This window comes from Thioalkalivibrio sp. ALE16 (genome assembly GCF_000381305.1).
GTDB lineage: Bacteria > Pseudomonadota > Gammaproteobacteria > Ectothiorhodospirales > Ectothiorhodospiraceae > Thioalkalivibrio.
The window spans coordinates 1-55,609 of record NZ_KB906370.1; the positions used below are offsets into that span (position 1 = coordinate 1).

Sequence of the window (55,609 nt, forward strand, 5' to 3'; positions counted from 1 at the left end):
CAGCGGGCCGGGGTCGCGGCAGTCGGGCGTGTTTCTTGGGTACTTCTTTGCACGAGCAAAGAAGTACCTCGGGGCGCGCTGGCGAGTCAGCGCCTGGCATGCGGCGGACCGGAGGCACGTAAACTCCGGAGGACGAACCAGGACCAGCCACCGCGAGGCAGGCGCCGGACCGAAGGCACCGTAAACACCAGCGACGAACCGGGGCCAGCCAATCAGCGATAGCGAAGCCTTCAGCGTTCGTGGCGGGCGTGTGGCGAGGTCAGGCGCGCGCCGGGGCGCGGGCGTCATCACGCCAGAGCCAGAGGATAGCGACGGTCAGTACCGCGATCACCGGCAGCATCGCGAGATTCATCCCGTCCCATCCCAGCGGTCGCAGCAGTGCCCCGGCCAGCAGCGACCCGGCCGTGACCAGCGTGAAGATGGTCAGGTCGTTCACGCCCTGGACCTTGCCCTTCTCGGTGGCCGTATGCGTGGTCGTCAGCAGCGTACTGCCGCCGATAAACAGGAAATTCCAGCCGACCCCCAGCAGGAACAGCGCCAGCCAGAAATGCGCCAGCGTCTCCCCGTGCGCGGCGATCGCCACGCTGAACAGCACCAGCGCATTGCCGAGCGCCAGGATGCGCGTGATCCCGAGGCGGGTGATCAGATGGCCGGTCACGAACGAGGGGGCGAACATCCCCAATACATGCCACTGCATGACCAGGGCGATCTGGCCCATGTCGAAGCCGGCGTGGCGCATGGCCAGCGGCGTCGCCGTCATCAGCAGCACCATGACCGCATAGCCCAGCGCGGCGGCGGTCAGCGCGACGAGGAAGCGCCCTTGCGGCAGGATCTCGCGCATTGGTCGGGCCGGCCCGCGTTCCTCCGGCGGTGGCGCCGGCACGCGCAGCCAGGCCAGCAGCGTCATCGCCAGCAGGGCCAGGGCGCCGAGGACCAGATAGGGGCCGGCCTCCGGCGTGCCCGGCAACAGGGCCTGGGCGTGGTGGGCGTTCCACGGGCCGAGGAAGGCGGCCACGACGCCGCCGGCCATCACCAGCGAGATGGCGCGCGGGCGGAAGGCGGGGCTGGCGACATCGGCGGCGGCAAAGCGGTAGTACATGGCGAAGGCCTGGTAGGCCCCCAGCAGAAGGTTGCCCAGTACGAACAGCCAGAAGCCCTCGGCGAAGACGCCGGCGGCGGCCAGCGCGGCACCGCCGCCCCCGCCCACGCTGGTGCCCAGCAGGAAGCCGGTGCGCCGCCCGAAGCGCTTCATGAACAGCGAGGCCGGCAGGGTGCTGATCAGCGTGCCGACCATCATCGCGGCGACTGGCAGGGTGGCCAGGGCCGGATCGGCCGCCAGGCGTTCCCCGACCACGCCGCTCAGGGTCATCACCGTGACCGCGGCGATCAGGAACAGGGCCTGCCCGAGGGCAAGGATCAGGACATTCGCGCGCTCGCGCGGGGTGGTCTGGCCGGACATGGGATTCCCTTCGGGGCGTTGCCGGGCCGTCATGGCCCGGGCGGATGGAGGCGCTCAGCCGCGTGGATGAAAGTCGAGCACCGCCGAGTTGATGCAGTAGCGCAGCCCGGTCGGCGCCGGGCCGTCGGGAAAGACATGCCCCAGGTGCGAGTCGCAGCGCGCGCAGCGCACTTCGGTGCGTTCCATGCCCAGGGAGCGGTCGCGGTGTTCGTCGACCGCGTCTTCGCTCACCGGCGCGGTGTAGCTGGGCCAGCCGGAGCCGGAGTCGAACTTGGCGTGCGAGTCGAACAAGGGGGCGCCGCAGGCGACGCAGTGGTAGGTGCCGTCGGCCTTGTGGTTGTTGTAGGCGCCGGTGAAGGGGCGCTCGGTACCGCCTTCGCGGGCGATGCGGTATTGTTCCGGCGTGAGGCGTTCGCGCAGTTCGGCGTCCGTCGGGCGATCGGATTGACTCATGCAACCTCCGGGTCGATAGGATTGTCTGCCAACAGACGAGGGTCTGTGGTGTTGGGACCCCGAGGAACACCCCGGGTTCTGGGCCCGGACCGAAGACAAGACCGCTGGAGGTGGTCGTGGGCTGTCCCGATTGCGAACGTATTGACCTGCTGCCGGCGGCCTCCGGCACCCTCTATCTGGCGCCGGTTCTGGCGCATACCCGCGCGGCCCTGCGTCAGCGCATGGTAGACGAACAGCTGCCCTGTGCCGAGCCGACCTCGGGGATCCTGGCCCTGCCGGTGAAGGGTGCCGGCGGGCTGGGCGAGATGCTGGTGCGCCTGGAGCAGGCCCTGAGCAGCTCGGAGCAGGCCGGTTGCCGCGCGACCTTCGTGCCCGAGGGCGAGGACTTCGGGCTCGGGCATCTGCAGGATACCCACCTGCTGTCCACGCTGATCGCCCGGCATAATGCCCGCGATCTCTCCGCGATCCTGGCCAACGATGCCCTGGACTTCCACTTCCAGCCCATCGTGCACGCGGCCGACCCAGCCGAGGTCTTCGCCTACGAGGCGCTGGTACGGGCCTCCACGCCGGGTGGCGACCCCATCCCGCCACCGGAGCTGTTCAAGACGGCGCGCAATGCCGAGTTGCTGTTCCATCTGGATCGCTCGGCGCGCATCAACGCGATTCGCCGGGCCAGCGAGCGCGGGATCGGCAGCCGGTTGTTCATCAACTTCAACCCGACCGCCATCTATGATCCGGCCTTCTGCCTGGAGACGACGGTGCGCGAGATCAACTCGCGCCCGGCCGGCCGTGCCGGGCCCAGTGGTTTCGTGTTCGAGGTGATCGAGAGCGATCAGGTCACGGACATCGAGCACCTGTCACGGATCGTGGAGCGCTACCGCCGGGCCGGATTCCAGGTGGCGCTCGATGATCTGGGGGCCGGCTACGCCTCGCTGAACATGCTTTCCCAGTTGCGCCCGGATTTCGTGAAGATCGACCGCGAACTGGTCAGCGGCATCGATGGCGATATCTACCAGCAGAAGATCCTCGACAAGATCGTGGAGCTGGCCCGCGACCTGGATATTCAGGTGGTGGCCGAGGGGATCGAGACCGCCGACGAATGGCGCTGGCTGAAGGATCGGGTCGACTATTGTCAGGGTTACCTGTTCGCCCGGCCGGCCGCCGAGCCGCCGATGCCGCGCCACCCCGAGTCCGCCTGAGCGCCGCGTGGAAGGGGTCCGTGACACGTGCACATCGGGCCCGCTTTCCATAGACTCGGGGTCATGAATCAGCTCCCCCCCGACGCCCGGAATCCGACGCTCGAATCCGCCTATCAGCTGCTGCGCGATGCCGAGGTGCGCTATCGCGGGCGCACGGTCGGCACCGTGGCGAGCCTGGACGAGCGGGCGCCGGCGGAGAACTATGCCGACTGCTTTATCCGCGACTTCGTGCCCTCGGGGCTGGTCTATCTGCTGAACGACGAGCCCGAGGTGGTGCGGGACTTCCTCGCGCTGATCCTGCAGATCCGCGATACGCAGGAGGAGATCGAGGGTCACCGCCGGCTGCCGCGAGTGATGCCGGCGAGTTTCCGGGTGTTCACCGACGAGAACGGCCGCGAGGCCCTGGCCGCGGACTTTGGCGACCGGGCGATCGGACGCGTCGCCCCGGTGGATTCCATGATGTGGTGGGTACTGCTGCTGCGCGCCTACCAGAACCGCACCGGCGACCACGAATTCATCAAGAGCGCGGATGTGCAGCGCGGCATCCGCCTGATCCTCAGCATCTGTCTGCAGGACCGTTTCGAGGTCTTCCCGACCCTGCTGGTGCCGGACGGCAGCTTCATGATCGACCGGCGCATGGGGGTGTTCGGCCACCCGCTGGAGATCCAGGCGCTGTTCTACGGGATGCTGAAGGCCTCACTGGCGATGCTGGAGCCCTGCGACCGGGATTCCGAACTCCTGTGCGAGCAGTCCGCGATCCGTACCCGGCAGCTGTCGGACTACATCCGCCACTACTACTGGCTGGATCTAGAGCGGTTGAACGATATCCACCGCTATCGCACCGAGCACTTCGGCCACGAGTCCGAGAACGCGTTGAATATCTACCCCGAGAGTATCCCCGACTGGCTGGTGGACTGGATCCCGTCGGAGAGCGGCTACCTGGTCGGTAACCTCGGGCCGGGAAGGATGGATTTCCGGTTCTTCAGCTTCGGAAACTTGCTGGCGGTGCTGTTCGGGCTGGCCGACGAGCACCAGTCGCGCTCGATTATGCAGACCTTCGAGCAGCGCTTCGAGGACCTGATCGGGACCATGCCGGTGAAGATCTGCTATCCGGCGATGGTTGGCGAGGAATGGCGTCTGCTGACCGGGTCCGACCCCAAGAATACTCCGTGGTCCTACCACAACGGCGGCAACTGGCCGGCGTTGCTGTGGGCGTTCACCGGGGCCGCCATGCGGGTCGGGCGGCCCGACCTGGCGCGCAGTGTGCACGCGGTCGCGGCCGAGCGCCTGCATCGTGACCACTGGCCGGAGTACTACGACGGTCGCCACGGCCGCTTGGTCGGGCGCCGCGCCAACTATCGCCAGACCTGGTCGGCCACCGCCGTGCTGGTCTCCCAGGGCCTGATCGACAACCCCGAGACCCTGAGCCTGTTCGACAGCCCGGAACCCGAGGTGCCATGAAAAAGACCCAGAGCAAGTCTCGTGATGGCGAAGGCCTTTACCTCGTCCTGATCAGTGTCCACGGTCTGATCCGCGGGCAGGACCTGGAACTGGGGCGCGATGCCGACACCGGCGGGCAGACGCTCTACGTGGTCGAACTGGCGCGGGCCCTGGCGCGCCACCCGCAGGTGGGCCGGGTGGACCTGCTCACCCGCCGCGTGGTCGACAGCAAGGTAGCCGACGACTACGCCGAGCCCGAGGAGGATCTCGGCGACGGGGCCCGGATCGTGCGGCTGGACTGCGGCCCGCGGCGCTACCTGCGCAAGGAAAAGCTGTGGCCCTACCTCGACTGTTTCGCGGACAACGCCCTGGGGCATATCCGCGGCGTGGGCCTGCGCCCGGACGTGATCCACGGCCACTATGCCGATGCCGGACATGTCGCGGTGCAGCTGTCGAACCTGCTGGGCGCCCCCATGCTCCAGACCGGCCATTCGCTGGGGCGGGTCAAGCGCGAACGCCTGCGTGAGAGCGGGATGTCGGATGCCGACATCGAGGCCCGCTACAACATCTCCACCCGGATCCACGCCGAGGAAGAGGCCCTGGCGCATGCGCATCGGGTGATCGCCAGCACCCGCCAGGAGATCGGCGAACAGTACGCCGCCTACGACAACTACCAGCCGGAACGCATGGAAGTGATCCCGCCGGGTACCGACCTGGCGCGGTTTCATCCGCCGAAGCGCGGGGAGCGCAAGCCGGCTATCTGGGCCGAGATCCGCCGCTTCCTGCGCTACCCCGACCGGCCGCTGATCATGGCGCTGTCGCGCGCCGACGAGCGCAAGAACATCCGCGCCCTGGTCGAGGCATACGCCGGGAATGACTGGCTGCGCGAGAACGCCAACCTGCTGATCGTCGCCGGCAACCGTGACGACATTGCCGACCTGGACAAGGGCGCGCGGGATGTCCTGACCGACCTGCTCCTGCGTATCGACCGCCATGACCTTTACGGCCAGGTGGCGTATCCCAAGCACCATGACTCCGAGGACGTGCCCGACCTTTACCGCCTGGTGGCCTCCAGCAAGGGGGTGTTCGTGAACCCGGCGCTGACTGAGCCCTTCGGCCTGACCCTGATCGAGGCGGCCGCCAGCGGCGCCCCGATCGTGGCCACCAACGACGGCGGGCCGGAGGAGATCATCTCGCGCTGCCACAACGGCCAGCTGATCGACCCGCTGGACCCGGAGGGGATCGCCGACGCCATCCAGGGCATCCTGGCCGACCGGCCGCGCTGGCAGCGCTATTCGCGCGCCGGGCTCAAGGGCGTGCGCCAGCACTATTCCTGGGACGGCCACGCCGAGAAATACGTGAAGCTGGTGAAATCTCTGACCCGCGAGGTGCGCCAGGCGCGCCATCACGAGCGCCGGGTCTCCAGTCACCTGGCGCAGATGGATCGCGCCGTGATCACCGACATCGACAACACCCTGCTGGGCGACGACAAGGCCACCCGCGCGTTTGTCGCCTGGCTCAAGCGCAACCGCAAGCGGGTCGCCTTCGGCGTGGCCACCGGGCGGCGCATCGATTCCGCCGCGGCGATCCTCGAGGAGCACGGCGTGCCGACGCCGGATGTCTGGATCACCTCGGTGGGGAGCGAGATCCATTACGGCACCAAACAGACCGAGGATCGTGGCTGGGCGCGTCACATCAGCCATCGCTGGGAGCCGGACCGGCTGCGCGACTGCCTGCGCCAGGAGAAGAACCTGGTCCTGCAGCCGGATGCGGACCAGCGGGCGTTCAAGGTCAGCTTCTTTGCCGAACCCCCCGGGAGTCTGGACGCGGAGACCGTGGAGACGCGGCTCTACCGCGAGGACCTGCACGCGCGGGTGATTTACTCCCACGACCGGTTCCTCGACCTGCTGCCGGTGCGGGCGTCGAAGGGGCTGGCGGTGCGCTACCTGTCCGACAAGTGGGGCATTCCGCTGGAGCACGTGCTGGTCGCCGGCGATTCGGGAAACGACGAGGATATGCTGCGCGGCCGGCTGCTCGGCGTGGTGGTGGGCAATCACCAGCCCGAACTCGAGAGCCTGCGCGGCTTCCAGCGCATCTACTTCGCCGGGGCCACCCACGCCCGCGGCATCCTCGAGGGGATCGAACACTTCGATCTGCTCAACCGCTGCGAAATCCCCGGCGCCACCGAGCCCGACGAATAGACCGGCTTTTTCACCACGAAGCACACGAAGGCACGAAGAAGAGCAAGGTCAAAGGCTAGTTACCACAGAGGACACGGAGTTCACGGAGAAAATCGAAAGGCCGCCAGCAGCATAGATGACTTCAGCGGCATTCAACCCCGTTCCAGCGTGTGGCCGTGTCGCAGCGAATGTTTCGCCCGAACCATCCTTTCTCTGTGTCCTCTGTGTCCCCCGTGGTGATAAAGGTTTTTCGCCCTTGACCTTCTTCGTGCCTTCGTGTGCTTCGTGGTGATATTGATCAGGGGACCGGGAGGAGCAGGGCGATGCCGGTGAGGACGGTGACGACTTCGAAGGCGCGCTTGACCAGGCGGTTGCCGTAGCGCTGGGCCGCCCAGGCGCCGAGGTAGCCGCCGACGAAGCTCCCCACCAGAAGGGCCGGCAGCCAGTCCCACTGCACGGTGCCCAGCGTCCCGAGCATCAACGCCCCGGCGCCGTTCCAGACGAGGCCCACCAGGACCATGGTGTAGGCCACCGCCTGGGTGTAGCTCATGCCGTACCAGCGCACCAGCCACAGGGTGACCATCAGTCCGGTGCCCGAGGCGAGGGAGCCGTTCAGCACGCCGATCAGGAACAGCCCGGCGGCCCCGATCAGGGCGTGGCCCCAGGAAAAGCCGATGGTGCGCACCGTCTGCCCCAGTTGCGGGCGGCGCCAGGAGTACCAGCCGAGGCCGATGGTCAGCAGGCCCAGGGCGATCTCGCCGGCCCGAGGCGGGATGCCGAGCACCAGCCAGGCACCGATTAGCACCCCAGGCAGACCGGCCAGCAGGATAATGCCTAGGCGCGCGGGCTCGAATGTGCTTTTCTTGAGGTGGCGCAGGCCGGCGCCGGCGCCCAGCGCCACCGAGGCGATCTTGTGGGTGGCCAGCGCCACGGGGTAGGGAAGCCCCAGAAAAATCAGGGCGGGCAGCTGCAGCAGGCCCGCCCCGCCACCCGCCAGGGCGGAGAAGCCGTTGGCGACGATGGCGATCAATGCGAGTCCGAGGTGTTCGAGAATGGTCATTTGGGGTGCGCGCAACCGGAAGCGGGAAGGCCTGTGGCAATCGTGGGTGGCCGCGGTGCTGCTGCTGGGGCTGGCGGTTCCGGTACAGGCCGACATCTACCGCTGGGTGGATGATGACGGGACCGTACACTACTCCAGCACCCCGCAGCCGGAGACCAGCCAGCGCGAGCGCCGGATTTACGACTCCGAGGGCCGCATGCGCGAGATCCTGCCGGCCCCGATGAGCGCCGAGGAACGAGCGCAGGCCGCCGCCGAGCGCGAGCAGGCGGAACGCGACCTGGAGGCGACCCAGCGCGCGCGCCAGGACCGTGCCGCGCGCGAGCAGCAGCTGCGCCGTGCCTATGCCTCGCTGGACGAGATCGAGGAGCTGCGCGAACGCCGCGAGCGCTCGATTGCCGGGAATATCCAGCGCAGCGAGGCGCAGGAAAAGACGCTGTTGCGCGAGCGCGAGCGTATCCGGCGGCAGCTGGACGGCGCGAACGAGGGTTCTCCGCTGGCCGACCGTTACCGCGCGGAACTGGAGGAGCTGGACGCCCGTATCGCCCGGGAGCGCCAGTACCGCCGAGGCCAGCGCGACCGGCTGTCCGCGATCCACGAACGCCTGGACCTGGATCGCCGCGACTTCCAGCAGCTGGTCATGAACGGCCGCGAATAGCGGTCGCGGGCATTAATCGTTCTCCTAGGGAGACGCTGATTGAATCGCACGTCCGCGCTCGAGTCGCTTTTGCGTGCGAACAAGGCGCGGTGACTGCCGTGCAGTCTTCTGCACAAGGGAGCCGCAACGCCGTGCGCGCGCAAAAGCGGCCGAGCCCGCTCTTTCAATCACTTGTCGGGTTGGTGCCCCCTGTTCCCCGATCCTGCGTTGCGCCGCTTGCGGGTAGAACCACTACCCGCTGCACGACGCGCCTTGTCTCGGAAAACAGGGGGCACCAACGCGGACGCGCGATTCAATCAGCGTCTCCCTAGCGGCTGATCAGCGTCCCTACGCCCTGGTCGGTCAGCAGCTCCAGCAGGACCGCGTGTTCCACGCGGCCGTCGACGATATGCGTGGCGTTCACCCCGCTGCGCACGGCATCCAGCGCGCAGCGGATCTTCGGGATCATCCCGCCGTGGATGGTCCCGTCGCGGATCATCTCGTCCACCTGCGGGGCCGACAGCTTGGGCAGGAGTTCCCCGTTGCCGTCCAGCACGCCCGGGGTGTTGGTCAGCAGGAAGAGCTTTTCCGCATCCAGCACCACCGCGAGCTTTTCCGCTGCGGTGTCGGCATTGATGTTGTAGGCCTTGCCCTCGCGGTCGAAGCCAATCGGCGCGATCACCGGGATGAAATCGCTCTCGTCCAGGGTATGCACGATCGCCGGGTCCACGCCTTCGACCTCGCCCACATGGCCGAGGTCCACGGTCGGCTGGCCCTCGGCCGCGCCATAGTCGCGTAGCGGGGTGGCGCGGATCATCTGGCCGTCCTTGCCGGTCAGCCCCACCGCGCGCCCGCCGAAGCGGTTGATCAGCGAGACGATCTCCTGGTTCACGATCCCGCCGAGCACCATCTGCACCACGTCCATGGTCTCGCGGTCGGTCACCCGCAGGCCGTTGACGAACTCCGTCTCCTTGCCCAGACGCTTGAGCAGCTCGCCGATCTGCGGGCCCCCGCCGTGGACGACCACCGGGTTCACGCCGACCTGCTTGAGCAGCACGACGTCGCGCGCGAACGAGGCCTTCAGGTGGTCCTCGGTCATGGCGTTGCCGCCGTACTTGATCACGATGGTCTTGCCCGCGAAGCGCTGGATATAGGGCAGCGCCTCGATCAGGACATGGGCTACGGAATGGGCCGTTTGGGTATCCATGCTGGGTCCGGTTGTCGATCTTTGCAGCGCGGCAGTTTAGCACTGTGCCCAAGAACCGCGGAGGGCGCGCCTTAAAAGATCCGTACCATCAGTATGATTTGACCGGCCGCTAGTACGAGGGTATAAAGCTGCGCGTCATATATATCAACTGAGGCGACACATGCTATCCACCGAGCAAAAAGCGATCATTCAGCAGACCGTACCCATTCTGGAGGCCGGAGGTGAGGCCCTGACCGGGCACTTCTACCGGATCATGCTGCGCGACCACCCGGAGGTTCGGCCCCTGTTCAATCAGGCCCATCAGGCCAGTGGCGAACAGTCCCGTGCGCTGGCGAATGCCGTCTTGAACTATGCCCGCCACATCGATCAGCTGGAGTCGCTGGGCCCGCTGGTGGGGCAGATCGTCAACAAGCATGTATCGCTGCAGGTGCAGCCGGAGCACTATCCGATCGTTGGCGGCTGCCTGCTGCAGGCGATGCGCGAGGTGCTGGGCGAAGCGGTGGCGACCGATGCCGTGCTGGATGCCTGGGCCGCGGCGTACCAGCAGCTGGCGGATATCCTGATCGCCGCGGAGGAGCAGGCCAACGCCGCGAACGAACAGCAGCCCGGGGGCTGGCGTGGCGCGCGCCCGTTCCGTGTCCAGCGCAAGGTTCCGGAGAGCGAGGAGATCACCTCGTTCTATCTGCAGCCGGTCGACGGGCAACCGGTTCCGCCGCACCAGGCGGGACAGTATCTCGGCCTGCGTCTGATGATCGAGGGCGAGGAGCTCCGGCGGAACTACTCGCTGTCGGCCGCCGCGAATGGCGAGACCCTGCGCATCAGCGTCAAGCGCGAGCCGGGCGGTGTCGCCTCGACCTTCCTGCATGACCGGGTGGATGCGGGCGACATCCTTGACGTGTTCCCGCCTGCCGGAGACTTCGTGCTGCGGCCCGCGGACCGGCCGGTGGCCTTCGTGACCGCGGGCGTGGGTATCACCCCGGCGGTCGCGATGACCGAGGCGGCGCTGGCACAGGGCCGCGAGGTCCACTTCGTGCACTGCGCGCGCCACGGCGGCGTGCACGCGTTTCGTGACTGGCTGAATGCTCAGGCCGAGCGCACCGCGAAGCTGACGCAGCGCTACTGCTACAGCGAGCCGCGCCCCAGCGATGCCCCGCACGCGGAGGGCTTTCTGAGCCGCGAGCAGCTCGCCGAGTGGCTGCCGGACAGCCGCGAGGTAGACGTGTATTTCCTTGGGCCCAGACCCTTCATGCAGCAGGTACGCGCCCATCTGCGCGGGATGGGTATTCCCGACGCGCAGGTGAACTACGAGTTCTTCGGCCCCGCCTCGGCCCTGGAGTAGCGCCTCCTCAGCCCCGGCCCGAGGAGCCGAAGCCGCCCGCGCCGCGGGCGGTCGCCTCGAAGTCCTCGACGACGCGGAACTTCGGTTGGGCGACCGGGACGATGACCAGCTGCGCCAGGCGTTCGCCGACCTCCAGGGTGTAGGCGTTCGCGCCCCGGTTCCAGCAGGAGACCATCAGCGGCCCCTGGTAGTCGGCGTCGATCAGGCCGACCAGGTTGCCCAGCACCAGGCCGTGCTTGTGGCCCAGCCCGGAGCGCGGGAGGATCATCCCGGCGTAGCCCGGGTCCTCGATATGGATCGCGAGCCCGGTCGGGATCAGTTCGGCGGCGCCCGGCTCCAGCGTCAGCGGGGCCTCGATCATCGCGCGCAGGTCAACGCCGGCCGAGCCGTCGGTGGCCGGGGCGGGCAGCGGGAAGTCCGCGCCCATGCGCGGGTCCAGGATCTTCAGGTCAATCTCGGGGACGGGCATGCGGGGTTCCTTGTCCGTTTCGCATTCGATCAGCGTTGTTCCAGGCGCTCGACGATCAGGTCGATCAGCGCCCGGGCCAGCTGGGTCTTCGGCTGGCTGGGGAGCTGGCGCTCGCCACCCTCCCAGAGGCACAGCAATTCGTTGTCGGGGGTGCCGAAGGCGCGGCCCTCGCCGACCCGATTGGCGGCGATCAGGTCGAGTCCCTTGGCGCGGCGCTTGGCCTCGGCATGTTCGCGCAGGTGCTCGGTCTCGGCTGCGAAGCCGACCAGGAACGGGCGCCGGGGGAGGGAGGCCGCCTGTGTTGCCGCCTCAGCCAGGATGTCCCGGGTGCGCTCCAGCGCCAGGTGCATCACCGGGTCGGATTTCTTGATCTTCTGTGCCTGCGGCTCGGCCGGGCGGTAGTCGGCCACGGCCGCGGCCGCGATCAGGATGTCGGCCTCGGGCAGGCGTTCCATCACCACGGCGTGCATGGCGGCGGCCGTCTCCGTGGCGATGCCCGCGACGCCCGTGGGTACGGCCTCGGCTGTCGGGCCATGCACCAGAGTCACGTGTGCGCCCGCGTCGCGCGCCGCCGCGGCCAGGGCAAAGCCCATGCGCCCGGAGCTGCGGTTGCCGATAAAGCGCACGGGATCGATCGGCTCGAAGGTGGGACCGGCGGTGATCAGTACGTGGCGCCCGGCCAGCGGGGCGTGTGCCGGTTGCAGCAGCTCCCGCGCGATCGCGGCGGGCTCGCGCATGCGGCCCTCGCCCTGCTCGCCACAGGCCTGGTCGCCGCTGTCCGGCCCGATCAGGGCCACGCCACGCTCGATCAGGGTCGAGACGTTCGCCTGCGTGGCCGGGTGCGTCCACATGCGATGGTTCATCGCCGGCGCCAGCGCGACCGGCGCGGTGGTGGCCAGTAGCAGCGTACTCAGCAGATCGTCCGCCAGGCCCTGGGCGTAGCGGGCAATCAGGCTGGCGCTGGCCGGGGCGACCACGATGCGGTCGGCCCAGCGCGCCAGGGCGATGTGATCCATGCCGGATTCCGCCTCGGCGTCCAGCAGCTCGGTGCGCACCGGCGCGCCGGACAGGGCCTGGAAGGTCAGCGGGGTCACGAAGGCGCGGGCGCCGGCCGTCATCACCACGCGCACCTCGCAGCCGGCGCGCTTCAGCCCGCGCACCAGTTCGCAGGCCTTGTAGGCGGCGATGCCGCCGCTGACGCCGACGAGGATCCTTGGCTTGGAATCGTGTTCCGTCATGCGGCGGATTCTACCCGTTCAGCTCTTTTCCTGGCGCGCGGAGACGCCGGCGGTCAGGGCATAGCGCATCGCGTCCTCCAGCGACAGCTCCAGCGGTTCGATGCGTTCGCGCGGGAGCATCAGGGTGTAGCCGCCGATCTGGTAACTCATGGGCATGTAGACCGCGACCGTATCGGGGCCGCCAAGGCTGTCCGGAAGACCCGCGAAATCTTCGCGGGTGACGAAGCCGACCAGCTTGAAGTCGGTGCCGGGCAGCTGCACCAGCACGGCCTGGCCGAATTGCTCGTGGATGTCGCCGGAGACCAGGCGCGTGACGTCGCGCACGGTCCCGTGGATGGTCTTGACCACCGGGATGCGTTGCATCAGCCCTTCCAGCCAGTCGAACAGCCAGCGGACCACGTAGGCCTGGAGCAGTACCCCCAAGCCGAAGAGCAGGCCGATGCCGGCCAGGATCCCCATGCCCGGGAAGTACAGAAGATCGGGCAGGATGGCCTGCAACAGTCCTCCCAGCACCTCCTCGGCGGTGCTCCCCAGCCACCACAGCAAGGCCAGCGTGATGGCGGCCGGGAGGATGGCGGCCAGGCCGGTCAGGAAGGTTCGAGAGATTCGGCGCACAGCGGGCTCCGTGCAGGGGTATGCTCGGATGCTAACGCATTCGTGCTCGTGGCACGTCCACGACGGGAGCGGGGCGGGGGCGGCACTTTGGCACGTCCGCGCAGTCTATCGAGCGAGGCCGCCGGCACGTCGCCGGGTATGGGGAGTGACGAGATGCAGCGATGGAAGGGAATGAGTCTTTGGCCCCTGGTCCTGGCGATGATGGCGATGCCGCAGGTGGGGCTCGCGGAGTCGTCGGCCGCGGCTGCACCCGGGGACTACGCGATGACCCCGGAGGAGGTGGCGCCCGGGGTCTATGCGGTGATGACGCCGGCGCGGGATTTCCCCAGTCGCGAGAACCTGGGCTGGAACGCGAACATGGCGTTTGTGGTGACCGGTGACGGGGTGCTGGTGTTCGACACCGGCTCCTCCGAGACGATGGGTGTGGCCCTGCGCGAGGCGATCGCCGGGGTCACCGACGAGCCGGTGCGCTGGATCGTGAACAGCCACAGCCATGGCGACCACTGGCTGGGCAATGCGGCCTTTGCCGCGGAGGCGGAGATCATGGCCGGCTCGGCGGCGATTGCGCGCATGGAGGCCGAAGGCGAGGGCTGGGTCGAGAACTTCCGCGAGATGACCGAAGGGGCGACTGGCGATACCACGCTGCGGTTGCCCGATACCGCAGTCGACGAGCGCATTACCCGCGACCTCGGCGGGACCGAGGTCGTGATCATCCCGTCCGGGGGCGCCCATTCGCCGGGTGATCTGAGTGTCTGGCTGCCACGGCAGCGCGTCCTGCTGGCCGGGGACGTGGTCTACAGCGATCGCGCGCCCTCGGTGTGGGATGGCGATGTCGCGCAGTGGATCGATCTTCTGGACGAACTGATCGCACTGGAACCCGCCGTAGTCGTGCCCGGGCATGGCCGTCTCGAGGATGCCGCGACCCTGGAGCGGCTGCAGCGCTATCTGGTCACGCTGTGGGATGCCATCGAGGAAGGCGTGGAACAGGGACTGGCCGACTTCGAGACCGTGCCCTTGGTGCGCGAGCGGATGGGCGATCTGGTCGAGGCCTATCCGGGGTTCGAGGACAAGATCGACCGATCGGTGGCGACCACCTACCCGGATGTCGAGGCGGCGGTGTTCTGAAACTGCCCGCGGGCGGCTTCAGAACTGCCAGGTGGCATGCAGCGACCCGAATTCGGCCGCGCCTTTGGCCTGGCCGCTGAATTCGCGCGAACGCCACACGTGGGTGTAGCCGATCCGCACGCCCCCCACATGAAAGACCGCGCCGGCGGTGAGTTCGCCGACCAGCGGGTGCTTGTCCACCGAGGGGCCGTCGCGGAACAGTGGGCCGTCTAGGAACAGGTCGTAGGCCATCAGGCGGGTGTCGACCCCGGCGAAGAAATAGCCGCCAACCCTGCTGGTCGGTTCGAAGGTATGCGACCCGGACAGGGCGGGGTTGATCCGTGTCGGGCCGTAGTCGCGCGGGAGGTTGCGCCCGGCACGCATGATCGCCCCGGCGTTGGCGAAGGTGAACGGGCTGCCGACGGTTGCGCCCCAGTGCGGGGTCAGATCCCAGCCCCAGCCGCTCGCGGCATGCCGCGTGTAGCCCCGTAGCTGGCGCTCGTAGCCCACCATCAGGGTCGGTTCGTTGCCAATCTGGTCGTCCCAGCCCCGGGGTTGCGGAGCGCTGGACCAGCTGTGGACCTCTTTCTGGGTGCGATCTGCCAGGGAGGCCGGCCCCACGGTGCCGAGGGTGACCTGCAGGCGGTCCAGGCGGTCGCCGTGCTCCTCGGCCAGGCTGAAGTTCAGGTACAGCCAGCCCGCGTAGGGGCGGTCGTCCGGGTCCGCGGGCGAGCGTTCGATGTCCTCCGGCGTGTACATGTTCTGGCCCAGGTGGATGGCGGATTTCAGCCTTCCACGCTCCTCGCGCTCCACAAAATAGGGCAGGAAGTCGGCCACGCTTCGCAGCCACGAGGGGACCTTTTCCCCGCTGCGGGTCCAGCCGATGCGCACGCCGTTGGTGTAGTAGCGGTCCTCGCCGGCAAAAAGGTCGTTCTCGAACTCGAAGTGCAGGGCATCCACGCCGGTTTCCGCGCCGGCGGTCGGGCCTGCGGCCGCCAAGCCAAGGGCTGCCGCGGCCAGCAACGCCCGCATCCTGCGGTCGGGTGACCGTCCTCGAGGGGCAATGGCGTTCCGGTATGATTGGCGCATGGACCTCTCCAACCAGATCATCTTCCTGGCCGCGATCGTGTTGCTGGGGAGCATCCTGTCGAGCGTGATCACCTCGCGGCTGGGGGTGCCCCTGCTGCTGGTGTTCCTCGTGATCGGGATGCTGCTGGGCCCGGAAGGCCCGGGCGGTCTGGTCTTCGAGAATATCACCCTTGCGTATCTGGTCGGCTCGGCCGCCCTGGCGATCATCCTGTTCGACGGCGGGATGCGCACACCGGCCCGCAATTTCCGGATCGGGCTGAAGCCGGCGCTGGGGCTGGCCACCGTCGGAGTGCTCGTGACCTCCGGTCTGACCGGGCTGTTCGCCGTGTGGTGGCTGGGCCTGTCCTGGCTGGAGGGCCTGCTGCTGGGGGCGATCGTGGGCTCCACCGATGCCGCCGCCGTGTTCTCCCTGCTGCGCTCGCGCGGGCTGGAGCTGAAAAGCCGCGTCGGGGCCACGCTGGAGATCGAGTCCGGCTCCAACGATCCGATGGCGATCTTCCTGACCATCGTGCTGATCGAACTGCTGCTGATGCCCGATCAGCAGTTCGGTCTGGTGGTACTGGTCGAGTTCATCCAGCAGATGGGCCTGGGTGCGGTGCTCGGCGTCGGGGGCGGCCTGGCCCTGCTGGCCCTGATCAACCGGGTGCCCATGGCCGCCGGGCTTTATCCGCTGTTCGCGATGGCCGGGGCGCTGGCCATCTTCGGGCTTACCGGCCTGGTCGGCGGCTCCGGGTTCCTCGCGGTGTACCTCGCCGGCCTGCTGCTGGGCAACCGCCCGCTGGAGGCCTCGCAGAACATCAAGCGCTTCCACGACGGCATCGCCTCGCTGGCGCAGATCGGCATGTTCCTGATGCTGGGCATGCTGGTGACCCCCTCGGGGCTGCCGCCGGTGGCGCTGGACGCGGGGCTGGTGGCGGCCGTGCTCATCCTGGTCGCGCGCCCGCTGGCGGTCTGGATCTGCCTGTATCCATTCCACTTTCCCTGGCGCGAGCAGGTCTTCATTGCCTGGGTCGGCCTGCGCGGGGCGGTGCCCATCATCCTCGCCCTGTTCCCGTTGCTGGCCGGGCTGGAACTGGCCGGCCACTTCTTCCATGTCGTCTTCTTCGTGGTGCTGATCTCGCTGCTGGTCCAGGGCTGGACCGTCGCGCCCTCGGCGCGCTGGCTGGGCCTGGAGCTGCCACCCACCACGGCGCGGGTGCAGCGTACCGAGCTGGATATCCCCGGCCAGCAGGAGATGGAACTGGTTGGTTATCGCCTGGCAGAGACCACGCCGGTGGTGCGCGAGGCGTGGTCGAACTTCCGCCTGCCGGGCACCGCGCGGGTGGTGGCTCACCTGCGTGACGGCAAGCTGCTGGAGACGCTCGAGTTGCTGGACCTGCACGCCGGCGACCACCTCTACATCATGGTCGCGCCGGCGGACCTGCCGGACCTCGACCGCCTGTTCGTGCCCAAGGACGAGGTGCCGGAGCGCCTCACCGAACGCAGCGTGTTCGGCGAGTTCGCGCTCAATGGCGATGCCCAGCTGGGCGCGGTGGGCATGGCCTACGGCGCACCGGTCCCGCCCGAGCGCCAGGGCGACACCCTCGAGGCCTATCTGCGCCGTGAACTCCAGGCCGAGCCGGTCGTCGGCGACGCCGTCGATCTCGGCCCGATGCGCCTGGTCATCCGCGAAATGGACGGCCCCCGCATCACCCGCGTTGGCCTGAAACTGCTGAAGTAAGCAGGGCCCGGGTGGGCTACTTCTCCAGCATGGCCTTGAGGCCGGCGAGGTGGGCGCGGGCGGTGAGTTGCTGGGTCTCGGGGTCCGGCGGCTTGGCGTCCGGCCAGTCGAGGTGTTCCTCGGGGAGTTCGTCGAGGAAGCGCGAGGGTTCGCAGTCGATGGTCTCGCCGTAACGGCTGCGTTGCTGGGCGTAGGTGATCAGCAGGGTCTGCTGGGCGCGGGTCAGGCCGACGTAGGCGAGCCGCCGTTCCTCCTCGATGGAGTCGTCCTCGACGCTGACCCGGTGCGGCAGCAGTTCTTCCTCGAAGCCGACCAGGCAGACATGCGGAAACTCCAGGCCCTTGGCGGTGTGCAGGGTCAGGAGCTGCACGGATTCGTTACTGTCCTGGGAATCGCGGTTGCGGTCGAGGATGTCCATCAGGCTGATGCGGTTGACGATGTCGGCCAGGTCCATGGTCCGCTCGTCGTCGGCCTCGTCGTCGCCGTATTCGGCGCTGGTGTTGCCGCCGCCCATGCGCCCGACCCAGTCGATGAACTCGCGCACGTTCTCCATGCGCCGGGTCGCGGCACGGGGGTTGGGGCTGTTCCCCAGTAGCCAGGACTCGTAGTCGATGTCCTCGATCAGGGCGCGCAGCAGGGTGTCCGGTGCCTCCTCGGCGCCACGGCGCTGGAAGCCGTCCACCCAGTCGGTGAAGCGCTCCAGCCGCGCCTGGGCGCGGGCATCCATGTACTCGGACAGACCGGCGCCGCGTGCGGCCTGCAGCAGCGAGGCCCCGCGCTGGTTGGCGTAGTGGCCGAGCTTTTCCAGGGTCGCCGGGCCGATCTCGCGGCGCGGCACGTTGACCACGCGCAGGAAGGCGGTGTTGTCGTCCGGGTTGGCGAGCAGGCGCAGGTAGGCGACCAGATCCTTGATCTCGGCCTTCTCGAAGAACGACTGCCCGCCGCTCAGGCGGTAGGGGATGCCCTGCTCGCGCAGGAGTTTCTCGAACAGCCTGGACTGGTGGTTGCTGCGGTAGAGGATGGCGAAGTCGCCCCAGGTCGCATTCAGGCGAAAGCGCCGGCGCATCAATTCGGAGACCACGCGCGCGGCCTCGGTGTCGGCATCGGAGCAGCCGATCACCTCGATCTTCTCGCCCTCGCCGAGCGCACTCCACAGGCGCTTCTCGAACACGTGCGGGTTGTTGCCGATCAGCGCGTTCGCGGTATGCAGGATGCGGTTGGTGGAGCGGTAGTTCTGCTCCAGCTTGATCACCTCCAGGCGCGGGAAGTCCTGCTGCAGGCGTGCGAGGTTCTCCGGGCGCGCGCCGCGCCAGGCGTAGATCGACTGATCGTCGTCGCCGACCACCGTCAGGCCGTCGCTGACGCCGATCAGCAGGCGCACCAGCTGGTACTGCGCGGAGTTGGTGTCCTGGTATTCGTCCACCAGCAGGTGGCGGATGCGGTCCTGCCAGCGGTTGCGCAGTTCCGGGTCGTCGCGCAGGCAGTCCACCGGGCGCTTGATCAGGTCGTCGAAGTCCACTGCGTTGTAGGCGCGCAGGGCGTCTTCGTAGCGCGGGTAGAGGTTGGCCGCGGCGATCGCCTCCGGGGCGTCGCTCATCTGGCTGGCCTCGTGCAGCGCCTCTTCCGGGGTCATCAGGTCGTTCTTCCAGCGGCTGATGTGGCCAATCAGGGCGTCGACCTCGGAGCCGGTATCGTCGCGGTAGGTAATCTCGCGCAGCAGTTGCCGGCAGTCACCGGGGTCGAGGATGGAGAAGCCGGGGCGCAGCCCCGCCGCCTGCAGCTCGCGACGCAGGAAGTTGAGCCCGAAGGTGTGGAAGGTGGAGACGTTCAGGCCCCGGGCCTGTTCGCGCGACAGCCGCCCCTGGACGCGTTCGCGCATCTCGCGCGCGGCCTTGTTGGTAAAGGTGATCGCCACGATCTGGCGTGCGGCGAGGCCGCGCCGCTCGATCAGGTGAGCGATCTTCTCGGTGATCACGCGGGTTTTGCCGGAACCCGCCCCGGCCAGGACCAGCAGGGGGCGGTCCGTGGTGGTCACGGCGGCCTGTTGTTGGGGATTCAGTTCGGACACCGGGGCGGTCGATTCCTTCGCAGCGGGGCGCGTAAACTAACCCACGATCCCCGATTCATAAAGACAGCAGCGGTGAGGGTAATCCATTGACCAACGGACCGCGTGCCGCGGCATCCGCCGCGGGCCGGGAGTCGCTCCCGATATTGACCCAGTTCGACTTTCATCAGCACCTGATGGATGTCCCGGGGCCGGCGGTCATCCTGTTCACGCGCCAGGGCTGCGGGGCCTGCAAGGTCATGGGGCGGGTCCTGGCGGAATGGCAGGCGGCGGGGGATGCGCCGGCGCTGTTCGAGGTGGATGCCGAGACCGATACCGCCCTGGTGCGGGAGTTCGAGGTCTTCCATCTGCCGGCACTGTTCGTGTTTCAGGCGGGGGCCTATCACGGTCGCCTGGAAGCCCCGCCGCGCCTGCCCCTGTTGCGCGAGGGGCTGGCGGCCGTACTGGCCCGACCGCCCGAGGAGGCGCCGTGAAATCCCCGCACGCCGAAACCGTCACGCCGGACCGGGACTGGTACCCGCCAGCGCAGCGCCTCGACAGCCCGAACCAGGATGAGCGTCCCCCCGGTCAGCAACCGGAACTGATCGTGGTGCACGCGATCAGCCTGCCGCCGGGCGAGTTCGGTGGAGGGCACGTCGCCGAGCTGTTCCAGAATCGTCTGGATCCGGATGCCCACCCCTACTTTGCCGAGGTCGGCGGCCTGCGGGTCTCCGCCCATGTGCTGATCGACCGCGAGGGCCTTGCGACCCAATTCGTGCCGTTCTCCCGGCGCGCCTGGCATGCCGGGGTGTCGCGGTGGCAGGGACGCGAGCGCTGCAACGACTTCTCCATCGGGATCGAACTGGAGGGGACCGACGAGGATCCCTTTACCCCGGCGCAGTACGTCGCGCTCGCGCAAATGATTGGCTGGGTCCGCGCCCGCTGGCCGGGTATCGGGCCGCATGCGCTGGCCGGCCACAGCGATATCGCCCCGGGACGCAAGACGGATCCGGGCCCCCATTTCGACTGGGCGCGCCTGCGGCAGGAACTGCACGAGGTGAGCGCATGATTGTGGACCTGCTGCGTCACGGCGAGCCGGAGGGCGGCCAGCGTTACCGCGGCCATGGCTGCGACGACCCGCTGAGCGCGCGCGGCTGGAGCCAGATGGAGCGGGCGGTCCGGGGCGAGGAGGAGTGGCAGTATGTGGTCAGCTCGCCAATGCAGCGCTGCCGCGCGTTTGCCGAGCACTACGCCTCCACACAGGACCTTCCGTTGATCCTGGAGCCGCACCTGCGCGAGATCGGTTTTGGCGACTGGGAGGGGCGTACGCGGGTCGACCTGCAGCGGGATCGACCGGAGGAATACTGCGCCTTCTATGCCGACCCGGTGCACGCGCGCCCGGCCGGTGCGGAGCCGCTAACGGCCTTTCGCCGCCGGGTCGAGGCCGGTTTCGATGGGGCCTTGCGGCCGCTGCAGTCCGAACGGGTGCTGATGGTGGTGCATGCGGGGGTTATACGCGCGCTGGTCGGCTGGGTGCTGGGCGTGCCGGACGACCGCCTGTACCAGCTCGATTGCGAGTACGCCAGCCGCACCCGGCTGCATCGGCATCCGACCAGGGGCTGGCGGCTGCTTTACGCCAACCGGGTCTAGGCCCGGTTGTTAGCCGGCCTGGCTGCCGCGCTTGGGGACGGCCTTCACCGACAGGTAGTAGTCGTTGTTCAGGACGTCGATCAGCCGGTCGATGTTCGGATGCTTGCCCGGGTTGGCGCGGGCGTCGTCGGCGTGGCTGCCGTACAGCAGCAGGCCCGAGTTGGCCGCCTTGGGCCCGATGCCGCCGTAATCCAGCGCCAGCTGGTAGTAGATCTGCAGCGACAGGCTCTGGCCGTCCACGTTCTCGATGGTCGCGGTGGGGTTGTAGTCCTCGCCAAACAACTCCAGGCGTTCGATATTGCTGACGTCGGGCAGCTTCTTGGACATGTTCCGGCTCCTCGAAAGAATCGCGGCATTATCGGGGCATGACCCGGCGGCGACAACCAACCCGCGAAGGCGGCAGGGTCGCCCCGGGTCAGCGGCGAATAGGGCGCATGTTAAGCTATGGCCTTTTTTCGAGGGGACACGAACATGTCGCGAAGCGCGTTCATGGAGGCCGCCCAGGCCGCCGCTGATGCCGCCGAGAAGGTGATCCGCCACTACTACGAGGCGGGTGTCGACGTCGAAACCAAACCCGACGACACCCCGGTGACCCGGGCCGACGTGGAGAGCGAACAGGCGATCCGCCAGGTGATCCGCGAGCACTTTCCGGACCACGGCTTCTATGGCGAGGAGACCGGGCAGTCGGACATGGACTCCGACTATGTCTGGCTGATCGACCCGATCGACGGGACCAAGAGCTTCGTGCGGCGCTACCCGTTCTTCTCAACCCAGATTGCGCTCATGTTCAAGGGCGAGCTGATCCTGGGGCTGTCCAACGGCATCCAGTTCGGCGAACGGGCCTGGGCGGAGAAGGGCCAGGGCGCCTTCCTGAACGGCAACCCGATCGCGGTCGAGAAGACCGTCGATCTCGGGCGCGCCTCGCTGTCCACCGGCAACCTCAAGTCCCTGGCGCAGAGCCCCGAGGGGTGGACCGCGCTGGGCGGCATTATGGCCGAGGTCAACCGCACCCGCGGCTACGGGGATTTCTACCACTACCACCTGCTGGCACGTGGCAGCATCGACCTGATCATCGAGTCCGACGTCAACATCCTGGACATCGCCGCATTGGCGGTGATCGTGCGCGAGGCGGGCGGCGTGTTCACCAACCTCTCCGGTGGCGAGCTCGACCTGAAGACCGCGAACGTCCTGGCCGCGGCCACTCCGGAATTGCACCGGACGGCCCTGAACCGTCTCGCCTGGAAGGACTAGCGGCGGGCTGATTGAACCACTGAGGACACAGGGGACACCGAGAAGGGCGGTCTACAGGAAGACGGGAAGATTGGAAGGGGAAAGCAGCGATTGGCTGCAGGCTGGCTGGTGATGCCGCGCATTTCGGGGCGATCATTGGCCAGGCCCTGCATCAGTAACCTGTTGGTTTTTCCAGCTGGCCGTAAATGGTATCCGTCTCGGAAACCGAAGTCATTCTTCCGGCCTTCCTGACTTCCTGTGACCAGAACCGAACGTCAGGTCGCGGCGCCGTTCCCGTTGCCGTTCCCGTTGGCCTCCACCAGCCCGTGGGCGCGCAGCTTCTTGCGCAGGGTGGCGCGGTTGAGCCCGAGCAGGGCGGCGGCGCGGCTCTGGTTGCCCCCGCAGCGCTCCAGCACACTGGCCAGCAGGGGGCGCTCCACCTCGTTCATGACCAGTGCGTAAAGGTCGTGGCTGCTTTGCCCGTCCAGGGTCTCGAAATACTGATCCAGCGCTCGCCGGACCGAGTCCGCCAGCACACAGTCGGACGGGAGTGTGGCCGCAACCGATGCTTCCTGGACGTCCGGGTCCTGTTCGAGTGGCATGTTCACGCTCATGCAGCCTCGCTTGCGATTCCCGTCAGGTGGGCGCGCAGGCGCCGCAGTTGTTCGCTGGCCGTGGGGGCGGCGAGAAGGTCAGCCCGGGCCGCCCGGGTGCGGGCCTCGTCGAGACCCAGACCAAGAAGATACCAGCCCAGGTGCTTGCGCGCGATACGCACACCCTGCGGTTCGCCGTACTGGGCGTGCAGGCCGGTGACGTGTTCCTCGATCAGGGCCAGGCGCGCGGCCAGGGCCGGTGCCGGCGGGATCGCTTCGCCGGCCAGCGCGGCGCGGATCTGACCCGGAAGCCAGGGCCGGCCCTGGGCGGCGCGTCCGATCATCACCCCGGCCGCGCCGGTGGTATCCAGTACCCGCATCGCCGTGTCCGGGTCCGTGATGTCGCCATTGGCGAGCACCGGGATGGAGACCGACCGGACGATGCGCGCGATCGCGGTATGGTCCGCCTGCCCGCGGTAGGCATCGGCCCGGGTGCGTCCGTGCACGGTCAGCATCGCGATGCCGCAGGCCTCGGCAATGGATGCGATCTCTTCGCCGTTCATTCGCTCGCGGTCCAGGCCCAGGCGCATCTTCAGCGTGACCGGCACGGTGACGGCCTCCGTGAGCGCCTGGAGCAGTTCGCGCACCCGCTCCGGCTCGCCCAGCAGGGCCGATCCCGCGGCCTTGCTGCAGACCTTCTTCGCGGGGCAGCCCAGGTTCAGGTCGATCACGTCGGCGCCCCGGCGCACGTTCTCCCGCGCCGCCTCGGCCAGCGGCTCGGGTTCGTTGCCCAGCAGCTGGACGATGCGCGGGCGCGGCTCCTGACGGTGGTCCAGCCGGTGGCGGCTCTTGTCGCTGGCCCACAGCCGGGTGTTGGAGGTGACCATCTCGGATACCGCCGCGCTGGCGCCCAGGCGGCGGGCCAGCAACCGGAACGGGCGATCGCTCACGCCGGCCATGGGGGCCAGGAACACGACGGGGTCCGCGAAGTGATGGATTCCGAGCTGCATCTGGGGCTGACGATTGAATCGGGGAAGCCGGGGAGTCTAGCACCTCGAGGCGCCCGCCGCCGGTGGTCAGCGTGCTCGCGCCCCCGGGGTGTGCATGAATCCGTGCTGCCCTTGAACGAGTTGCGGGTCCGGGGTGTCGGGCATAGGTCAGCGGGGCTGGATCTGGATGCCCGTGATGCGGGCATGGGGGCTGGCGAGGCTCAGGCGCAGGGTGGCGGGTTTGTGGGGGGGCATCGGGGCGTCCGCGTCGGTGTAGTCGTTCGGGGTCAGGCGCAGAGCGCCATGGCGCGTGTCCAGCTGGTCGCTCAGATGGATGTCGAGGACGGGCCAGGCCTGCCGCACCGGGCTTTCCAGCTGGAACTGGACGTGCAATGTGCCATCGATACTGGCGAAGAAGTCCGGTGTCGATACCCGGATGCGCTCGGGCGCGCGCAGCGGGTTCCAGACCGGGCAGGGGAGGGTGGCGCACAGCTGGGCGCGAGTCTGGTCCAGGTAATGGTTATGACCCGGTGCCACGGGCGGGAAGGCCAGCAGTTGCGCGCCCAGCAGAACGCTCAGGCCGGCGGCCACGAACAGCCCCGGCCAGACACGGCGTCGGGCGGGGGCGGCCAGGTCCAGAGGGCCCGGGTGGCGTTCGATGTCGATGGCGGTGGCGATGACCGGCGCACTCTCGATCGCGCGGGTGCGAGCGGGCTGCGCGGGAAGGAGCCCCTCCCCCAGGACGCGTTCGCCGGCGCCGCCGATCTCGAGGGCCGGGAACAGATCGAACTCGGCGCCGCAGTGGGTGCAGTGCACCCGCCGCTGGCGGATCTTGGACCCGCGGGCGAGGGCGTGGGTGACGCCGCATTGCGGGCAGCGGGCGAGCATGTCAGCGTCCGGATGGCCGTAGCTGCGTCCGGTCGAGCGAGAAGGACGGTACCGGCGCGACGATGCCCATGGGTTGGCGTGTTCCTAGGGAAACACTGATCAATGTACACATTCGCGCTCGAGTCGCTTTTGCGTGCGAACAAGGCGCGGTGACTGCCGTGCAGTCATTCTGCACAAGGGAGCCGCAACGCTGTGCGCGCGCAAAAGCGGCCGAGCCCCTGCTTTCAATGGCTTGTGGGGTTGGCACCCCAGGTTCCCCGATCCTGCGTTGCGCCGCTTGCGGGTAGAACCACTACCCGCTGCACGACGCGCCTTGTCTCGGAAAACCTGGGGTGCCAACGCGAGTGTGTACATTGATCAGTGTTTCCCTAGCGCCGGCGCCCGCCGAGCAGGGCCCAGCCTTCGCGGCAGTCCTCGACGCCAATGTCAAAGGCATCGGAATAGGCCGCGATGACCTCGTCCGCCTGGCGTTCCAGCAGACCGGCCAGCAGGATACGCGCGCCGGGTTTCGCGGCCCGCGCGAGCTCCGGGGCCAGGTCGATCAGCGGCTTGGCCAGGATGTTGGCCAGCACCAGATCGTATTCCGCCGTCGGGACCGGGTGGTCGGTCAGACCGGTTTCCAGTCGCTCGGGCGGGATGGCGTTGGCATCGGCATTGCTGCGCGTGGCCTGCACCGCCTGCTCGTCGATGTCGATGCCCAGCGCATGCCGGGCGCCCAGCTTCAGGGCCGCGATGGCGAGGATGCCGGAGCCACAGCCGTAGTCCAGCACCTCCTGATCCCGCGGCGGCTGCTGGGCCAGCGCGGCCAGGCACATCGCGGTGGTCGGGTGGTTGCCGGTGCCGAAGGCGAGGCCGGGGTCCAGGCGCACGAAGGTGCCCTCCTCGATGGCCGGCTCGTCCTCCCAGGACGGCACGATCCACAGCGAACTGCCGCAGTGAATGGCGCCGAGGCCGTCGAGGCCGGCGCGCACCCAGTCCTGGTCTTCGATGGGCTGGACCTGGATCGCCTCGGGGGCCTGTGCCTGGCGCTCCAGCGCGGCGGCGGCGAGGTCCGCCTGGGTGGTGTCCGGGAATACCGCCTTCAGGCGCACAGTGGACCACAGTGGGTGGGTGCCCAGTGGGGGTTCGAACAGCGGCTCGTCGGCGGCGTCGAACAGCTCGACGCTGACCGCGCCGAGTTCAAAAAGCGTGTCTTCCAGCGGCTCGGCCTGTTCCGGGCTGATCTGGCATTCGAGTTCGGCAAGGCTCATGGCGTCAGGCTCTGGTGGTTGCGGAAAGGGCTCAGGCCTGTGCCTTCAGCTTCTTCTCGAGGTAGTGGATGTCGGTCTCGCCGCGCTGGAAATTGGCGTCGATCATCAGGTCGTGATGCAGGGCGACGTTGGTCTGGATGCCGTCTACCACGATCTCGCCCAGGGCCCCGCGCATGCGGGCCAGCGCGATCTCGCGGCTGTTCCCGTGGGCGATCAGCTTGCCGATCATCGAGTCGTAGTAGGGCGGCACGGCGTACCCGTTGTAGATGTGGGTATCCATGCGGATGCCCGGCCCGCCCGGGGCGTGGTACTGCTGGATAGTCCCGGGGCTGGGCATGAAGGTGCCGGGGTCTTCGGCATTGATGCGGCACTCGATCGCATGGCCGCTGATGTGCACATCGTCCTGGGTGTAGCCCAGCGGTTCGCCGGCGGCGATGCGGATCTGCTCGCGCACCAGGTCGATGCCGGTGACCTGCTCGGTGACCGTGTGTTCGACCTGCAGGCGGGTATTCATCTCGATGAAGTAGAACGCCCCGTTCTCGTACAGGAACTCGAAGGTGCCGGCGCCGCGGTAGCCGATGTCCTGGCAGGCGCGGATCAGGCGTTCCGCCATGGTCTGGCGCTGTTCGTCGCTGATGCCGGGGGCCGGGGCCTCCTCGATTACCTTCTGGTGGCGGCGCTGCATGGAGCAGTCGCGCTCGCCCAGGCATACGGCGTTGCCGTGGGTGTCGGCCAGGATCTGGAACTCCACGTGGCGCGGGTGTTCCAGGTATTTCTCCATATACAGGGTGTCGTTGCCGAAGCCCTGCTGGGCCTCGTTGCGGGTCAGCGAGATCGCGTTCAGCAGCGCGCCCTCGGTATGCACCACGCGCATGCCGCGACCGCCGCCACCGGCGGCGGCCTTGATGATGACCGGGTAGCCGATCTCGCGCGCCAGGGCCAGGTTGGTGTCCGGGTCGTCGCCCAGGGCGCCGCCGGAGCCGGGTACGCAGGGCACGTTGGCCTCCAGCATTGCCTGCTTGGCGGAGACCTTGTCGCCCATCAGGCGGATGGTCTCGGCGCGCGGACCGATGAAGGAGAAGCCGGAGGACTCCACCCGCTCGGCGAAGTCCGCGTTCTCCGACAGGAAGCCGTAGCCGGGGTGGATCGCGCCGGCATCGGTGACTTCGGCCGCGGCGATCAACGCGGGGATGTTCAGGTAGCTCTCGCCGGAGGCCGCGGGGCCGATGCAGACGGATTCGTCCGCCAGGCGGACATGCTTCAGGTCGCGATCGGCGCTGGAGTGTGCGGCGACGGTGGCGATACCCATCTCGCGGCAGGCGCGCAGGACCCGCAGGGCGATCTCGCCGCGGTTGGCGATCAGAATCTTTTCAAACATGCTCGGACCTGTTGGCAGGGAATCGGAGGGTTCAGCCGATGATGAACAGCGGCTGGCCGTATTCCACCGGGTTGCCGTTCTCGACCAGGATGTCGCGGACCGTCCCCGCCTGGTCGGCCTCGATCGGGTTGAGCATCTTCATCGCCTCGATGATGCACAGGGTCTCGCCGACCTCCACGGTCTGCCCGACCTCGACGAACGGCTTCGAGCCCGGGCTGGGTGCGCGGTAGAAGGTGCCGACCATGGGGGCGGTGACCCGGTGACCGTCCATCTCCGGGGTCGCGTCCGCCACGTCGGCCGGGGCGGCTGCGGGCGGTGCGCCGGCTGGTGCCGGTGCCGCGGCGGGCAGAGGGGCCGGGGCCGGTGCGGCGACGGCGGTGCCGCTGGCCGAGCGGGTGATGCGGACCGACTCCTCGCCTTCGTGGATCTCGATCTCGTGGATGCCGCTCTCGTCGAGCAGGTCGATCAGTTTCTTGACCTTGCGAATGTCCATGGAAGCCTCTTATTCCTTGATAGCCGCGAGCGCCGCATCGAGCGCCAGCCGGTAGCCAATGACGCCGAAGCCACTGACCAGACCGGCGGCGACATCGCTCAGACGCGAGGTCTGGCGAAAGGGCTCGCGGGCGTGGATGTTGCTGATATGGATCTCGTAGAACGGGATGGCAACACCCAGCAGGGCATCGCGCAGGCTGACACTGGTGTGGGTCAGGCCACCCGGATTGATCAGGATGCGTTGCACGCCCTCGCCGGGGGCGGCATGGATGCGGTCGATCAGGTCGCCTTCATGGTTGCTCTGGAAGCAGTCGAAGGAGGTGTCGGCCTGTTCCGCCCGAGCCCTCAGGTCGGTCTCGATATCCGCCAGGGTCTGCGCGCCGTAGCGCTCCGGCTCCCGCTGTCCCAGCAGGTTCAGATTGGGGCCGTTGAGCAGCAGTATGGACGCCATGGCAGGGGGAATCGGTAGCGATCCTGTCGAGAATGGACGCGATTGCACCGAAAAATGACGGTGCGACGAATGTTCGGGATTTTGCCGCAGGAGGGGTGGGGGTGTCCAGCGCGGAGGGTGCCTTGGGCGCGCCGGTACCGCGCCCGGCGCGGTGCCGGCGTGCGGGTTTCGATCAGTCGGCGGTCAGCGGGAACAGGGTCAGTTCCACCCTGCGGTTCTGCTGGCGGCCCGCCTCGGTGTCGTTGGTGGCGACCGGCTGGTGCGGTCCGAAGCCGATGGTGTGCACGCGCACCGGCTGCACACCGCGGCGGATCAGGGCCTGCCCCACGCTCTGGGCGCGGCGCTCGGATAGGTCCATGTTGTATTCGACGCGACCGGTGCTGTCGGTGTGGCCGGCGACTTCGATGCCGGTCTGGTCGAACTCCTCCAGGACCAGGGCCACCGAGTCCAGTACATCCTGGAATTCCGGCTTGATGTCGCTGCGGTCGAAATCGAAGGTGATGTTGCTCGGCATGTTGAGGATGATGTTGTCGCCGTCGCGGGTCACGCTGACGCCGGTCCCGCGCAGCTGCTCGCGCAGGGCATCCTCCTGACGATCCATGTAGTTGCCGATGGCGCCGCCGGCCAGGGCGCCGATGCCGGCCCCGATCATCGCGCGCTGGGTGCGGTTGCGGCTGCTGGTGACGCTGCCGAGCACGGCACCGGTGGCCGCGCCGATGCCGGCCCCGATGGTGGCGCGCGAGACGCGTTCTTCCCCGGTGTATGGATCGGTGGTGGTGCAGCCCATCACCAGGACCAGGGCACTGGTGGCGGCCAGGGCGAGGATGCGTTGCATGGTTCGTCTCCCGTAATCCGGTGGTCCGCCACGGCGGCGGGTCTGTCACCGGGCAGCTTGCGGCCAGCCGGGTGAACCGTCCATGAATCCGGAGAATGGGTGGGCTATTGGCCGTCGATTTCGTGACGCAGTTCGCGCAGCACCGGGGCGGTTTCGGGGTGCACCCCGCGCCAGATCGCGAAGGCCTCGGCGGCCTGTTCCACCAGCATGCCGAGCCCGTCGCTGCCGTTGCTGCACCCCGCCGCCTCGGCCCAGCCAAGGAAGCGCTGGGCGCCGGCCCCGTAGACCAGGTCATAGGCCAGGCTGTCCGCTTGAACCAGATGGGTGGGGAGGTCCAGTGCGTCCTCGCCGAGGCCGGTGGCCGTGGCGTTGACCACCAGATCGAAGGGGCCCTGCGGCAGCGTGTCCAGGCCGCAGGCGGCCAGCCGGGTGGCCGGGGCGATATCGCGAAAGGCCTCGACCAGCCCCTCCGCGCGGGCGACGGTGCGGTTGGCGATGACCAGGGCCTCGGGTCCCCCCTCCAGCAGTGGCTGCAGCAGGCCACGGGTGGCGCCCCCGGCACCCAGGATCAGGATGCGGCGGCTGCGCACGTCGAAGTTCAGGCGGTCGAGGTCGCGGCAGAAGCCGACGCCGTCCGTGTTGTCGCCATGGATGCGGCGCTCGTCGTCGCGCCACAGGGTGTTCACGGCACCGGCGTGTCGGGCGCGATCCGTGAGGACACGGGCCAGGGCAAACGCCTCTTCCTTGAACGGGACGGTCACATTCAGGCCCCGGAACCCGGAGGAGAACCACGCCCAGACCTCCTCGGCGAACTGCCCCGGGGTGCCCTGCAGGGTCTCGTAGGTCAGGTGCTGCCCGGTCTGCTCGGCGAACAGGGCATGGATGCGCGGCGACAGCGAATGGCGGATCGGGTTGCCGACCACCGCGTAGCGATCCGGGCGCGGCTCGCTCATCGGGCCGCGTCCTCCGCCAGCCATTCGGCCACGGTGCGGGCGTAGTAGGTGAGAATGCCGTCGGCCCCGGCGCGCTTCATGCCGGTCAGGGCCTCCAGCACGCAGGCGCGCTCGTCCAGCCAGCCGCGTTCGGCGGCGGCCTTGAGCATCGCGTACTCGCCGGAGACGTGATAGACGAAGGTCGGGCGCTGGAACTCGTCGCGGATGCGGCGGACCACATCCAGATACGGCATCCCCGGTTTGACCATCACCATGTCGGCGCCTTCGGCCAGGTCGAGCGCGACCTCGTGCAGGGCCTCGTCGCCGTTGGCCGGGTCCATCTGGTAGGTCTCCTTGCCGCCCTTGCCCAGATTGCCGGCCGAGCCCACCGCATCGCGGAACGGCCCGTAGAAGGCCGAGGCGTACTTGGCGGAGTAGGCGAGGATGCGCGTGTGCACGTGCCCGCCGTCCTCCAGCACGGTGCGGATCGCGCCGATGCGTCCGTCCATCATGTCGGAGGGGGCGACCACGTCGGCGCCGGCCGCGGCATGCGACAGCGCCTGCTTCACCAGGGCCTCGACGGTGATGTCGTTCACAACAAAGCCGTCGTCGTCGATGATGCCGTCCTGGCCGTGGGTGGTGAACGGGTCCAGGGCGACATCGGTGATCACGCCGAGCTCGGGGTGGGCCTGCTTCAGTGCGCGTACCGCGCGCTGGGCCAGGCCCTCGGGGTTCCAGGCCTCGGCGGCATCCAGGCTCTTCTTCTCGCCCGGGACCACCGGGAACAGGGCCAGGGCCGGGATGCCGAGGCGCACGGCCGCGGCCGCCTCCTCCAGCAGCAGGTCGATGCTGACGCGCTCCACGCCGGGCATCGACGGCACCGCCTCGCGTACCCCCTCGCCCTCGGTGACGAAGACCGGCAGGATCAGGTCGTCCGCGCGCAGGTGGTGCTCGCGCATCAGGCGGCGGGAGAAGGCGTCGCGGCGCATGCGGCGCGGGCGGCCGGCGGGATAGGGGGCGATCGGTGCGGTCATGCGGGTCATCCTTGTTGGCGTAGTCAGCCAGCGGACTCGGTCAGCCAGTCGCGCGGCTTCAGATAGCGCTCGTAGAGTTCGGCCTCGGGCGTACCGGCTTCCGGCTGGTAGTTGTATTCCCAGCGCACCAGCGGCGGCAGCGACATCAGGATCGACTCGGTGCGCCCGCCCGACTGCAGGCCGAACAGGGTACCGCGGTCGTAGACCAGGTTGAACTCGACATAGCGCCCGCGCCGGTAGAGCTGGAACTGGCGCTCGCGCTCGCCGTATTCGGTCGCGTGGCGGCGTTCGACGATCGGGCCATAGGCATCCAGGTAGGCGTTGCCGACGCTCTGCATGTAACCGAAGGCGTGCTCGAAGCCGCCCTCGCTGAAGTCGTCGAAGAACAGCCCGCCGACGCCGCGCGGCTCGTCACGGTGCTTGAGGTGGAAGTACTCGTCGCACCACTTCTTGTGCGCCGGGTAGAGGTGCTCGCCAAACGGGCGACAGGCAGCCTCGGCCGTGCGGTGCCAGTGGATGCAGTCCTCGTCAAAACCGTAGTACGGGGTCAGGTCGAAGCCGCCGCCGAACCACCAGATCGGCGCCTCGCCGGGCTTCTCCGCGATGAAGAAGCGCACGTTCGCGTGCGAGGTCGGTACATACGGGTTGTGCGGGTGGATTACCAGCGACACGCCGGTGGCCTGGAACGAGCGCCCGGCCATCTCCGGACGGTGCGCGGTGGCCGAGGCCGGGAGGTTGTCGCCCATCACATGGGAGAAGTTGACCCCGGCCTGTTCGAAGACCCGCCCCTCGCGCAGCACGCGGGTACGGCCGCCGCCGCCGGCGGGGCGCTTCCAGGCGTCCTCTTCGAAGCGGGCCTGGCCGTCCAGGCCCTCGAGGCCCTGGCAGATGCGGTCCTGCAGGCCCTGCAGGTAGTCGATCACGCGGTCGATGGAGACGTTGTCCTGGCTCATGCTGCGTCCCGGTTGATCAGTTGTCGGTATGGGTGTCGGGTTCCGGCGCGCCCCGGAGCCAGGCCCCGGTGCGGGCGTCGCGGATCGCGCTGGGTGCGGTGCGCCCGCCACATTCTGCCTGCAGGATTGCATCGATGCCGGCCCCGAGTTGTGAGGCAACGCAATCCCAGCTGCGGCAGGGCTCCGCGCCCGCGCGGTTGGCGCTGGTGGAGACCAGCGCGCTTTCGGCGGCCGCGCACAGCGCGCGCGTCCCCGGATGGGCGGTGACGCGTACCGCGAGGCTGTCGTGTTCACCGCGCAGTAGCGGCGGGCAGGCATCGGTGACGGGCAGCAGCCAGGTGGTCGGCCCCGGCCAGCTGGCGTCGATCTCGGCGTGGTGCTCGGCCGGCAGCGGCGCCAGCCAGGGCGCGAGGCGCTCCAGCCGGTCGGTGACCACGATCAGCCCCTTGGCGGCCGGGCGACCCTTGATCTCGAGGATGCGATCGATCGCCCGGGGGTTGTCCGGGCGGCAGCCGAGACCAAAGACTGCCTCGGTGGGGTAGGCGATCACGCCGCCGTCGCGCACGCACTGTGCGACGGGTTCGATCTCGGTGCTGAGCAGTGGGGCCTTATTCGGATCCACGGTCGCCGGAGGGCTGGGCACTCAGGCGGCTGTCGCCATCGCCGGATTTCGCGCTGCCGGATTTGGCGGTCGAAGCCTTCTTCGCCGGGGCCTTCTTCGATGTGCTCGTCTTCGACGTGCTCTTCTTCGGGGCGGTCTTTTTCGTGCCCGTCTTGCTGGCGGCCTTCTTGGTGGTGGCCGCCTTTTTCGTGGTCGTCTTCTTCGCGGTCGACGACTTGGAGGCGGTCTTCCCGGAGGACTTGCCGGTCGACTTGGCCGCCCCCTTGCGCCCACGGCCCTTGCGTTCCGGGGCGGCGGCGATCAGTTCCTGGCACTGGTCCAGCGTCAGGGACTTGGGATCGGTCTCTTTCGGGATCTTGGCGTTCTTGTTGCCGTCGGTCACATACGGTCCGTAGCGGCCGTTGAGGACCTGGATGCCCTCTTCGTCGAAGCTCTTGATGAAGCGTTCGGCGTCCTTTTTCTTCTTCTCGGCGACAATCTCCAGCGCGCGCGGCAGCTCGATGGTCCAGACGTCGTCGTCCGGCCCGAGGGAGGCGTACTTGGAACCGTACTTCACGTACGGTCCGAAGCGGCCGATGTTCACCATCACCGGCTCGCCCTCGGGCGTCTCGCCGAGGTCGCGCGGCAGCTTGAACAGCTCCAGCGCCTCGTCGAGGGTGATCTTGTCCATCTTCTGCCCGGGCAGCAGGCCGGCGAAGCGCGGCTTCTCCTCGTCGTCCTTGGTGCCGATCTGCACGATCGGGCCGAAACGGCCCAGGCGCACGCTGACCGGGCGCCCGCTCTGCGGATCGGTGCCCAGCTCGCGTGACTGCACGGCCTCGGCGCGGGTGACGTTCTCTTCCTTCTCCTTCACCCGGTCGCGGAAGTCGCCCCAGAAATCCTCCAGCACCGGGACCCAGTCCTTCTCGCCGCGCGAGATCGCATCCAGCTCGTCCTCGAGCTTCGCGGTGAAGTCGTAGTCCACGTAGCGGTCGAAGTGCTGGGTCAGGAAGCTGTTCACGATCCGGCCGGTGTCGGTCGGGATGAAGCGCTTGCCGTCCATCTCCACGTACTCGCGTGACTGCAGCGTGGAGATGATGCTGGCGTAGGTCGACGGACGGCCGATGCCGTATTCCTCCAGCGTCTTCACCAGGCTGGCCTCGGTATAGCGCGGCGGCGGCTCGGTGAAGTGCTGGTCGGCGGTGACCTCTTCGAGTTGGACCGTGTCGCCCTCGGCCATTTCCGGCAGGCGCTTGTCCTCGTCGTCATCCTGCGCGTCGTCGCGGCCCTCCTGGTAGACCGCGATGAAGCCGGGGTCGACCAGGGTGGAGCCGGTGGCGCGGAACTGGTGCTGGCTGTCGCCCGGGACCAGGTCGGCGGCCACGGTGTCGAAGGTCGCGTGGATCATCTGGCAGGCGACGGTGCGCTTCCAGATCAGGTCGTACAGCCGGGCCTGGTCGCTGCTCAGGCGCTCGCGGACCTCGTTCGGCAGACGGCGCACAGAGGTTGGGCGGATGGCCTCGTGGGCCTCCTGCGCGTTCTTCGACTTGGTCTTGTACTGGCGCGGGCTGTCGGGGACGTTGTTGGCCCCGTAGCGCTCCTCGATCAGGCCGCGGATCTCGCCGATCGCCTCGCCGGCCAGGGCCACCGAGTCGGTACGCATGTAGGTGATCAGGCCGATCGCGCCGGAGCCCAGATCGATCCCCTCGTACAGCTGCTGCGCGGTGCGCATCGTGCGGCTGGCGGTGAAGCCCAGCTTGCGCGAGGCCTCCTGCTGCAGGGTCGAGGTGGTGAACGGCGCCGCCGGGTTGCGGCGGCGCTGCTTCTTTTCGACCTTGGCGACGCGCAGCTCGCCATTCGCGGCGTCGGTCAGACGCTTCTGGGCATCGTGCGCGAGCTCGGCGCTGTTCAGGTCGAACTGGTCCAGCTTGTTGCCGTCCAGGTGGGTCAGGCGCGCGGTGAACGGCTGGCTCTGGCGCTCGACCTTCGCATCCAGGGTCCAGTATTCGCGAGGGACGAAGGCCTCGATCTCGTTCTCGCGCTCGCAGATCATGCGCAGCGCCGGGCTCTGCACGCGCCCGGCGGACAGGCCGCGCTTGATCTTGCGCCACAGCAGCGGGGAGAGGTTGAAGCCGACCAGGTAGTCCAGCGCGCGGCGCGCCTGCTGGGCATCGATCAGTGGCTTGGCCAGGTCGCGCGGTTCCTCGATCGCCTGCTGGATCGCCTTCTTGGTGATCTCGTGAAACACGACGCGATGCACGCCGCGATCGTCCAGCAGGCCGCGGTCACGCAACACCTCGTAGAGATGCCAGGAGATCGCCTCGCCTTCACGGTCAGGGTCAGTCGCAAGGATCAGGTCGTCGGATTTCTTCAGCGCCTTGGCGATCGCCTCGATCTGTTTCTCGCTGCGCTCGATCACGTCGTACTTCATGCGGAACCCGTTCTCCGGGTCCACCGCGCCCTCCTTGGGCACCAGGTCGCGCACATGGCCATAGGAGGCCATGACCTGGTAGTCCGGGCCGAGATACTTCTCGATGGTCTTGCCCTTGGCGGGCGACTCTACGATGACGAGGTGCTTGCTCATGTCGCTCGGGACCGTCTCCGTGGCAGCGGGTTCCGTATCGGGGCGATCGCGGTCGCATGGCAGCGACCGGGTTCACGGGCGCTAAAGACTAGAGGAGGAAATGCCCGTTGGCTACCGCGCGCCTTTCGCAAGACGGAGAAATCAGTGCAGATAATCCACGGCCGCGGGGCCGGCATCGTCGCGCATGACCTCTTCCAGGCGGGAATAGGCGATCGCGTCGTCGGGCTGGTTGAACAGCACCATCAGCACCACCCAGCGCAGCTGGTCGAGGTCGATCTCCTCGGCGTCCAGCTCCATTACGCGGTCCAGCACCAGCTCGCGGGTGCCGGCGGTCAGCAGGCCGTTTTGCTCCAGGTGCAGCAGGAAGCCATGGGCCTCGGTATCCAGGCGTTTTTGCTCTTCCGGGGCATAGATCCGCTGGGCGGCGCCGTCGCCGCCGCGCCCGGCCAGGGGGGCCTCGCTCATCAGGCGGTCCAGCCAGCCCAGAGCGCGGTCGATCTCGCGGCGGGCAAAGCCGGCCTCCACCAGGTGGCGTTCCAGCTCCGAGCGGTCCGGCTCCTCGTCGGATTCCTCGTCGATGGTGTGCTCGAAGAGATACATGAGCACATCCAGCACATTCTCGTTCATGATTCGGGGGATCCTGCGTCGAGGCGCTGGTAACGCCCGTGGTCGAGGGCGGCCACACGGCCATGGAGTTCAAGCAAAACCAGCATGGATGAAAGCTGTTCGATGGTCAATTTGGTGCGTTCGCGCAGGGTTTCCAGCGGGACCGGGTCGAATCCCATCGCGTTCAGTACGCGTTCCTGCTCCGGATCCAGCGGGTCGGAGGCGGGTTCGGCCGCGGCCGGAGGCGCATCGGGCGCGACGCCCAGCCAGTCCGCGAGGTCATCCAGGATCTCCTCGGCCGACTCCACCAGCTGGGCGCCATCGCGGATCAGCCGGTGGCAGCCGCGGCTGGTCGGGCTCAGCACCGAACCGGGGACGGCATAGACCTGGCGCCCCTGTTCGGCAGCCAGCCGTGCGGTGATCAGGGATCCGCTCTTCAGCGCCGCCTCGACGACCAGGGTCGCCAGTGACAGGCCGCTGATCACGCGGTTGCGCTGCGGGAAGTTCCGCGCCAGCGGCCGGGTATCGGTGGGCCACAGCGAGACCACCAGGCCATGGTCCGCGATGCGGTGCGCCAGGCGCCGGTGCTGGGCGGGGTAGATGCGGTCGGGCCCGGTGGCCACGACCGCGATGGTGCGCCCGCCGGGCGCGGCCAGGGCGCCTTCGTGGGCGGCGCCGTCGATGCCCCGGGCCAGGCCGCTGGTGACCGTCAGCCCGGCCCCGGCCAGCTCGCGGGCGAATTCCGTGGCCAGGCGCTCGCCCTGCGGGGTGGCCTCACGGCTGCCGACGATCCCCACCTGCGGGCTGCGCAGCAGCTCGCGCGCGCCGTTCAGGTACAGCACCGGGGGCGGGTCGGGGAGTTCCGCCAGCAGGGGCGGGTAGTCGGGGTCGTCCAGACACAGCAATGTGTGCCGGGGGTCGGCATCCAGCCAGGCCTGGTCGGCCTTTGCCCCGGTATCGCGGGCCTGGCGGGCGGCGGTGTCCAGCTTGAGGTCGACGCCCGCGCGCTGCCATTCGGCCGCGGGGGCGGCCAGGGCGTTGCCCGGGGAGCCGAAGGCCTCGACCAGTTGCAGCAGGCGCCGCGGGCCGAGGCCTGGGGTGTTGATCAGTTGCAGCCAGTCCTCGTGCGGGGCGGCTGTCGCGCCGGCATCACGCATGCAGCCTGGCCGCAGGCCCGGTCAGGGGGTGCGAACCTTGTCGCCCTCGCGCAGGGTGCGCTCGGCCTCGGTCACCAGCACATAGGACACCTTCTCGAAGGTCTGGAAGACCATGACGGTGCCGACTTCCTCTTCCGGCAGGGTGACCACCTCGTTGGCGCGATCGCTGATCGGGTCGCGGACCTCGCGCCCGGCGGTGAAGGCGGTCAAGACCTGGCCGTTCTCGATGCCGTCGCGTTCACCACGGTTGATGATGGCGGCCTGCAGCTGGCCGATCTGGCTGAGGGCGTCGAACAGCGAGATGATCGTGCCCTCGGTACCAGCCGGCGGGCGCCCGATGTCGAACAGCATGTCCTGCTCTTCGGCGTATGGGACCAGGCGGTCACCGCGGATGGCCTCGCGCTCGCCCTTGCGGATGTCGGCGCGGGCGACGTTGCCCGGCTCGATGATCTCGGCCTCGCCCACCGGCAGGGTGGCGACGCCCAGGTCCTCTCCGGTGTCCGGATCGGTCAGCGCGCCGTCGTGGCGAACGATGTGATAGAGCTCGTAGCGTTCGGTGTCCTCGGCGTTGCGCACATACACCCGGTCGCCTGGGCCGAAGATCACGCGCTCGTCCTGCGAGGCGAGGATGTAGGGGGCGTTTTCCAGGGTTTCCTCGTCCAGCACCTGTGGACGGAACATGAACGACTGCAGGGTGGAGATCGGGGAGACGTCCTCGTCGCGCTCCACCACCCGTGCTTCCGGCGACAGGCGATGCGTCGGGCGCACCCGCGGCCCGCCGTCGACCGTGATGCGCGGCCGGCCGTCCACGTAGTGGATGCTCAGCACGTCACCCGGATAGATCAGGTGGGGATTCTCGATCTCCGGGTTGACCAGCCAGATCTCCGGCCAGTACCACGGGTCCTGCAGGAACATCGCGGAGATGTCCCAGAGGGTGTCGCCCTTCTTCACGACGTAGCGTTCGGGCGCGGATTCGCGGATCTCCGGCTCGGCCTCGGGGGTCGAGCGTTCATCCTGGGCTTCGCGCGCCGGGCGGGCTTCGGCCTGCGCCGTGCCGGAATCGGAGGCGGTCGTTTCGCCGCCGCCGTTCTCGGGTGTGGCCGCGCAGGCGCCCAGCAACAGCGTTACACTGAACAGAATGCCCGGCAGAACGAAGGTCGTGGTGGCCCTGGTCTTGTACATTTGGTGTCCCCTGTCAGGTCCGCGCGCTCCCCGAGCCTTCCTGTGGCCCGGCCCCCAATCGGATGACGCAATTCCGCGGATATTGCGGTCCAACGTTAGCAGAATTGCGACATCTGTACAGTACAAAGTTTGAGGTTTTTTCATGGCCAAGCGTGAAATCCTGCACTTCCCCGACCCCCGGCTGCGGCTGAAGGCCGAGCCGGTCGCCGAGGTGGACGACGAAATCCGCACCCTGGTGGACGACATGTTCGAGACCATGTACGCCGCGCCCGGCATTGGTCTGGCCGCCACCCAGATCAACGTGCAAAAGCGTGTGCTGGTCGCGGATGTCTCCGAGGACCAGAGCGAGCCGCATGCCTTGATCAACCCGGAGATCCTCGAGACCTCCGGTGAGGAGGAAATGGACGAGGGCTGTCTGTCCGTGCCCGGCTTCTACGAGAAGGTGCAGCGCGCCGACCGGATTCGCGTGCGTGCCCTGGGGCGTGACGGCCAGCCCTTCGAGCTGGACATCGATGGCCTGCTGGCGGTGTGCATCCAGCACGAGATTGACCACCTCGACGGCAAGCTGTTTGTCGATTACCTGTCCAGCCTGAAGCGCAGCCGCATCCGAAAGAAGCTGGAGAAGCAGGGCGGGCGCTCCGGAGCCGGTGACAAGACCGCGGTCCCCGCGGTCTGATGGGAGTGGCGGACACGGACGTCGAGTCCCTGCGCATTGTCTATGCCGGGACGCCGGATTTCGCGGTTCCCGCGCTGCAGGCCCTGATCGACGGCGGGCATGCCCCGGTCGCGGTCTATACCCAGCCGGACCGACCGGCGGGGCGTGGGCGCAAGCTGCGTCCGGGCCCGGTCAAGCAGGTCGCCGAGGCCGCCGGCCTGCCGGTGGTGCAGCCGGAGAGCCTGAAGTCCGCCGAGGCCCAGGCCGAACTTGCCGCCTGGCGCCCGGACATCCTGATTGTCGCAGCCTACGGGCTGATCCTGCCCCGCGCCGTACTCGCGATCCCGCCGCTGGGCGGGCTCAATATCCATGCCTCGCTGCTGCCGCGCTGGCGCGGCGCGGCGCCGATCCATCGCGCGATTCTCGCGGGGGACGAAGAGACCGGTGTCTGCCTGATGCAGATGGCCCCGGGGCTGGATGCCGGCCCGGTGCACGCCTGCCGTCGCGTCCCGATTACACCGGAGACCACCACCGGTGAGCTGCACGATGTCCTCGCCCGCGAGGGGGCGGAGCTGCTGGTGGAGCAGCTCCCGACGATTGCCGCGGGTGCCTCCGCACCGTGGCCCCAGGATGATGCGCAGGCCAGCTACGCCCGAAAACTGGAGAAACAGGAGGCCTGGATGGACTGGTCGCAGCCGGCCGCGGCCCTGGATCGACAGGTGCGGGCCTTCAACCCCTGGCCGGTGGCGCAGGCCGGCTGGCAGGGGCAGGCGCTGCGGGTCTACGCGGCGACCCCGTTGGAGGTCGCGGCGAATGCAACGCCCGGAACGATCATGGATGCCGGGCCGGAGGGCGTGGATGTGGCCACCGGCGACGGCATCCTGCGCCTGCGGACCGTTCAGCTGCCCGGCCGCCGCCCGGTCGCGGCGGCGGACTGGGCCCGCAATGCGGACCTGCCCGGCCAAACCCTGACCGGGGCGGTCTGATGGCGGGCAAGCCGAAACGCGTGGTGCCCTCGCGGGTGGATTCGCGCTCGCCGCGTCAGCGCGCGCTGGAGGCGGTGGAGCGCGTAGTGCTGCAGGGGCAGTCGCTGACCCGGGCGGTGGAGCTGGTGACCGAAGGGCTGGCGGCGCGCGATGCCGCCTGGGTGCAGGCGCTCGCCTACACCACCTTGCGCTGGTACCCGCAGCTGGCGGGGCTGGTCGATGGCTTTCTGGATCGGCCGCTGCGCAAGAAGGATGCCGTGATTGGTGTGCTGCTGGCGCAGGGACTGGCCGAGGTGCTGCATTTCGGGACGCGCGATCACGCGGCGGTGCGGGAGACCGCCGAGCTGGCGCGCGAGATCCATCGCCCTGGCGCGGTGGGCCTGATCAACGCGGTACTGCGCCGCGCCCTGCGCGAGCAGGACGAACTGGCGAGCCGGATCGAGGGCGACCCGGTGCTGCGCTATGCGGTCCCGGAATGGCTACTGGAGGCGATTCGCGATGCCTGGCCGGAGGACTGGGAGACGCTGCTGGAGGCCTCGACCCGCCCCGCGCCGATGACCCTGCGGGTCAACCTGCACCGTGGCAGTCGCGAAGCGGCGCTGGAGGCCCTGTCCGCCGCCGGTATCCCGGGGCGCGCGTACCCGGCGCTGGCCAGCGCGCTGACTCTGGATGACCCGGTCGATGTGGCCGCCCTGCCGGGGTTCGCTGACGGGGCGCTTTCGGTCCAGGACGCCTCGGCGCAATGGGCCGGGCCGTTGCTGGGGCCGCGGCCCGGCGAACGGGTGCTGGACGCCTGTGCGGCACCCGGCGGCAAGACCGGGCATTTGCTGGAACACGCGGGTGGCGATCTGGATCTGACCGCGCTGGACAACGACCCCGAACGCCTGGAACAGGTACGCGAGAACCTCGACCGGCTGGGCTATGACGCCCGCCTGGTCGCGGCGGATCTGGACGCCACCGATGACTGGTGGGACGGCGAGCCCTTCGACGCGATCCTGCTGGATGTTCCCTGTTCCGCCACCGGCGTGATCCGGCGTCATCCGGACATCAAGACCCTGCGCCGGGCCGATGACATCCCGCGCCTGGCGGCGGAGCAGGCCCGCCTGCTGGCCGGCGCCTGGAAGCTGCTCCGCCCGGGCGGCCGGTTGCTGTATGCCACCTGTTCGCTGCTGTCGGCGGAGAACGAGGCGGTGGTCGCCCCGTTCGTCGCGGCGACCGCGGATGCCCGCGCCCGGCCGCTGGAGGGCGAGTACGCCATCCCCGGTAGCAAGCCCCGCGCGGCAGGTGTATCGCTGCCGCTGGGGCTAGAGGACGGGGACGGCTTCTATTACGCGCTGCTGGAGAAGAAGGCCCCCTGATGCCGGGGCGTTCATCGTGGCGGGGCGGGCCCCTGACGGCGCTGTGCGGGCTACTGGCCCTGCTGGCGCTGCCGGTGACGGCGAGCGCGGTGGAGATCCGCGCCGCGAATCACATGTGGCTGGATGATGCCACCGTGCTGGTGCGCCTCGATATCGACATGCGCCTGCCCGCGGTGCTGGAGGACGCCCTGGCCAACGGCGTGACGCTGGAGTTCGAGGCGCAGACGCGGCTGGAACGCGGCCGGCGGGTCGGGCGCGATACCCTTGCCAGCGAGACGCGTCGCGTCCAGCTGCAATACTTCGCCCTGAACCGGCACTATCTGGTAACCGCGGTGACCGACGAGCGCATGGACCTGAAACCGACCCTGGGGGATGCCCTGGACCTGGTCGCCCGGCGGCTGGGGCGGCTGCGTCTGGACGAGGTTCCGGACGCGGTGCGCGAGAATCCCGGCGAGTTCGATCTCGCGGCGCGGCTGACGCTGGTGTATTCCGCGCTGCCGCTGCCCCTGCAGCTGGATGCCGGTTTGCGCGGTGATCTGACGACCCGACAGGAGTGGCGGCGATGGTCGCTGGATTAGGGAAGCGCTGGTCAACGTACACGCTCGCGCTCGAGTCGCTTTTGCGCGCGCGAAAGCGGCCGAGCCCCTTGGGGTTGGTACCCCGGGTTCCCCGATCCGGCGTTGCGGCCCTTGCCGGTAGAATGGCTACCGGCTGCGGACCGCGCCTTGTTTCGGAAAACCTGGGATACCAACGCGAGGGTGTACGTTGACCAGCGTTTCCCTAAGAGGCTTCCCGTGGGGGCTCCTCGGCATCGGGCTCCTGTTCGCGCTGCTGCTGACCTCGCTGGTGGTGATGGGCGATGCGGCCCAGAACCAGGCGCGCTTCGAACAGGTGTTCCTGTGGCTGCTGGTGTTCCATGTGGCCGTGCTGGTGGTGCTGGGTGGGCTGATTATCTATCAGCTCGTGCGCATGGCGATCCAGTATCGCCGCGGGGTGCCCGGCAGCCGCCTGACGCTGCGCCTGGTGGCGGTGTTCATGCTGGTGGCCGTGCTGCCGGTGTCGGTCGTCTACTACTTCTCCTTCAAGTTCCTGAACGAGGGCGTGGATTCCTGGTTCGACGTGCGCGTGGAGTCGGCGCTGGAGGATGCGCTGGAGCTGTCGCGCTCGTCGCTGGATCTGCGGGTGCGCCAGCTGGCGACCGAGACCCAGGAACTGATGAGCGACCTCGAGGGGGTCTCGGAAGGCCTGGTTCCGCTGGCGCTGAACGACTATCGCCGCCAGGTCGGGGCGCAGGAGTTGACGCTGGTCGGTTCCAACAACCGCATTATCGCCTCCAGTACCGACAGCCCGATCCGCCGCCTGCCGACCCCGCCGGGCTCCGACATCCTGATGCGGGTGCGCCCGGAGCAGCCGTATTCGCGCCTGGAGCCGCAGTCCGACGGCTCGCTGATCATCCGCGTGGTCGCCACCACCAGTAGCCGCCGTCCGGGCTCGGAGAATCGCATCCTGCAGGGCATTTACCCGGTGGATCCGCGCATGAGTGCGCTGTCGCTGCGGGTCCAGGATGCCTTCGCCGATTACCGCGAGTTCGCCTACCTGCGCGGGCCGATGATCCAGGGCTTTGTGTTTACCCTGTCACTGGCGCTGGCGATCTCGCTGATGGCCGCGCTGTGGGCCGGACTGCTGGTGGCGCGGCGCATGGTGCGCCCGATCTCCGATCTGGTGCAGGGCACGCGCATGGTCGCGCAGGGCGACTACAGCACGCGCCTCGCGGTGCAGCGCGCCGACGAGCTGGGCTTCCTGGTGCAATCGTTCAACACCATGACCCGTACCCTGAACGAGGCGCGCGACGAGGCCGAGCGCAATCGCCGCCTGCTGGACGCCGAGCGCGCCTACCTGGAGAGCGTGCTGCAGCATCTGCGCTCCGGCGTGCTGGCGCTGGATGGCAGTCTGCGCCTGCGCACGGCGAACGCCGCGGCCAGCGAGATCCTGGAATGCGACCTGCAGGGCGCGCGCACCCGGGTGATGTCCGAGCTGGGTGACGAGTGCCCGTTGGTCGCACAGTTCTTCGAGGCGATCAGTGACGCCCTGGTGCGCCAGGAGGCCGAATGGTCGCGTCAGGTGGTCGTCTTTACCCGCAGCGGGCGCAAGGTCCTGATGACCCGCGCGGTGTGGTTGCCGACCTCGGGCTCCAGCCGCGGCCTGCACGCCATCGTGTTCGACGATATGACCGAGTTCCTGAAGGCCCAGCGCGACGCGGCCTGGGGCGAGGTGGCGCGGCGTCTGGCCCACGAGATCAAGAACCCGCTGACGCCGATCCAGCTCTCCGCCGAGCGCCTCTCGAGGCGCCTGGGCAAGGTGCTGGAGGGGGCCGACCGCGAGGTGCTGGACCGTGCCACCGGCACCATCGTGCAGCAGGTGGAGGCGATGAAGACCCTGGTCAACGCCTTCCGCGACTATGCCCAGGCGCCGCAGCTGGAGCGCGCCTCGGTGGACCTGAACCAGCTGATCCGCGATGTCTGCGAGCTGTACCTCGACCAAGACGGCCGCTCGCGCGTGGATGTCACGCTGGATGCGGAACTGCCGCGGATCCATGGCGACGCCGGGCGCCTGCGCCAGCTGCTGCACAACCTGATCAAGAACGCGCTGGAGGCGGGCAAGGGCCACGAGGACATGGAGGTGCATGTGGCCACCGCTTACCTCGACGACCCGGCGGGTCCGCACATCGAGCTGCGGGTGACCGACACCGGTCCCGGCATCAAGCCGGAGTTCCTCGAACGGATCTTCGAGCCCTACACCACCGACAAACCGCGTGGAACCGGTCTCGGTCTGGCGGTCGCGCAGAAGATCGTGGAGGAGCATGGCGGCATGATTGAGTGCCATAATGCGGAATCCGGGCGGCATGGGGCGGTCTTCCGCATCCGCATTCCGGTGGAGCATGGTCCGGTGGTTCACGAGGAGCCCGAATGAGCGAAGCCTACATACTCGTGGTCGACGACGAGCCGGACATCCGCATGCTGCTGCAGGATGTGCTGGAGGACGAGGGCTACCAGGTAGCCCTTGCCGGCTCCGTGGCCGAGGCCAAGGCCCAGCGCCGCAGCCGCCGTCCCGATCTGATCCTGCTGGATGTCTGGATGCCGGACGGCGACGGCATCTCGCTGCTGAAGGAGTGGAGCGACGACGAGGGCCTGCCCTGCCCGGTGGTGATGATCTCCGGCCATGGCAATGTCGAGACCGCTGTGGACGCCACGCGACTCGGGGCCTACGACTTCATCGAGAAGCCGCTGTCCATCGACAAGCTGCTGATCACCCTGAACAACGCCCTGGAGGCCGCGCGCCTGCAGCGCGAGAACGTGGGCCTGAAACGCCATGCCGGCACCGTGCACGACCCGGTCGGCAGCAGCGCCACCATGGTGAACCTGCGCGACCAGGTGCAGCGCATGGCGCAGCACGATACCTGGGTGCTGATCACCGGCGAGCCGGGGGTGGGCAAGCAGACCTTCGCGCGCCTGCTGCATGCGCGCAGCGCGCGGCGCGAGAGCCCGTTCATCGTGGTCTCGGTGGGTTCGCTGTCCGGCGATGAGGCGATTGCCGAGCTGTTCGGCAGCGAGCAGGGCGAGCATGTGCGCTACGGCCTGCTGGAGCAGGCGGCGGGCGGCGTGCTGTTCCTCGACGAGGTCGCGGAGATGGACCTGCAGACCCAGGGCCGGCTGCTGCACGCGCTGGATACCCAGCGCATCACGCGCATCGGCGGCAACCAGCCGATCAGCGTGAATGTGCGCGTGATCGCGGCCAGCCAGTACGACCTGGCCGAGGCGGTGGAGCAGGGCCACTTCCGCGAGGACCTCTACTACCGGCTCAATGTCCTGCCGCTGGCGATCCCGCCGCTGCGCGAGCACCCGGAGGATATCCCGGAACTGCTGGAATGCCACATGCGCCACCTGCACCAGCAGGAGGGCCTGCCGGTGCGCGCCTTCCAGCGCCCGGCACTCGAGCGGCTGCAGCAGTACCACTGGCCCGGCAATGTGCGCGAACTGCGCAATCTGGTGCAGCGGCTGATGATCCTGGGCTCCGGCGACGAGATTACCCGCGACGAGGTGGAACGCACCCTCAGCGGGCAGCCGCAGCGCGCGGAGGAGGCTGGCGAGGGCACAGTGGCCATCCCCGACCTGCCGTTGCGCGAGGCGCGCGAGCAGTTCGAGCGCGAGTATCTGCAGCAGCAGCTGGAGCGTTCCGAGGGCAACATGACGCGCCTGGCGGAACGGGTGGGACTGGAGCGCACCCATCTGTACCGCAAGTTCAAGGCGCTGGGGATCGACCCCAAGCGTGTGAAATCCGATAGCTGAATCCGCTCCGGGACGGGAGACGCATGAAGCACATCATCATCCTCGGGGCCGGGCAGGTCGGCCAGTCGCTGGCCGAGGCGCTGAGCGCCGACGGGATCGACATCACCGTGGTCGACTATCGCTCCGAGATGCTGGCGGATCTGGAAGACCGCTACGACATAAAAACGGTACACGGCTTCGCTGCGCACCCGTCGGTGCTGGAGGCGGCCGGGGCGCGGGACGCGTCCATGCTGATCGCGGTGACCAATTCCGACGAGACCAACATGGTGGCCTGCCAGGTGGCCTCCACGCTGTTCAACGTCGAGACCAAGATCGCCCGGGTACGGGCGCGCGACTATCACGAGACCCCGGCGCTGTTCGCCCAGGATGCGATGCCGGTGGACATGCTGATCTCGCCCGAGGCGATCGTGACCAGCCATATCCAGCGGCTGATCGAGCACCCCGGCTCGCTGCAGGTGCTGGAATTCGCCGAGGGGCGGGTATCCCTGGTCGGCGTGCGGGCCTACTACGGCGGGCCGCTGGTCGGCCACGAGCTGAAGAACCTGCAAAGCGACATGCCCGGGATCCATACCCGAGTGGCCGCGATCTTCCGCAAGGACCGGCCGATTCAGCCGGATGGCTCCACGGTGATCGAGGCGGACGACGAGGTCTTCTTTGTCGCCGCGAAGAAGAACATCCGCGCGGTGACGTCCGAGCTGCGCAAGCTGGAGAAGCCCTACAAGCGCATCCTGATTGCCGGCGGCGGCAACATCGGCGAGCGGCTCGCCGAGACGCTCAGCAAGCGCTACCGGGTCAAGGTGATCGAGCGTGACTCCGAACGCGCCGACCACCTGGCGCGGACGCTGCCCAGCAATGTGCTGGTCCTGCACGGGGACAGCTCGGATGACCGTTTTCTCGAGTCCATCAACGTCGAGCACAGCGATGTGTTCTGCGCGGTCACCAACGACGACCAGGCGAATATCTTTGCCGGGATGCTGGCCAAGCGCTGGGGCGTGCGCAAGGTGATGTCGCTGATCAATCGCCCCAGCTACGTGGACCTGCTGCAGAGCGGGACCATCGATGTCGCGATCTCGCCGCAGCAGGCGACCATCGGGGCCCTGCTGGCGCGGGTGCGCGAGGGTGGTACTGCCACCGTGCATACCCTGCGGCGCGGGGCGGCGGAGGCGATCGAGACGGTGGTCAACGGCGATGCGCGCACCTCGCAGGTGGTCGGGCGGCGGGTCGACGAGATCGACTTCCCCGAGGGTACGAGCCTGGGCGCGGTGGTCCGCGAGGAGGAGGTCATCATCCCGCACCGGGACACGGTCATCGAGGCCGGCGACCATGTGATCCTGTTCGTGACCGACCGGCGCAAGGTGAAGCAGGTCCAGCGCCTGTTCCAGCCCACGGCACTGTTCTTCTAGGGAAACACTGATAAATGTACACACTCGCGTTGAGATCCCAGGTTTTCCGAGACAAGGCACGGTGCGCAGCCGGTAGTGGTTCTACCGGCAAGGGCCGTAATGCAGGATCGGGGAACCTGGGGTCCCAACCCCGCGGTGCTCGGCCGCCCGTTGTTATCAGAAACGGGCGCGCGCACGGCGTTGCGGCTCCCTTGTGCAGAATGACTGCACGGCAGTCACCGCGCCTTGTTCGCACGCACAAGCGACTCGAGCGCGAGTGCGTACATTCATCAGTGTTTCCCTAGGCGGCGCCGATGCTGCATCTCGCCTCCACCGCCCGGTTGCTGGGCGTCCTGCTGACGCTGTTCAGTCTGGCGATGCTGCCGCCGGCGGCCATCGGCTTCCTGTACGGGGAGGCCACCGCGCTGGTGTTCCTGCAGGCCTTTGCCCTGCTCCTGCTGATCGGCGGGCTGCTGTGGGCCCCGCTGTACCGGATGCGTCAGGAACTGCAGGCGCGCGACGGCTTCATCCTGGTGGTGCTGTTCTGGCTGGGGCTGGGCATCGCGGGCGCGACCCCACTGTTCCTCGATCCGAGCCTGCAGATCTCCTTTACCGACGCGGCCTTCGAGTCGATGTCCGGGCTGACCACCACCGGGGCCACGGTGCTGACCGGGCTGGACGACCTGCCGCGCTCGCTCCTGTGGTATCGCCAGCAACTCCAGTGGATGGGGGGCATGGGCATCATCGTGCTGGCGGTGGCCATCCTGCCGCTGCTGGGCGTCGGCGGGATGCAGCTGTTCAAGGCCGAGACCCCGGGGCCGATCCGCGACAATAAACTCACCCCGCGCATCGCCGAGACCGCGCGCAACCTCTGGTACATCTACCTGGGCCTGACCGTGGCCTGCGCGCTGGCCTACTGGGCCGCCGGCATGGATGCCTTCGATGCCGTCGCGCATGCCTTCTCCACCGTGGCAATCGGCGGGTTTTCACCTTATGACGCGAGCATCGGTCATTTCGACAGCGCCCTGATCGAAAGCGTTGCCATCGTGTTCATGATCATCGCGGGCATGAACTTTGCGCTGCACTTCCTGGTGATCCACCGGGCGACCGTCGCCCCCTATCGCCGCGACGAGGAACTGCGGACCTACCTGCTGCTGCTGGCCGGAGCCAGCGTTGTGGTGGTGATCTTCATGCTCGCGACCGGCTTCGCCAGCGACACCACGGAGGCCCTGCGCAAGGGCCTGTTCCATGTGGTGTCGATCGCGACTACGACGGGTTACGCCACCGACAGCTTCTACCTGTGGCCGGGCTTCCTGCCGGTGCTGTTGATCTTCCTGTCATTTATCGGCGCCTGTACCGGATCGACGGGGGGCGGTATGAAGGTGGTCCGTGTGCTGCTGCTGATGAAGCAGGGGCTGCGCGAGATCAAGCGGCTGATCCACCCGCATGCGCGGATCACCGTGAAGGTGAATGGCAAGGAGGCGCCGGATCGCGTGGTCCAGGCCGTGTGGGGCTTTCTCGCCGCCTACGTGATGGTGTTTGTCGTGATGATGCTGTTGTTGATGGTGACCGGGCTGGATCAGGTCACCTCGTTCTCGGCGGTCGCGGCGACGCTGAACAACCTCGGGCCGGGTCTGGGCGAGGTCGGGGCGAACTATTCCGGAATCAACGACTTCAGCAAGTGGGTGCTGGTGTTCGCCATGCTGATGGGGCGCCTGGAAATCTTTACCGTGCTGGTGCTTCTGTCGCCGGCCTTCTGGCGGCGTTAGCCTGAAGGGATCGTTTGACCGGCGGCGCGGGAGGTGCCCCATGAGCGACATGATCGAACGTTTCCAGAACATGCTCGATGGCGGACAGGACTCCGCCATGCTGCGTTTCTCGCTGGGCAACGCCCTGGCGACCGACGGTCAGCTCGAGGCCGCCGTCCCGCATCTCGAACGGGCGCTGGAGCTGGACGGCGGCTATTCCGCGGCGTGGAAGCTGCTGGCGAAGACGCTGGTCCACCTCGAGCGCCCGGAGGCGGCGCTGTCCACCTGCGAGCGCGGCATTCGCGTGGCCACGGAGAAAGGCGACCTGCAGGCGGTGAAGGAGATGGAGGTCTTCGCCAAGCGCGCCCGCAAGCAGCAGGCCGCCACGGACGGGCCGGGCGACGGCTCCGGGGGCGCATGAGCGCAGCCGACGACGATCGAAGCCGGAGCGAGGACGCCGGCGCCTACCAGGCCCCGCTGACCGCGGCCCACTTCGCCCCGCGCTACTGGGGCAGCTGGCTGCTGCTGGGCCTGGCGTGGGTGCTGCAGGAATTGCCGCGCCCGGCCGTGCGTGGCCTGGCCCGTGGCCTGGGCCGGCTGATCCGGCGCTTTGCCGGGCGCAGTCGCGCGGTGGCCGAACGCAACCTGGAGCTGTGCTTCCCGCAGCTGAGCCCCGCCGAACGCATGCAACGCCTGGAGGCCTATTACCGCTACCAGGCACAGACCGTGCTGGACTATGGCCTGTTGTGGTTCGGCAAGCCGGGGCAGCATGCCGCGCGTATCCGCATCGAGGGCCTGGAACATTACGAGCGCCTGAGCTCGGCCGGCATCCCGGTGATCATCCTCGCGCCGCATTCACTGGCGCTGGACTACGGCGGCGTGCGCATGAGCCAGATGTTCGATGGCGTGTCCTTCGCCAAGCCGATGAAGAACCCGGTGCTGGAGTGGATCAACCACCGCAGCAGGACGCGCTACTCCGGCGACATCTTCGCCCGTGACCAGGGCCTGCGCCCGGCGATCCGCCAGCTCAAGCGCGGGCGCTTCTTCTATTACCTGCCGGACGAGGACCTGGGCGCCGAGGGCGCCGTCTTCGTCGACTTCTTCGGTGTGAAGAAGGCCACGCTGACCGCGCTGGCCCGTCTGACGCGCATGTCGAAGGCCGCGGTGCTCCCCAGCTTCGCCTGGTACGACCCCGCGGCGGATCAGTACGTGATGCGCCTGTGGCCGCCGCTGGAGGATTACCCCACGGGTGACGACGATGCGGATGCCCGGCAGATGAACGCAGCCGTGGAACGCGGCATCGAACAGGCCCCGGCGCAGTATCTGTGGTCCATGCGCCTGTTCCGCACCCGCCCCGCCGGCGAGCCGCGCCTGTACCCCGACCGCAAGCGCTGATCAGCCACCGCCTTCATGCGCTATTGGGTGGTGTCAGGGAGTCGCAGGCGTCGGGCGCGGGCAAACACTTCTCAGACCGTCGATGTGTTCGTGCAGGTCCGGGCGGATGGTTGCCCACATGGGGTCGAGGATGAAATCGATCCCTTCCCGTCGTGCCAGTTTGGCGGCTGGAACGAAATCGGAGTCGCCCGAGACCAGGATGATCTGATTCACCTGTTGCTTGAACGACAATGCGGCGATATCAATGCCCAATCGCATATCCACGCCCTTTTGGCGCAGGTCGAGGTGGAAATCGGCGTCGGTGATGTCCGTCCAGTCGCGCGCTCCCTGGCAGAGTGCATGCAGCGCGTGTTGCTTCAGGCGCCAGTGGACATGGTTGGTCGGCAGCTCCCCGAGCCGCAAAGCGACCTTTCGCTGGCTGCGAAGTGCGTCATGGAATGCCCGCCGCCATACGGCGACCTCGCTTCTGCCGTAGTCGACAGGGCTCTTGCCTAGTGGGGTGTGTCCTTTCCAGTTCGACGGGTGGGCGTCGTAGACAAATATGCGATAGAGGCGGGAAACCCGCGGCCCATTGCGTGGGGCGTTGAGATGATCAAGGGCGAGACCGTGGAGGGTTTTCGCGGTTTCTTCCGGGCCTTGCTTGCCGAAAATGCGTCGGCTTCGAACCAGAAAGAAGCCGGCGTCGACCAGCACCGCAGTCACGGCAGGACTTGCGTGGCGCAGAAACAAAGAGCCCTCGGGGTCGGCCTTCCCTGAATCATTGAGAGAAGGCTTACTGCCGAGGGCGGATCTATCTTTCATTCTAGGTACCTCCCTGTACCTTGACAAGTTTTCCGAATTTGGCCCAAGAGTGCCAATCATTCAAGGGGGGCGGCCTCAGCGTTCCCGATTGCATTCGTTTGATCCGGATGCGGCTCAAGGAGATGGGGTGCCATGCCCGAGGGCGATACGATCCACAAGCTGGCGGCGGCGCTGCGGCCCGTGCTCGAGGGGGTGGCGCTGAGCCGGGTCGCCACCCGTGTGCGCCGCGGAGATCCGTTACTGGAACACGGCGCGATGACCGCGGAGGCCGTGCAGGCCCGGGGCAAGCACCTGCTGCTGGACCTGGAGGCGGCGGACGGGCGGCGCTGGCAGTTGCGCAGCCATCTCGGGATGTACGGGACCTGGCACCAGTATGCGCCGGGCGCGGCGTGGCACAAGCCGGCGGCCGGGGCGTGGGCGGTGCTGGGCCTGCCGGATCGCGTGCTGGTCTGTTTCCACCCGCGTGAGCTGCAGTGGCGTCCGCGCGCGGACGGCGCACGGGACGTTCCCCGGCTGGATGCGCGGGTGGGCCCCGACCTGCTGGACCCGGCGATTGACCTGGATGCGGTTGTTGCCCGGGTACGCGATCGTGCCGATTCAGCCCGCCCGATCGTGGATGTGCTGCTGGATCAGTCCCTGGCGGCGGGGATCGGCAACATCTACAAGTCCGAGGTGCTGTTCCTGCAGGGGTGCCATCCACTGCGTCCTCTGGCACAGGTGCCGGAGGCCATGCTGCGCGGGTTGTACCGCGATGCCGAGCGCCTGCTGCGGCGCAATGTGAAGCCGGGGCCGCGGATTACCCGTGAGCGTGCGGAGGCGGGGGCGTTTCTGAACGTCTACGGTCGTCGGGGTGAGCCCTGTCACCAGTGCGGGGCACCGGTCGAATATGCCCGACTGGGCGAGCACCTGCGTGCGACCTACTGGTGTCCGGTCTGCCAGCCGGGGAACCCGTAGGCCCCCGCGGCATCCCAAAAGGATATGAATGATGCACGGCTCCTGGCCGTGCCGCCCAAGTCTCCAGCGGTATCCCGCCTCGCAGGCATCGCATTTTCCAAGGAGGTGAACCATGCAGACGCGCACGATGAAGACGAGCCGCCTTACCCTGGCGCCCGTGCTGGCCGGTCTGGTGATGGCCTGTACCGGATCCTCCGGGGTCTCGGCCGAGGGGCTGGGGGCCGGGGAGCATGGCCTGCAAGCCAGTGTGCTGCACGAGGGACTTAATCACCCCTGGGCCATTGCGTTTTTGCCGGAGGGCGGGGCGCTGATCAGCGAGCGCCCGGGCACCCTGCGCTGGTTCGAGGACGCCGGGTCCTTCGACGGCCGGGGCGAGTTGGTGTCCGGTGTTCCGGGCGACCTGCAGGCGCGCAACCAGGGCGGCCTGCTGGACCTCGCGCTGCATCCCGACTTCGCCGAGAACCGCTGGCTGTACTTCACCTATTCCGCAGCCGTGGATGGCGGGCTCACCACACGCCTGGCGCGCGCACGTTTCCAGGACCGTGAGCTTCAGGATGTGGAGACGCTGTTCACGGCCGAGCCGGGCGTCTCCGGGGGGCGCCACTTCGGCAGCCGCATCGTGTTCGATGACGCGGGCTACGTGTATATCAGCGTGGGGGATCGTGGCCAGCGCGATCATGCCCAGGACACCTCGACTCATATCGGCAGCATCATCCGGCTGCATGATGACGGCCGCGTCCCGGACGACAATCCGCTGGTGGATGATGCCGATGCCCGCCCCGAGATCTGGGCCTGGGGGGTGCGCAACCCGCAGGGCATGGTGATGGACCCCGAGACCGGCACCTTCTGGCAGAACGAGCACGGCCCGCGCGGGGGCGATGAGGTTAACATCATCGAGCCCGGCCTGAACTACGGCTGGCCGGTCATTACCCACGGCCGGGAGTATGCCGGCGGGCAGGTCGGCGAAGGCCTGACCGAGAAGGAGGGGATGGAATCGCCCCTGCATCACTGGACGCCCTCCATCGCCCCTTCGGGTATGGCGATCCTCCGCGATCCCGCCTTTGCCGACTGGGACGGCGATCTGCTCGTGGGCGGCCTGGCGCATCAGACCCTTCGCCGGCTGACCTTCGAGGGGCGCGAGCTGGTCAACGAGAGCGAGGTGCTGCCGGATCTCGACCGCCGCGTGCGGGACGTGCGCGTCCATGACGGGGCCATCTATATCCTGACCGACCACAATCCGGGGGAGCTGATCCGGCTCGTCCCGGCCGACTGACGGAGCCGCCGATGTTCGCCTTTTCCGAGCCGCGCATGCCGACCCCCGAACAGGCCCTGCCCGGGCGCGAAGAGCCGATGCCGGTCCCCGAGCGCCACATGGTCCTGGGGACGCCGCTGGCCCCGCCGTACCCCGAGGGCATGCAGGTGATCCATTTCGGCATGGGCTGTTTCTGGGGTGCCGAGCGGTTGTTCTGGCAGCAGGAGGGCGTGTACTCCACCAGCGTGGGCTACGGCGGCGGCTATACCCCGAACCCGACCTATCGCGAGGTCTGCAGCGGCCAGACCGGGCACACCGAGCTGGTGCGGGTGGTGTTCGACCCGCGGAAGGTTTCGCTGGACGCCCTGTTCCGTACCTTCTGGGAGGGGCACGACCCGACCCAGGGTATGCGCCAGGGCAACGATGTCGGCACCCAGTACCGCTCGGCAATCTACACCACCGACCCTGAGCAGACCGCGGCTGCCGAAGCCAGCCGCGAGCGTTTCCACGCCGCGCTGGACGCCGCCGGGCGCGGGGCGATCACCACCGAGATCGCCGAGGGCCCGGCGTACTACTTCGCCGAGGACTACCACCAGCAGTACCTCGCCAAGGTCCCGAACGGCTACTGCGGCCTTGGCGGCCTGTCCGTCCCCTATCCCACCTAGGTCGAAAGGCGTTTTTTACCACGAAGCCCACGAAGGCACGAAGAAAGGCCAGGTCAAAAGCGATTCACAGGAAGGTTTTAAGACCGGAAGAAGGCTGATGCGACGGCCTCCAGCAGCACGTTGATATGGTGCCTTGAGCGACCGTCACGCACTCGACCCTTCACCTGCAAACCTTCTCTTCTTCCAGACTTCCTGTGAATCGCCTTTCTTCGTGCCTTCGTGGGCTTCGTGGTGAATCAGTCTTTTAGCCGTTTTGGGTGGCGGCTTGGACGAGGGCGCGGAACAGGCGCTGGTGGCGGCGTTTCTGTGGGAGGTATTCGGGGTGCCACTGCACGCCGATGCACCAGTCGTGTTCGGCCTCGATGGCCTGGACCACGCCGGTCGATTCGCGGCCGGCGATCTTGAGGTCCCGCCCCAGGTCATTGACGGCGTGGTTGTGGAGCGCGTTCACGTGGAGCGTCGTGTCGCCCAGGATGTTGGCCAGAAGGCTGCGCGGGTCCAGCTCCACCGGCTTGACCGGCAGCAGGCTGCGGGCCTGCGGGGTTTCCACGTAGAACTCGGCCAGGTCGCGGTGCAGGGTGCCGCCACGTACCACGTTGACCAGTTGCATCCCGCGGCAGATGCCGAGGATCGGGCGGTGCTCGTCCAGTGCGCGATGGATCAGGGCCTTCTCCAGCCGGTCCCGGTCGGTGTCCAGTACACCGCCATGGGACTGGAACAGCCGGCGCAGTAACCACAGGGCCGGGTAGAATAGATAGCCGATCAGGCGCTGCGACAGGCGTCGCTCCGCCTGCCGGATGGCAGCCGCATCCGGTCCCTCGGGGAGGGTCTCGCCGTAGAGCTCGGGATCCACATCCGCCCCGCCGCCCACCACCAGACCATCGAAGCGCCGGTGACCGCGCGGCTTGCCCGGGCGCAGCCGCAGCGGACGGCCGCCGGCGCGCCAGACCGCGAGCGCTGTAAACAGCCAGGCGGGCCCGCCGCCCTGGTCGGGTCCGGTAATGGCGATCACCGGGCGGCGTGGACGCGGCGGCGCGGTATCGGCCACGGTATCGGTGGTCGTGCGGTCGGGCTCAGAACCAGTCACGGAGGCGCTGGCTCCAGTCGTCGGCCCAGCGGCCCAGGGCCTGGCCGGGGCGTTCCAGATATTCCCGCGACAGGCGCTCCAGGCGTTCCGGATCCGCCGCCAGGCGCTCGACCTCGACCCAGCCGTTGAACGGCCGCGCGAGGCTCCAGTCCGGGTCGTCGATCTCGCAGTTGGGCAGGCGGTAGTGGAAGGCCGGCCGTGGTTTGATCAGCTCGTGCTCCACGGGTGCCGCGTCGATCCTGCCGGAGTCCAGGTGGGCGAACAGCGGGAGCAGGTCCAGAGGGCGGTTGCGGGTCGGGTTGTGCGCCAGGTAGGCGTCGATCAGGCCCTCCCGGTCGGGACGAAAATCCGGATCCAGCACGTAGCGTACAAACGGGCCGGGAAAAGACCGAATGTAGGGAGACAGGCGCCGCGCCAGGTCAATGGCGCCCGCCGCGGTGAGCACTTCCACCATCAAAAGGAAGCTGCGCAGGACTGCCAGAAGCCACTCGGCATCGGTGCGGTGCACCTCGATATTGATCTGCAGCCCGAAGGCATAGAGAAACGAGCGTTCGGTACCCAGTGCGCCGGCCTGCTGCAGGGCGGCGCGCACCCGGTCCAGGCGGGGAAGGTCAGCCGTCGCGATCGGCGGCGCCACGATCTCGTGCGGGACCAGGCGGCCCGCGGCGTCCGCGAGCCAGCGCTCCAGCGCGGCCTCGTCGGAGTCGTCCAGCTCGATGCCCAGGCGCGCGAGGTGTTCGCGGTAGCCGCGGTCCTTCAGTACCCGGGCGTCCAGCTCCAGTTGGAAGTCGCCGACGTCCGTGTCGCGTACGTGGAAGACGAAGGCGTTGTCCGATTCGACGTGGCCCCCGAACTCGCCTTTCACGGTCTCGGCCATCGTCTCCAGCGACACCCCGGCCATCTCGATCTCCACGCCGATGCGTCG

At 68.2% G+C, this 55,609-nt stretch carries 53 protein-coding genes (1 of these 53 cut by a window edge); 24 read left to right on the forward strand and 29 right to left on the reverse strand.

Features of this window, described 5'->3' with window-relative positions:
* Positions 1-259: 259 nt before the first annotated feature.
* Positions 260-1,459 (reverse strand): MFS transporter, encoded by a 1,200-nt coding sequence (locus F627_RS0112505; protein ID WP_019584241.1) that lies wholly within the window; start codon positions 1,457-1,459, stop codon positions 260-262.
* A gap of 54 nt (positions 1,460-1,513) precedes the next feature.
* Positions 1,514-1,912, reverse strand: a complete 399-nt coding sequence (gene msrB, locus F627_RS0112510) for a peptide-methionine (R)-S-oxide reductase MsrB (protein ID WP_019584242.1) — start codon at positions 1,910-1,912, stop codon at positions 1,514-1,516.
* 116 nt (positions 1,913-2,028) lie between these two features.
* On the opposite strand from msrB, the gene F627_RS0112515 reads away from it, so the two are divergent.
* The 3 genes from F627_RS0112515 to F627_RS0112525 all read left to right on the forward strand — a co-directional run bounded on the left by F627_RS0112515 (position 2,029) and on the right by F627_RS0112525 (position 6,752).
* Positions 2,029-3,111 carry an EAL domain-containing protein gene (locus tag F627_RS0112515; RefSeq protein WP_019584243.1) on the forward strand — a complete coding sequence of 361 codons (1,083 nt, stop codon included), beginning with the start codon at positions 2,029-2,031 and terminating at the stop codon, positions 3,109-3,111.
* A 63-nt stretch (positions 3,112-3,174) separates the two neighbouring features.
* Positions 3,175-4,572 (forward strand): glycoside hydrolase 100 family protein, encoded by a 1,398-nt coding sequence (locus F627_RS0112520; protein WP_018876633.1) that lies wholly within the window; start codon positions 3,175-3,177, stop codon positions 4,570-4,572.
* Positions 4,569-6,752 (forward strand): HAD-IIB family hydrolase, encoded by a 2,184-nt coding sequence (locus tag F627_RS0112525; RefSeq protein WP_019584244.1) that lies wholly within the window; start codon positions 4,569-4,571, stop codon positions 6,750-6,752. The genes F627_RS0112520 and F627_RS0112525 overlap by 4 nt, the downstream gene beginning before the upstream one ends.
* A gap of 277 nt (positions 6,753-7,029) precedes the next feature.
* Here the strand turns inward: F627_RS0112525 and F627_RS0112530 are convergent, their stop codons facing one another.
* The gene (locus tag F627_RS0112530; protein ID WP_018865447.1) at positions 7,030-7,791 is read right to left on the reverse strand and encodes a sulfite exporter TauE/SafE family protein; all 762 of its coding nucleotides are present in this window, start codon (positions 7,789-7,791) and stop codon (positions 7,030-7,032) included.
* Here F627_RS0112530 and F627_RS0112535 point away from each other — a divergent pair.
* Positions 7,784-8,446 carry a DUF4124 domain-containing protein gene (locus tag F627_RS0112535; RefSeq protein WP_019584245.1) on the forward strand — a complete coding sequence of 221 codons (663 nt, stop codon included), beginning with the start codon at positions 7,784-7,786 and terminating at the stop codon, positions 8,444-8,446. The genes F627_RS0112530 and F627_RS0112535 overlap by 8 nt on opposite strands.
* A 307-nt stretch (positions 8,447-8,753) precedes the next feature.
* Here the strand turns inward: F627_RS0112535 and argB are convergent, their stop codons facing one another.
* Entirely contained in the window at positions 8,754-9,632 is an 879-nt protein-coding gene (gene argB / locus F627_RS0112540; RefSeq protein WP_018865449.1) for an acetylglutamate kinase, read from the reverse strand.
* A gap of 160 nt (positions 9,633-9,792) precedes the next feature.
* Here argB and hmpA point away from each other — a divergent pair, with 160 nt between their 5' ends.
* A complete protein-coding gene (gene hmpA, locus F627_RS0112545) occupies positions 9,793-10,971 on the forward strand; it encodes an NO-inducible flavohemoprotein (protein WP_019558379.1) in 1,179 nt (392 codons plus the stop codon).
* A 7-nt stretch (positions 10,972-10,978) separates the two neighbouring features.
* On the opposite strand, the gene dut is transcribed toward hmpA, so the two are convergent.
* Genes dut through F627_RS0112560 form a run of 3 tightly spaced genes read right to left on the reverse strand, consistent with a single transcriptional unit; the run spans position 10,979 to position 13,293 of the window.
* The gene (dut, locus tag F627_RS0112550; protein WP_018865451.1) at positions 10,979-11,440 is read right to left on the reverse strand and encodes a dUTP diphosphatase; all 462 of its coding nucleotides are present in this window, start codon (positions 11,438-11,440) and stop codon (positions 10,979-10,981) included.
* A gap of 29 nt (positions 11,441-11,469) precedes the next feature.
* Positions 11,470-12,678 (reverse strand): bifunctional phosphopantothenoylcysteine decarboxylase/phosphopantothenate--cysteine ligase CoaBC, encoded by a 1,209-nt coding sequence (gene coaBC / locus F627_RS0112555; protein ID WP_019584246.1) that lies wholly within the window; start codon positions 12,676-12,678, stop codon positions 11,470-11,472.
* A gap of 18 nt (positions 12,679-12,696) precedes the next feature.
* A complete protein-coding gene (locus F627_RS0112560) occupies positions 12,697-13,293 on the reverse strand; it encodes a DUF502 domain-containing protein (protein ID WP_018881534.1) in 597 nt (198 codons plus the stop codon).
* Between the two features lie 171 nt (positions 13,294-13,464).
* On the opposite strand from F627_RS0112560, the gene F627_RS0112565 reads away from it, so the two are divergent.
* Positions 13,465-14,418: an MBL fold metallo-hydrolase gene (locus F627_RS0112565; RefSeq protein WP_019584247.1), complete on the forward strand. Its 954-nt coding sequence runs from the start codon at positions 13,465-13,467 to the stop codon at positions 14,416-14,418.
* 18 nt (positions 14,419-14,436) lie between these two features.
* Here the strand turns inward: F627_RS0112565 and F627_RS0112570 are convergent, their stop codons facing one another.
* Positions 14,437-15,429 carry a lipid A deacylase LpxR family protein gene (locus tag F627_RS0112570; protein ID WP_051074886.1) on the reverse strand — a complete coding sequence of 331 codons (993 nt, stop codon included), beginning with the start codon at positions 15,427-15,429 and terminating at the stop codon, positions 14,437-14,439.
* 55 nt (positions 15,430-15,484) lie between these two features.
* Between F627_RS0112570 and F627_RS0112575 the strand changes: the two genes are divergently transcribed.
* On the forward strand, positions 15,485-17,206 hold the full coding sequence (locus tag F627_RS0112575) for a potassium/proton antiporter (RefSeq protein WP_026280333.1): 1,722 nt from the start codon (positions 15,485-15,487) through the stop codon (positions 17,204-17,206).
* A 16-nt stretch (positions 17,207-17,222) separates the two neighbouring features.
* Here F627_RS0112575 and F627_RS0112580 read toward each other — a convergent pair whose 3' ends face one another.
* Complete coding sequence (locus F627_RS0112580) at positions 17,223-19,274, reverse strand: UvrD-helicase domain-containing protein (protein ID WP_019584248.1); 2,052 nt, start codon at positions 19,272-19,274, stop codon at positions 17,223-17,225.
* Between the two features lie 143 nt (positions 19,275-19,417).
* Between F627_RS0112580 and F627_RS0112585 the strand changes: the two genes are divergently transcribed.
* From F627_RS0112585 to F627_RS0112595, 3 genes are read left to right on the forward strand one after another with little or no spacing between them, the layout of a single operon-like run.
* Positions 19,418-19,744 (forward strand): thioredoxin family protein, encoded by a 327-nt coding sequence (locus tag F627_RS0112585; RefSeq protein ID WP_018878620.1) that lies wholly within the window; start codon positions 19,418-19,420, stop codon positions 19,742-19,744.
* A complete protein-coding gene (gene ampD / locus F627_RS0112590; protein WP_019584249.1) occupies positions 19,741-20,319 on the forward strand; it encodes a 1,6-anhydro-N-acetylmuramyl-L-alanine amidase AmpD in 579 nt (192 codons plus the stop codon). The genes F627_RS0112585 and ampD overlap by 4 nt, the downstream gene beginning before the upstream one ends.
* Positions 20,316-20,900 (forward strand): histidine phosphatase family protein, encoded by a 585-nt coding sequence (locus tag F627_RS0112595; RefSeq protein WP_018879684.1) that lies wholly within the window; start codon positions 20,316-20,318, stop codon positions 20,898-20,900. The genes ampD and F627_RS0112595 overlap by 4 nt, the downstream gene beginning before the upstream one ends.
* Positions 20,901-20,909: 9 nt before the next feature.
* On the opposite strand, the gene F627_RS0112600 is transcribed toward F627_RS0112595, so the two are convergent.
* Positions 20,910-21,227: a DUF2322 family protein gene (locus F627_RS0112600; RefSeq protein WP_017942594.1), complete on the reverse strand. Its 318-nt coding sequence runs from the start codon at positions 21,225-21,227 to the stop codon at positions 20,910-20,912.
* Between the two features lie 162 nt (positions 21,228-21,389).
* On the opposite strand from F627_RS0112600, the gene F627_RS0112605 reads away from it, so the two are divergent.
* Positions 21,390-22,151, forward strand: a complete 762-nt coding sequence (locus F627_RS0112605) for an inositol monophosphatase family protein (protein WP_018879683.1) — start codon at positions 21,390-21,392, stop codon at positions 22,149-22,151.
* Positions 22,152-22,405: 254 nt separating this feature from the next.
* On the opposite strand, the gene F627_RS0112610 is transcribed toward F627_RS0112605, so the two are convergent.
* The 16 genes from F627_RS0112610 to F627_RS0112685 form a co-directional block, all read right to left on the reverse strand.
* Positions 22,406-22,744: a helix-turn-helix domain-containing protein gene (locus F627_RS0112610; protein WP_018158446.1), complete on the reverse strand. Its 339-nt coding sequence runs from the start codon at positions 22,742-22,744 to the stop codon at positions 22,406-22,408.
* Positions 22,741-23,733, reverse strand: coding sequence for a tRNA dihydrouridine synthase DusB (gene dusB, locus F627_RS0112615; protein ID WP_019584250.1), 993 nt, complete (start codon positions 23,731-23,733; stop codon positions 22,741-22,743). Before dusB ends, F627_RS0112610 begins: the two co-directional genes overlap by 4 nt.
* 147 nt (positions 23,734-23,880) lie before the next feature.
* Positions 23,881-24,600: a DUF3426 domain-containing protein gene (locus F627_RS0112620; protein ID WP_019584251.1), complete on the reverse strand. Its 720-nt coding sequence runs from the start codon at positions 24,598-24,600 to the stop codon at positions 23,881-23,883.
* A 368-nt stretch (positions 24,601-24,968) separates the two neighbouring features.
* Entirely contained in the window at positions 24,969-25,850 is an 882-nt protein-coding gene (prmA, locus tag F627_RS0112625; RefSeq protein WP_018876619.1) for a 50S ribosomal protein L11 methyltransferase, read from the reverse strand.
* A 31-nt stretch (positions 25,851-25,881) separates the two neighbouring features.
* Entirely contained in the window at positions 25,882-27,228 is a 1,347-nt protein-coding gene (accC, locus tag F627_RS0112630) for an acetyl-CoA carboxylase biotin carboxylase subunit (protein ID WP_017942601.1), read from the reverse strand.
* 31 nt (positions 27,229-27,259) lie between these two features.
* Positions 27,260-27,721 (reverse strand): acetyl-CoA carboxylase biotin carboxyl carrier protein, encoded by a 462-nt coding sequence (gene accB, locus F627_RS0112635; RefSeq protein ID WP_019584252.1) that lies wholly within the window; start codon positions 27,719-27,721, stop codon positions 27,260-27,262.
* A gap of 9 nt (positions 27,722-27,730) precedes the next feature.
* Entirely contained in the window at positions 27,731-28,171 is a 441-nt protein-coding gene (gene aroQ / locus F627_RS0112640; protein WP_018865466.1) for a type II 3-dehydroquinate dehydratase, read from the reverse strand.
* 172 nt (positions 28,172-28,343) lie between these two features.
* Entirely contained in the window at positions 28,344-29,006 is a 663-nt protein-coding gene (locus F627_RS0112645) for an OmpA family protein (protein WP_018865467.1), read from the reverse strand.
* A 104-nt stretch (positions 29,007-29,110) separates the two neighbouring features.
* A complete protein-coding gene (gene aroE / locus F627_RS0112650; RefSeq protein ID WP_019584253.1) occupies positions 29,111-29,959 on the reverse strand; it encodes a shikimate dehydrogenase in 849 nt (282 codons plus the stop codon).
* On the reverse strand, positions 29,956-30,972 hold the full coding sequence (gene hemB, locus F627_RS0112655) for a porphobilinogen synthase (RefSeq protein WP_018876617.1): 1,017 nt from the start codon (positions 30,970-30,972) through the stop codon (positions 29,956-29,958). The genes aroE and hemB overlap by 4 nt, the downstream gene beginning before the upstream one ends.
* A 23-nt stretch (positions 30,973-30,995) precedes the next feature.
* Positions 30,996-31,925 carry an oxygen-dependent coproporphyrinogen oxidase gene (hemF, locus tag F627_RS0112660; RefSeq protein ID WP_018876616.1) on the reverse strand — a complete coding sequence of 310 codons (930 nt, stop codon included), beginning with the start codon at positions 31,923-31,925 and terminating at the stop codon, positions 30,996-30,998.
* Between the two features lie 16 nt (positions 31,926-31,941).
* A complete protein-coding gene (locus F627_RS0112665) occupies positions 31,942-32,547 on the reverse strand; it encodes an L-threonylcarbamoyladenylate synthase (RefSeq protein ID WP_019584254.1) in 606 nt (201 codons plus the stop codon).
* Positions 32,534-35,110, reverse strand: a complete 2,577-nt coding sequence (locus tag F627_RS0112670; RefSeq protein WP_019584255.1) for a DNA topoisomerase I — start codon at positions 35,108-35,110, stop codon at positions 32,534-32,536. Before F627_RS0112670 ends, F627_RS0112665 begins: the two co-directional genes overlap by 14 nt.
* Positions 35,111-35,251: 141 nt before the next feature.
* Positions 35,252-35,737 (reverse strand): DUF494 family protein, encoded by a 486-nt coding sequence (locus F627_RS0112675; RefSeq protein WP_018876613.1) that lies wholly within the window; start codon positions 35,735-35,737, stop codon positions 35,252-35,254.
* Positions 35,734-36,873, reverse strand: coding sequence for a DNA-processing protein DprA (dprA, locus tag F627_RS0112680; RefSeq protein ID WP_019584256.1), 1,140 nt, complete (start codon positions 36,871-36,873; stop codon positions 35,734-35,736). Before dprA ends, F627_RS0112675 begins: the two co-directional genes overlap by 4 nt.
* 21 nt (positions 36,874-36,894) lie before the next feature.
* Positions 36,895-38,055, reverse strand: a complete 1,161-nt coding sequence (locus F627_RS0112685) for a LysM peptidoglycan-binding domain-containing protein (RefSeq protein WP_019584257.1) — start codon at positions 38,053-38,055, stop codon at positions 36,895-36,897.
* Positions 38,056-38,197: 142 nt separating this feature from the next.
* On the opposite strand from F627_RS0112685, the gene def reads away from it, so the two are divergent.
* The 10 genes from def to F627_RS0112735 all read left to right on the forward strand — a co-directional run bounded on the left by def (position 38,198) and on the right by F627_RS0112735 (position 49,925).
* Positions 38,198-38,731 (forward strand): peptide deformylase, encoded by a 534-nt coding sequence (gene def / locus F627_RS0112690; protein WP_018865476.1) that lies wholly within the window; start codon positions 38,198-38,200, stop codon positions 38,729-38,731.
* Positions 38,731-39,696 (forward strand): methionyl-tRNA formyltransferase, encoded by a 966-nt coding sequence (fmt, locus tag F627_RS0112695; RefSeq protein ID WP_018879675.1) that lies wholly within the window; start codon positions 38,731-38,733, stop codon positions 39,694-39,696. Before def ends, fmt begins: the two co-directional genes overlap by 1 nt.
* Positions 39,696-41,054, forward strand: coding sequence for a 16S rRNA (cytosine(967)-C(5))-methyltransferase RsmB (rsmB, locus tag F627_RS0112700; protein WP_019584258.1), 1,359 nt, complete (start codon positions 39,696-39,698; stop codon positions 41,052-41,054). Before fmt ends, rsmB begins: the two co-directional genes overlap by 1 nt.
* Entirely contained in the window at positions 41,054-41,632 is a 579-nt protein-coding gene (locus F627_RS0112705) for a DUF4390 domain-containing protein (protein ID WP_018865479.1), read from the forward strand. The genes rsmB and F627_RS0112705 overlap by 1 nt, the downstream gene beginning before the upstream one ends.
* A 187-nt stretch (positions 41,633-41,819) precedes the next feature.
* Complete coding sequence (locus F627_RS0112710) at positions 41,820-44,024, forward strand: ATP-binding protein (RefSeq protein WP_018865480.1); 2,205 nt, start codon at positions 41,820-41,822, stop codon at positions 44,022-44,024.
* Positions 44,021-45,400, forward strand: a complete 1,380-nt coding sequence (locus F627_RS0112715) for a sigma-54 dependent transcriptional regulator (RefSeq protein ID WP_019584259.1) — start codon at positions 44,021-44,023, stop codon at positions 45,398-45,400. The genes F627_RS0112710 and F627_RS0112715 overlap by 4 nt, the downstream gene beginning before the upstream one ends.
* Positions 45,401-45,423: 23 nt before the next feature.
* Positions 45,424-46,803, forward strand: a complete 1,380-nt coding sequence (trkA, locus tag F627_RS0112720; RefSeq protein WP_018876609.1) for a Trk system potassium transporter TrkA — start codon at positions 45,424-45,426, stop codon at positions 46,801-46,803.
* A gap of 293 nt (positions 46,804-47,096) precedes the next feature.
* Entirely contained in the window at positions 47,097-48,551 is a 1,455-nt protein-coding gene (locus F627_RS0112725; RefSeq protein WP_019584260.1) for a TrkH family potassium uptake protein, read from the forward strand.
* 40 nt (positions 48,552-48,591) lie between these two features.
* Complete coding sequence (locus F627_RS0112730; RefSeq protein ID WP_019584261.1) at positions 48,592-48,951, forward strand: tetratricopeptide repeat protein; 360 nt, start codon at positions 48,592-48,594, stop codon at positions 48,949-48,951.
* The gene (locus F627_RS0112735) at positions 48,948-49,925 is read left to right on the forward strand and encodes a lysophospholipid acyltransferase family protein (protein WP_019584262.1); all 978 of its coding nucleotides are present in this window, start codon (positions 48,948-48,950) and stop codon (positions 49,923-49,925) included. Before F627_RS0112730 ends, F627_RS0112735 begins: the two co-directional genes overlap by 4 nt.
* 33 nt (positions 49,926-49,958) lie before the next feature.
* On the opposite strand, the gene F627_RS0112740 is transcribed toward F627_RS0112735, so the two are convergent.
* A complete protein-coding gene (locus tag F627_RS0112740) occupies positions 49,959-50,726 on the reverse strand; it encodes an NYN domain-containing protein (RefSeq protein ID WP_018881481.1) in 768 nt (255 codons plus the stop codon).
* Between the two features lie 132 nt (positions 50,727-50,858).
* Here F627_RS0112740 and F627_RS0112745 point away from each other — a divergent pair, with 132 nt between their 5' ends.
* The 3 genes from F627_RS0112745 to msrA all read left to right on the forward strand — a co-directional run bounded on the left by F627_RS0112745 (position 50,859) and on the right by msrA (position 53,597).
* Positions 50,859-51,680: a DNA-formamidopyrimidine glycosylase family protein gene (locus F627_RS0112745; RefSeq protein ID WP_018878604.1), complete on the forward strand. Its 822-nt coding sequence runs from the start codon at positions 50,859-50,861 to the stop codon at positions 51,678-51,680.
* Positions 51,681-51,792: 112 nt separating this feature from the next.
* On the forward strand, positions 51,793-52,953 hold the full coding sequence (locus tag F627_RS0112750) for a PQQ-dependent sugar dehydrogenase (protein WP_019584263.1): 1,161 nt from the start codon (positions 51,793-51,795) through the stop codon (positions 52,951-52,953).
* Between the two features lie 11 nt (positions 52,954-52,964).
* Positions 52,965-53,597 carry a peptide-methionine (S)-S-oxide reductase MsrA gene (msrA, locus tag F627_RS0112755; RefSeq protein WP_019584264.1) on the forward strand — a complete coding sequence of 211 codons (633 nt, stop codon included), beginning with the start codon at positions 52,965-52,967 and terminating at the stop codon, positions 53,595-53,597.
* A 244-nt stretch (positions 53,598-53,841) separates the two neighbouring features.
* Here the strand turns inward: msrA and F627_RS0112760 are convergent, their stop codons facing one another.
* Both F627_RS0112760 and F627_RS0112765 read right to left on the reverse strand, forming a co-directional pair.
* Positions 53,842-54,684, reverse strand: a complete 843-nt coding sequence (locus F627_RS0112760) for a gamma-glutamyl-gamma-aminobutyrate hydrolase family protein (RefSeq protein ID WP_019584265.1) — start codon at positions 54,682-54,684, stop codon at positions 53,842-53,844.
* Positions 54,671-55,609, reverse strand: the 3' portion of a protein-coding gene (locus F627_RS0112765) for an amidoligase family protein (protein WP_019584266.1). It continues 84 nt past the right edge of the window; only the last 939 of its 1,023 coding nucleotides appear in the window; its start codon lies off the right edge, out of view; it ends in the stop codon at positions 54,671-54,673. Before F627_RS0112765 ends, F627_RS0112760 begins: the two co-directional genes overlap by 14 nt.

Bases quoted from the DNA above. Each gene is read 5' to 3' on its own strand.
- F627_RS0112520 (WP_018876633.1), top strand. From the start codon at position 3,175: ATGAATCAGCTCCCCCCCGACGCCCGGAATCCGACGCTCGAATCCGCC.
- accB (WP_019584252.1), bottom strand. From the start codon at position 27,721: ATGGACATTCGCAAGGTCAAGAAACTGATCGACCTGCTCGACGAGAGC.
- coaBC (WP_019584246.1), bottom strand. From the start codon at position 12,678: ATGACGGAACACGATTCCAAGCCAAGGATCCTCGTCGGCGTCAGCGGC.
- F627_RS0112675 (WP_018876613.1), bottom strand. From the start codon at position 35,737: ATGAACGAGAATGTGCTGGATGTGCTCATGTATCTCTTCGAGCACACC.
- F627_RS0112705 (WP_018865479.1), top strand. From the start codon at position 41,054: ATGCCGGGGCGTTCATCGTGGCGGGGCGGGCCCCTGACGGCGCTGTGC.
- prmA (WP_018876619.1), bottom strand. From the start codon at position 25,850: ATGAGCCTTGCCGAACTCGAATGCCAGATCAGCCCGGAACAGGCCGAG.
- msrA (WP_019584264.1), top strand. From the start codon at position 52,965: ATGTTCGCCTTTTCCGAGCCGCGCATGCCGACCCCCGAACAGGCCCTG.
- F627_RS0112530 (WP_018865447.1), bottom strand. From the start codon at position 7,791: ATGACCATTCTCGAACACCTCGGACTCGCATTGATCGCCATCGTCGCC.
- hemF (WP_018876616.1), bottom strand. From the start codon at position 31,925: ATGAGCCAGGACAACGTCTCCATCGACCGCGTGATCGACTACCTGCAG.
- F627_RS0112725 (WP_019584260.1), top strand. From the start codon at position 47,097: ATGCTGCATCTCGCCTCCACCGCCCGGTTGCTGGGCGTCCTGCTGACG.
- msrB (WP_019584242.1), bottom strand. From the start codon at position 1,912: ATGAGTCAATCCGATCGCCCGACGGACGCCGAACTGCGCGAACGCCTC.
- F627_RS0112685 (WP_019584257.1), bottom strand. From the start codon at position 38,055: ATGTACAAGACCAGGGCCACCACGACCTTCGTTCTGCCGGGCATTCTG.
- F627_RS0112600 (WP_017942594.1), bottom strand. From the start codon at position 21,227: ATGTCCAAGAAGCTGCCCGACGTCAGCAATATCGAACGCCTGGAGTTG.
- trkA (WP_018876609.1), top strand. From the start codon at position 45,424: ATGAAGCACATCATCATCCTCGGGGCCGGGCAGGTCGGCCAGTCGCTG.
- aroQ (WP_018865466.1), bottom strand. From the start codon at position 28,171: ATGGCGTCCATACTGCTGCTCAACGGCCCCAATCTGAACCTGCTGGGA.
- argB (WP_018865449.1), bottom strand. From the start codon at position 9,632: ATGGATACCCAAACGGCCCATTCCGTAGCCCATGTCCTGATCGAGGCG.
- F627_RS0112535 (WP_019584245.1), top strand. From the start codon at position 7,784: ATGGTCATTTGGGGTGCGCGCAACCGGAAGCGGGAAGGCCTGTGGCAA.
- hmpA (WP_019558379.1), top strand. From the start codon at position 9,793: ATGCTATCCACCGAGCAAAAAGCGATCATTCAGCAGACCGTACCCATT.
- F627_RS0112750 (WP_019584263.1), top strand. From the start codon at position 51,793: ATGCAGACGCGCACGATGAAGACGAGCCGCCTTACCCTGGCGCCCGTG.
- accC (WP_017942601.1), bottom strand. From the start codon at position 27,228: ATGTTTGAAAAGATTCTGATCGCCAACCGCGGCGAGATCGCCCTGCGG.
- F627_RS0112525 (WP_019584244.1), top strand. From the start codon at position 4,569: ATGAAAAAGACCCAGAGCAAGTCTCGTGATGGCGAAGGCCTTTACCTC.
- F627_RS0112575 (WP_026280333.1), top strand. From the start codon at position 15,485: ATGGACCTCTCCAACCAGATCATCTTCCTGGCCGCGATCGTGTTGCTG.
- dprA (WP_019584256.1), bottom strand. From the start codon at position 36,873: ATGCGTGATGCCGGCGCGACAGCCGCCCCGCACGAGGACTGGCTGCAA.
- F627_RS0112620 (WP_019584251.1), bottom strand. From the start codon at position 24,600: ATGCTCGCCCGCTGCCCGCAATGCGGCGTCACCCACGCCCTCGCCCGC.
- fmt (WP_018879675.1), top strand. From the start codon at position 38,731: ATGGGAGTGGCGGACACGGACGTCGAGTCCCTGCGCATTGTCTATGCC.
- F627_RS0112730 (WP_019584261.1), top strand. From the start codon at position 48,592: ATGAGCGACATGATCGAACGTTTCCAGAACATGCTCGATGGCGGACAG.
- F627_RS0112565 (WP_019584247.1), top strand. From the start codon at position 13,465: ATGAGTCTTTGGCCCCTGGTCCTGGCGATGATGGCGATGCCGCAGGTG.
- F627_RS0112735 (WP_019584262.1), top strand. From the start codon at position 48,948: ATGAGCGCAGCCGACGACGATCGAAGCCGGAGCGAGGACGCCGGCGCC.
- F627_RS0112595 (WP_018879684.1), top strand. From the start codon at position 20,316: ATGATTGTGGACCTGCTGCGTCACGGCGAGCCGGAGGGCGGCCAGCGT.
- F627_RS0112740 (WP_018881481.1), bottom strand. From the start codon at position 50,726: ATGAAAGATAGATCCGCCCTCGGCAGTAAGCCTTCTCTCAATGATTCA.
- aroE (WP_019584253.1), bottom strand. From the start codon at position 29,959: ATGAGCGAGCCGCGCCCGGATCGCTACGCGGTGGTCGGCAACCCGATC.
- F627_RS0112745 (WP_018878604.1), top strand. From the start codon at position 50,859: ATGCCCGAGGGCGATACGATCCACAAGCTGGCGGCGGCGCTGCGGCCC.
- F627_RS0112645 (WP_018865467.1), bottom strand. From the start codon at position 29,006: ATGCAACGCATCCTCGCCCTGGCCGCCACCAGTGCCCTGGTCCTGGTG.
- rsmB (WP_019584258.1), top strand. From the start codon at position 39,696: ATGGCGGGCAAGCCGAAACGCGTGGTGCCCTCGCGGGTGGATTCGCGC.
- F627_RS0112605 (WP_018879683.1), top strand. From the start codon at position 21,390: ATGGAGGCCGCCCAGGCCGCCGCTGATGCCGCCGAGAAGGTGATCCGC.
- hemB (WP_018876617.1), bottom strand. From the start codon at position 30,972: ATGACCGCACCGATCGCCCCCTATCCCGCCGGCCGCCCGCGCCGCATG.
- dusB (WP_019584250.1), bottom strand. From the start codon at position 23,733: ATGCAGCTCGGAATCCATCACTTCGCGGACCCCGTCGTGTTCCTGGCC.
- F627_RS0112715 (WP_019584259.1), top strand. From the start codon at position 44,021: ATGAGCGAAGCCTACATACTCGTGGTCGACGACGAGCCGGACATCCGC.
- F627_RS0112670 (WP_019584255.1), bottom strand. From the start codon at position 35,110: ATGAGCAAGCACCTCGTCATCGTAGAGTCGCCCGCCAAGGGCAAGACC.
- def (WP_018865476.1), top strand. From the start codon at position 38,198: ATGGCCAAGCGTGAAATCCTGCACTTCCCCGACCCCCGGCTGCGGCTG.
- F627_RS0112570 (WP_051074886.1), bottom strand. From the start codon at position 15,429: ATGCGGGCGTTGCTGGCCGCGGCAGCCCTTGGCTTGGCGGCCGCAGGC.
- dut (WP_018865451.1), bottom strand. From the start codon at position 11,440: ATGCCCGTCCCCGAGATTGACCTGAAGATCCTGGACCCGCGCATGGGC.
- F627_RS0112610 (WP_018158446.1), bottom strand. From the start codon at position 22,744: ATGAGCGTGAACATGCCACTCGAACAGGACCCGGACGTCCAGGAAGCA.
- F627_RS0112505 (WP_019584241.1), bottom strand. From the start codon at position 1,459: ATGTCCGGCCAGACCACCCCGCGCGAGCGCGCGAATGTCCTGATCCTT.